Below are 55,561 nucleotides of genomic sequence, written 5' to 3'. Positions count from 1 at the left end.
CTCTGACAACCTGTCTCAGAGCTGGAACGACGCGTCCGGCGGGCTGGGGCAGGGCCTGGCCAACGCCAGCGGCGACGCCAGCATCGGCTGGACGCCCGCGCCGCCGGTGTACCAGCACCCGGGCAAGCACTGGCGGCTCAAGCGCGGCGCCGTGCCGGCCTGGTACAAGCAGCGTGAAGGCGTGAGGCGGCATGTGCAATCGGGCGCCGCGCGGGTGGCGCGCTTTCGGCCGCCGAAAACTGGCGGAGCCGCCCGATGAGTGCCGACCCCAAAGACGAACTGGAAGGCACCGAGGCTCCGTTTGTTTCCCACCTGATCGAGCTGCGCGACCGCCTGGTGCGGGCGCTGATCGCCGTGGGCATCGCCTTCGCCGCGCTGTCGTACTGGCCCGGCCCCGGCGGCCTGTACGACCTGTTGGCATCGCCGCTGGTGTCCACCCTGCCGCACGGCACGACCCTGATCGCGACCAACGTGATCTCGCCGTTCCTGGTGCCGCTGAAGATCACGCTGATGGCGGCTTTCTTGCTGGCGTTACCGATCGTGCTCTACCAGGTCTGGGCTTTCGTGGCGCCGGGCCTGTACAGCCACGAGAAGCGGCTGGTGCTGCCGCTGGTGGTGTCGAGCACCCTGCTGTTCTTCGGCGGAGTGGCCTTCTGCTACTTCTTCGTCTTCGGCAAGGTCTTCGCGTTCATCCAGAGCTTTGCGCCCAAGAGCATCACCGCGGCGCCGGACATCGAGGCCTACCTGGGCTTCGTGCTGACGATGTTCATCGCGTTCGGGGCGGCCTTCGAGGTGCCGATCGTGGTGGTCGTGCTGGCGCGCCTGGGTGTGGTCAGCATCGAGAAGCTGCGCGCCTTCCGCGGCTACTTCGTCGTGGTGGCCTTCATCGTCGCGGCGGTCATCACCCCGCCGGACGTGGTGTCGCAGCTGGCCCTGGCGATCCCGATGTGCCTGCTGTACGAGCTGGGCATCCTCGCGGCAGGTCTGTTCATCAAGCACACCCAGGCACCCGAGGCCGCCGAGTAGCCGGCGATTCACGCTGGCGAATCGTGCCGGCGAATCACGTTCGCGACGGCGGCGGCGCGAGTCGCGCCGCCCCGCCAGCGGTCAATCGGGGTTGCGTTGCGCGGCCGGCGAGTTGGGTCGTTGGGCCACGGTGATCTTCAACTCCAGCGCCTTGTCGCCGCGCTGAACGCCGACCAGCGCCTCGGTCTGTGGCTTCAGCGCCGCGACCGCATTCATCAGCTGCGCGGTGTTGCGTACCGGCTTGCCGCCGATCTGTGTCACCACATCGCCGGGCTTCATGCCGGCGCTGCTGGCCGGGCCGTCTTGCAGCACGCCGGTGATCAGCACGCCCTCGTGCACCGGCAGCTTGAAGCTCTGCGCGAACTCGGGGTCGAGGTCGCGCGGCTGCACGCCGATCCAGCCGCGGGTGACGCGGCCGTCGCGCACCAGGCCTTCCATCACCTGCCGGGCCAAGTCGATCGGGATCGCGAAGCCGATGCCCATGTTGCCGCCCGAGCGCGAGTAGATCGCGGTGTTGATGCCGACCAGGTTGCCGTTGACGTCGATCAGCGCGCCACCCGAGTTGCCGGGGTTGATGGCCGCATCGGTCTGGATGAAGTTCTCGAAGGTCGACAGGCCCAGCCCGGTGCGGCCCATGGCACTGACGATGCCCGAGGTCACCGTCTGGCCGACGTTGAACGGGTTGCCTATCGCCAGCACCGCGTCGCCGACCTGCATCTGCTCGATGTTGCCCAGCGTCACGGCGGGCAGGCGGTCGAGCTCGATCTTCAGCACCGCCACGTCGCTTTCGGGGTCGGTGCCCACCAGCTTGGCCTGCGCTTCGCGACCGTCCGACAGGCGCACCTGGATGTCATCAGCGCCGTCGATCACGTGATTGTTGGTCAGCAGGTAGCCTTCGGGCGAGACGATCACGCCCGAGCCCAGGCCGATCTGCGGCTCCTGCCGCGACGGCTGCTGGCCGAAGAAGAAGCGAAACCACGGGTCTTGGGCGCGCGGGTCGTTGACGGCCGCCGGGGCCTTGCTGGCGGTCACGCTGACCACCGCCGGTGCCGCACGCCGCGCCGCGGCGGTCAGCGGCTGGATCGGCCCGCTGGTGGATGCCAGCGCCACCGGCACATTGCCTTCCGGGTTGATCACCGTGCGTGAGGCCGCGCCCACGAGCACATTGCGCTGCAGCCAGTCCGGCTTGAAGGTGCCGACGACGAACAACACGGCAACGGCCACCGTGACCGTCTGAGAAAATACGAGCCAGATTCTGCGCATGACGCTGAAGGAGTGGATGTCCGATGGCTACACGTGCCGAAGTCGAGGGCTTTCTGCAGCAACTGCTGACACCGGAACGGTTCAAGGATTATGGGCCGAACGGTTTGCAGGTGGAGGGCCGCGGCGAGATCCGCAAGGTCGTGTCCGGGGTCACCGCCAGCCTGGCCCTGATCAACGCGGCCATCGAGGCCGAGGCTGACATGGTCCTGGTCCACCACGGCTTGTTCTGGCGCGGCCAGGACGGCCGTTTGACCGGTTGGCTGAAGGCACGTGTCGAGCGCCTGATGGTCACCGGCGTCAACCTGTTTGCCTACCATCTGCCGCTGGACGCGCACCCACTGTTCGGCAACAACGCCCGGCTGGGCGCAGAGCTGGGGCTCGAAGCCGACGCACGCTTCGGCGAGCAGGACCTGGGGTTCATCGGGCCGGCAGGCGGCCTGGCGTCGCTGAGCGCTTTGCAGGCCTCGGTGCAGCACCGCCTGCAGCGCGCGCCGGTGCTGGCGCCGGGCGACGGCCGGCCGCTGCGCCGCATTGCGTGGTGCACGGGCGGCGCCCAGGGCTACTTCGAAGCCGCGATCGCGGCCGGTGCCGATGCCTTTCTGACCGGCGAGATCTCCGAGCCGCAGGCCCACCTGGCGCGCGAAACCGGCGTCGCGTTCCTCGCCTGCGGCCACCATGCGACCGAGCGCTACGGCGCGCCGGCGGTGGCCGCGCACCTGGCCGCGTCACTCGGGTTGGCGCACCAGTTCATCGAGATCGACAACCCCGCATGAACGACTCTCGCGCACTGCCGCTGTTGGTGACGATGGGCGACCCTTGCGGCATCGGGCCCGAGATCATCGTGATGGCCTGGGCGCGCGGCGCGCTGGGCCGGGCGGTGGTGTGCGGCGATGCGCAGGTGATGCGGCGTGCGCTGGCCGCTGCCGGGCTGCAACGGCCGGTCGCCTGCATCGACTCGCCGGTCGATGTGGCGATGGTGCCAGACAACGCGCTGCCGGTCTGGCAGCCGCCGGGGCTGCCGGTGGGCTCGCACCTGCTGCCTTGGGGCCAGGTCGCCGCCTCAGCAGGCGCCGCGGCAGCGTGCTGCATCGAAGCCGCGGTGGGCGAGGTGATGGCAGGGCGCGCCAGCGCGATCGTCACGGCGCCGATCCACAAAGAGGCGCTGGCCGCGGCCGGCGTGTCTTTCCCGGGCCACACCGAGATGCTGCAGGCGTTGGCCGCCCGGCACGCGGGCCAGGCCGAGCCGCCCCCCGTGCGCATGATGCTGGCCAACGACGAGTTGCGCGTGGTGCTGGTCACCATCCACGTGTCGTTGCGGCGGGCGATCGAGCTGCTCGACCTGCCCGGCATCGTGCAGACGCTGCGCATCACCCACGCGGCGGTGCAGCGCTTCGGCATCGCGCGGCCGCGCATCGCTGTCGCCGGCCTGAACCCGCACGCCGGCGAGGGCGGGCTGTTCGGTGACGAAGAGCAGCGCATCATCGGCCCGGCCATCGCCGCGGCGCGGGCCGAAGGCATCGATGCGACCGGCCCCTATGCGCCTGACACCGTCTTCATGCGGGCCCGCGATGCGCAAGGCCACCCGGGTGAGTTTGATGTCGTGGTCGCGATGACCCACGACCACGGGCTGATCCCGGTGAAATACCTGGGAGTCGAGCAAGGCGTCAATGTGACGCTGGGGCTGCCCTTTGTGCGCACCAGCCCCGACCACGGCACGGCCTTCGACCTGGCCGGCCGCGGCCGCGCCGACCCGGCCAGCCTGGTGACGGCGGTGCGGATGGCGCGCCGCTTGTCGGGCGGTTGACGCGTTACCGGCTGCGCAGCGCGTCGCGGATCTCGCGCAGCAGCACCACGTCTTCCGGCGTGGGGGCCGGTGCGGCCGGGGCGGGCGCCGCTTCGTGGCGCTTGAGGCGGTTGATCTGCTTGATCATGATGAAGATGATCAGGGCCAGCAGCATGAAGTTGAGCGCCACGGTGAAGAAGCTGCCGTAGGCGAACACTGCGCCGGCCTTCTTCGCGTCGGCCAGGTTGGTGGCCGTCTGCCCGGCCAGCGGGATGAAGTAGTTCGAGAAGTCCAGCCCGCCGAAGACCACGCCGACCAGCGGCATGATCAGGTCACCGACGATCGAATCGACGATCTTGCCGAACGCCCCGCCGATGATGACGCCGACCGCCAGGTCGACGACATTGCCCTTCATCGCGAATTCCTTGAATTCCGTCGCGAACCCCATGTGAGACTCCTTGTGGTTGATGGATACACCCTCTGGCAGCCGCCGCAAGGGGCCGCCCCGGCGCAGTATTGCCGCTGGGCCGGCGCTGTCAATCCGGGCCGGGTGTCGGGGCTGGCGGCGGCCATGCCGAGCCGCGGCGGTGCATGTTGCGCGTCGTGCTGCTGACGGCTTGGCCTGAGAGCCTTGTCTTGTCCGCTAAAATGCCGGGTTGCCCGAGACCAGATCCCCTGTTGGCGGGGCGATTGCAGCGTCTCCCAAGTCTTCAGAGCTCCAAGAAGGACCCCCATGAGTGATAACGCGGTGGACCAAGGCAAGCGCACGTGGTTGATCACCACCAGCTGCGCGGGTGCCGTGGGTGGTGTGGCGGCGGCCGTGCCCTTTGTCAGCACCTTCGCCCCGTCCGAGCGCGCGAAGGCGGCGGGCGCGCCGGTCGAGGTCGACATCAGCGCACTGAAGCCCGGTGAAAAGATGACGGTCGAGTGGCGCGGCAAGCCGGTCTGGGTCGTGCGCCGCACGCCCGAGCAGCTGGCGGCGCTGAAGAGCAACGACAGCCAGCTGGCCGACCCGCAGTCGGAACGCAAGGCCTACCCGATCCCCGAGTACGCGAAGAACGAGGCGCGCTCGATCAAGCCCGAATACCTGGTGGTGGTGGGCATCTGCTCGCACCTGGGTTGCTCGCCGTCCGAAAAGTTCGCCACCGGCGCGCAGCCTTCGCTGCCGGACGACTGGAAGGGCGGCTTCCTGTGCCCTTGCCATGGCTCGACCTTCGACATGGCCGGCCGCGTGTTCAAGAACAAGCCTGCGCCCGACAACCTTGAAGTGCCGGAGCACATGTACCTGTCCGACACCAAGTTGCTCATCGGCGTGAGCAAGACAGCCTGACCCGGCGCGACAAGACCCCAAGAAAGGCAACCATGGCTGAATTCAAAGTCGCGCCGGCCGACGCGCCGATCGCCCAGAAGGTCTCTCTCTGGTTCGAGAACCGGTTCCCGACCGCGTTCGACGAGTACAAGAAGCACATGTCGGAGTACTACGCTCCGAAGAACTTCAACTTCTGGTATTTCTTCGGTTCGCTGGCGCTGCTGGTGCTGGTGATCCAGATCGTCACCGGCATCTTCCTGGTGATGCACTACAAGCCCGACGCGGCGCTGAACGCGGCCGGCGTGCCGGTGGCGTTCGCGAGCGTCGAGTACATCATGCGCGACGTGCCGTGGGGCTGGCTGATCCGCTACATGCACTCCACCGGTGCCTCGGCATTCTTCGTGGTGGTCTACCTGCACATGTTCCGTGGCCTGCTGTACGGCTCGTACCGCAAGCCGCGTGAGCTGGTCTGGATCTTCGGTTGCGCGATCTTCCTGTGCCTGATGGCCGAAGCCTTCATGGGCTACCTGCTGCCGTGGGGCCAGATGAGCTACTGGGGCGCGCAGGTGATCGTGAACCTGTTCGCCGCCGTGCCCTTCGTCGGCCCGGACCTGGCGCTGCTGATCCGCGGCGACTACGTGGTCGGTGACGCGACGCTGAACCGCTTCTTCAGCTTCCACGTGATCGCCGTGCCGCTGGTGCTGCTGGGTCTGGTCGTGGCGCACCTGCTGGCGCTGCACGACGTGGGTTCGAACAACCCCGACGGCGTCGAGATCAAGGCCAAGAAAGACCCGAAGACCGGCATCCCGCTCGACGGCATCCCGTTCCACCCGTACTACTCGGTGCATGACCTGATGGGTGTGGGCGTGTTCCTGATCATCTTCTGCGCGATCCTGTTCTTCGCGCCGGAGCTGGGCGGCTACTTCCTCGAATACAACAACTTCATCCCGGCCGACCCGCTGAAGACGCCGCCGCACATTGCGCCGGTCTGGTACTTCACGCCGTTCTATTCGATGCTGCGGGCCACCACCGACGACATGATCAAGGTGCTCAGCGCCGTGGTCGCGCTCGGCGCGATCGGCACGGTGCTGAAGGGCCGCATCGGCGGCACCGCGAAGATTGCCGTGCTCGTCGCCGCGGCCGTCGGCATCGCGCTGCTGAACGTCTTCGACGCCAAGTTCTGGGGCGTGGTAGTGATGGGTGGTGCGGTCATCATCCTGTTCTTCCTGCCCTGGCTGGACCACAGCCCGGTCAAGTCGATCCGCTACCGTCCGAGCTGGCACAGCACGCTGTACGGCGTGTTCGTGGTGTTCTTCCTGATCCTGGCCTACCTGGGCGTTCAGCCGCCGTCGGCCACCGGCACGATCGTGTCGCAGGTCGGGACTCTGTTCTACTTCGGCTTCTTCCTGCTGATGCCGTGGTGGAGCCAGCTCGGCACCTTCAAGCCGGTGCCCGAGCGCGTGACCTTCCACCCGCACTGACGAAACCGGCAGGAGCTTTCAAATGATCAAAAAACTCATTGCCGGCTGGATGGCCGCCCTGTGCCTGGCCGGCGGCGCATTCGCCAACGTAGGCGGCATGCAGTGGGACAAGTTCCCGACCGAGCGCATGACCGACCTGTCGTCGCTGCAAAACGGTGCCAAGCTGTTCGTCAACTACTGCCTGAACTGCCACGGTGCCTCGTTCGCGCGCTACAACCGCATGCGCGACCTGGGCCTGACCGATGACCAGATCAAGGGCAACCTGATGTTCGCCGCCGACAAGGTGGGCGAGACGATGAAGGTGGTGCTCGATCCGAAGCAGGGCAAGGCCTGGTTCGGCGCGGCGCCGCCCGACCTGTCGGTGATCGCCCGCTCGCGCGCCGGCCAGGGCACGGGTGCCGACTACCTGTACACCTACCTGCGCAGCTACTACCGCGACGACACCACGGCCACCGGCTGGAACAACCTGGCTTTCCCGAGCGTGGCGATGCCGCACGCGCTGTGGGAACTGCAGGGCCAGCAGCGCGCCGTCTTCGAAGAAGTGGCCGACGCGCACGACCCCGAGAAGAAGGTTCACCGCTTCAAGGGCTTTGAACAGATCACCCCGGGCAAGCTGACCCAGGCAGAGTACAACCAGTCCGTCGCTGACCTGGTGGCGTTCCTGCAGTGGATGGGCGAGCCGGCGCAAGGCCAGCGCGTGCGGCTGGGCGTGTGGGTGCTGATCTTCCTGGCCGTGTTCACCTTGTTTGCCTGGCGCCTGAATGCGGCGTACTGGAAAGACGTGAAATGACCTTTGCCCGGCCGCATCGAAAGCGGTCGGGGCTTCTCGCGCAGTGAGCGCCGTTTCAGGCGCCACTGCGTTTTGCCTTTCCTGCCGTTCTCGGCCGCTGTTCGACCCGCTTCTTTAAAGGGAGCCCACGCTCATGATGGTGCTTTACTCCGGAACCACCTGCCCTTACTCGCACCGTTGCCGTTTCGTCTTGTTCGAAAAGGGCATGGACTTCGAGATCCGCGACGTCGACCTGTTCGCCAAGCCCGAAGACATCGCGTTGATGAACCCGTACAACGAGGTGCCGATCCTCGTCGAGCGCGACCTCATCCTGTATGAGTCGCACATCATCAACGAGTACATCGACGAGCGCTTCCCGCACCCGCAGCTGATGCCCGGCGACCCGGTGGCCCGGGCCCGCGTGCGCCTGTTCCTGTTCAACTTCGAGAAAGAGCTGTTCGCCAACGTGAACATCCTCGAAGGCCGCGGCATCAAGGGCACCGACAAGCAGCTCGAGAAGGCCCGTTCGCAGATCCGCGACCGGCTGACCCAGCTGGCGCCGATCTTCCTGAAGAACAAGTTCATGCTGGGCGACGACTTCTCGATGCTCGACGTGGCCATCGCGCCGCTGCTGTGGCGCCTGGACTACTACGGCATTGACCTGTCGAAGAACGCGGCGCCGCTGCTGAAGTACGCTGAGCGCATCTTCTCGCGCCCGGCCTACATCGAAGCGCTGACCCCGTCCGAAAAGGTGATGCGCAAGTAAGGGCCGAGCCCCTGCCATCTTCGTTCACGATGACCGCCACGCCGCCGACTCCACCTTCCGCGCCGGACAATCAGGGCACCTCGACCCGGCCTTACCTCGTGCGCGCGCTGCACGACTGGTGCACCGACAACGGCTTCACGCCGTACCTGGCGGTGTTCGTTGATGCGAGCGTGCAGGTCCCCACCGAGTACGTGAAGAACAACGAGATCGTTCTGAACGTGGGCTTCGAGGCCACCAGCGGGCTGAAGCTGGGCAACGACTTCATCGAGTTCAAGGCGCGCTTCGGCGGGGTGGCTCGCGAGATCGTCGTGCCGGTGGACCACGTGGTGGCGATCTATGCGCGCGAAAACGGGCAGGGCATGGCGTTTCCAATGCCGTCCAACGCGCCGGAAGACGCGACGCCCGGCACCGCGTTGGCGCCCGACGGCAGCAGCGAAGGGGACGATCGCCCGGCCCGTGGGCTGCGCCTGGCGCGCACCGACACGACCCCGGGCCCGACCGCGGCGCCGCCTGCAACGCCCGCACCGTCTGCAGAAGCTACCGATGGTGACGAGCCGCCACCGCCGCCGCGGCCGGCGCTCAAGCGCGTGAAGTAACCGTGGCGGGTCGTGCGGGCCGCTCCAGCCGCCGCACGGTGACCCAAGACGAAGGCGCGGAAAGCGCCTAAAATCAATAGCTTAGGCCGTGCCGGCTTAGCTCAGCTGGTAGAGCACCCGCCTTGTAAGCGGAAGGTCATCCGTTCGATTCGGATAGCCGGCACCAACGAATTCCCTAGGCTCGGTCCGATTGAACCTTCACCCGGACTGAAGTAGGCTTCCAGCCCCGCACTACCAGTGCCTGCTCAATGGCTGGCAGGCACTGTCGCAGCTTGGCAGCCACCGCGCCGTTAGGCACCAGCAGGTTCCACCCCGCCTCGTCGAGCACGCCTGTGCGCACATGGGCCCTGAGGCTTGGCGGCAGCACCTCCCGCACGGTGTCCATGCGCGCCTCGGCTTCCTTCAGCCGCTGAAGCAACTGGGCCAGGGTCGAATTGGCGGCCAGCGCTTCGTTGATCGGCCGCGTGTGCGGGCCGCCAGCCTTGGAGGGGGGCGGGGGTGACATAAGGCCAAGGAGTTTAACGATGCAGATTCTGATCACCCATGGGGGCTTGGCGCGCACGCGCGTGCTGAGCTTCAGCCGGTTGCAGATCGTCCTGGGCCTGTGCGGCCTGGTGGTGACGCTGCTCCTGCTTTCCGGTGCGATCTACCACTTCATCTTCCTGACGGCGGCCCGCGACGGCTGGCCCGTCGTCAGCCAGTTGGTCAAGCTGGTGGTGCGCGACGAAAACGCCCAGCGCGACAAGGTCCTGCGCGACAACCTCGACGCGATGGCACGCAAGGTCGGCGAGATGCAGGCCCGCATGGTCAACCTCGAGGCGATGGGTGAGCGGGTGAGCGGGCTGGCCGGCATGAAGCCCGACGAGCTGAAGGCGCTGCAGCGGCCGGCGTCGGCACCCGACCGCGCCGGCACGCGCGCACCGGGCGGCCAGGGCGGCCCGTATGTGCCGCTCGAGCACCCAAGCCTGGAACAGCTCGACCGGACACTCGGCGTGCTGGAGCAACTCGCCGACCAGCACAGCGACATGCTGACGCTGGCCGAATCGCGCCTGTTCGAATCGCGGCTGAAGTCGCTGATGGTGCCCAACAGCCGGCCGGTCGATGCGCCCGTCGGCTCGGGCTTCGGCTTCCGCACCGACCCGATCACCGGCCGCCCCGCGCTGCACACTGGGCTGGACTTCTCGGCCGACCCCGGCACGCCGATCCTGGCCGCCGCCGGTGGCGTGGTCATGTCGACCGACTTCCATCCGCAGTACGGCAACCTGCTCGAGATCGACCATGGCAACGGCCTGACCACGCGTTATGCGCACACCCAGCGCATCCTGGTCAAGGTCGGTGACCTGGTCAGGCGTGGCCAGCAGGTCGCGCTGGTCGGCAACACCGGCCGCTCGACCGGCCCGCACCTGCACTTCGAGGTGCTGGTCGACGGCTCGATGCAGGACCCGGCGAAGTTCCTCTCCGCCGCGCCGCTGCCCCCGGTGGCCGTGGCGCCGCAGGCCGTGCCGGCGGGGGTCTCGGCGGCCGCCGCGGCGGTGTCGCCGGCCCTGCGCCACTGAGGCGCGGCCCGCCATACCCCGGTGCTAAACTCCCGCGCTTTCGCGCCTGCGCTCGCGCGGCCATGGCATGGCTGGATGAAGCGCATGCGCGCCTAGAAGAAATCCTGTCGATCTCCCCATCCGACCTCTCATCCTAGGGGGCGAACCCGCGCTTGCAATGCCGGTGTCCGGCCCCAAGTCAGTCGGCGCCGTGCGGCGCGCTCTGGTGCGCGCAGCCTGACCCGACACCACCGCCAGACACTAATCGCAGCGCCGCATGTTGCCCAAGCTCCTGACCCAGATTTTCGGCAGTCGCAACGACCGCCTGCTCAAAGGCTATCGACGCACCGTCGACAAGATCAACGAGCTGGAACCCAGCTTCGCGAAGCTGGACGACAACGCGCTGAAGGCCAAGACCGGCGAGTTCCGCGAGCGGCTGGCCAAGGGCGAGACGCTGGACGACCTGCTGCCGGAGGCCTTCGCTGCGGTGCGCGAGGCTGGCAAGCGCGCGCTGAAGATGCGCCACTTCGACGTGCAGCTGATCGGCGGCATGGTGCTGCATGCGGGCAAGATCGCCGAAATGCGCACCGGCGAAGGCAAGACCCTGATGGCCACGCTGCCGGTCTACCTGAATGCACTGCCCGGCAAGGGCGTGCACGTGGTGACGGTCAACGACTACCTCGCCCGGCGCGACGCCGAGTGGATGGGCCGCCTGTACAACTTCCTGGGCATGACCGTTGGCGTCAACGTGCCCGGCATGGACCGCGCCGAGAAGCAAGCCGCCTACGGCGCCGATATCACCTACGGCACGAACAACGAATACGGCTTCGACTACCTGCGCGACAACATGGTCCACGAGATGGCCGACCGCGTGCAGCGCGGGCTGGCCTACGCCATCGTCGACGAGGTGGACTCGATCCTGATCGACGAGGCGCGCACGCCGCTGATCATCTCCGGCCAGGCCGAAGACCACACCGAGCTGTACGTGCGCATCAACGCCGTCGTGCCGAAGCTGACCAAGCAGATCGGCGAGCTGGACGTGCGCACCGGTGAAGGCGTCGAGGTGCCGGGCGACTTCACCGTCGACGAGAAGAGCCACCAGGTCTTCCTGACCGAGGAAGGTCACGAGAACGCCGAGCGCATCCTGTCCGAGGCCGGCCTGCTGGTCGAGGGCGCGAGCCTGTACGACCCGGCCAACATCACGCTGATGCACCACGTGTACGCGGCGCTGCGGGCCAACCACCTGTACCACCGCGACCAGCACTACGTCGTGCAGAACGGCGAGGTGGTGATCGTCGACGAATTCACCGGTCGCCTGATGACCGGCCGCCGCTGGTCCGACGGCCTGCACCAGGCGGTCGAGGCCAAGGAAGGCGTGCAGATCCAGAGCGAGAACCAGACGCTCGCCTCGATCACCTTCCAGAACTACTTCCGCATGTACGGCAAGCTCGCCGGCATGACCGGCACGGCCGACACCGAGGCCTACGAATTCCAGGAGATCTACGGCCTGGAAACCGTGGTGATCCCGCCGAACAAGCCGACCATCCGCAAGGACGAACTCGACCTGGTCTACAAGACCGCGCGCGAGAAGTACGACGCGGTGGTCGAAGACATCAAGGACTGCCGCGAGCGGGGCCAGCCGGTGCTGGTGGGCACGACCTCGATCGAGAACTCCGAGCTGATCTCGGGCCTGTTGAAGAAGGCCAAGGTGCCGCACGAGGTGCTCAACGCCAAGCAGCATGCGCGCGAGGCCGAGATCGTGGCCCAGGCCGGGCGCCCGGGCGTGATCACGATCGCCACCAACATGGCCGGCCGCGGCACCGACATCGTGCTGGGCGGCAACGTCGAGAAGCAGACCCAGTTCATCGAGGCCGACGAATCGATCCCGGCCGACGAGAAGACCCGCCGCATCCAGCAGCTCAAGGACGAGTGGCAGGGCCTGCACGACCAGGTCAAGGCCGCGGGCGGCCTGCGCATCGTGGCCACCGAGCGCCACGAGAGCCGCCGCATCGACAATCAGCTGCGGGGCCGTTCGGGCCGCCAGGGCGACCCGGGCGCCTCGCGCTTCTACCTGTCGCTCGAAGACCCGCTGATGCGCATCTTCGCCGGTGACCGCGTCAAGGCGATCATGGAGCGGCTGAAGATGCCCGAGGGCGAGGCCATCGAGGCGGGCATCGTGTCGCGCTCGATCGAGTCGGCCCAGCGCAAGGTCGAGGCGCGCAACTTCGACGTTCGCAAGCAGCTGCTCGAGTACGACGACGTCAGCAACGATCAGCGCAAGGTGATCTACCAGCAGCGCGGCGAAATCCTCGAAGCCACGTCGCTGGTTGAGCAGATCGCCAACCTGCGCAAGGCCACGATGACCGACGTGGTGCGCACCTTCGTGCCGGCCGAAAGCGTCGAAGAACAGTGGGACCTGCCCGGCCTGGAAAAGGTGCTGCGCGACGAATGGCAACTCGACGTCGCGCTGCAGCCGATGGTGGCCGCCAGCGACTCGATCACCGACGACGACATCCTCGCGAAGGTCATCGAATCGGCCAACGCAGCATTCCAGGCCAAGCTCGACATGGTCGGCGCCGACCAGTTCACGCCGTTCATGCGCATGGTGCTGCTGCAGGCGATGGACTCGCACTGGCGCGAGCACCTGGCCGCGCTGGACTACCTGCGCCAGGGCATTCACCTGCGCGGTTATGCGCAGAAGAACCCGAAGCAGGAGTACAAGCGCGAAGCCTTCGAGCTGTTCTCGCAGCTGCTCGACGTGGTGAAGATGGAAGTCACCCGCGTGCTGATGACCGTGCGCATCCAGACGCAAGAGCAGGTCAGCGCCGCGGCCGAGGCGATGGAGGACAAGGCCGAGCGCATCTCCAACGTGACCTACACCCACCCCAACGAAGACGGCAGCGTCAGCCAGGAGGCCGACCGCTCGTCCGAGGTGCCGCGCGTGGGCCGCAACGACCCCTGCCCCTGCGGCAGCGGCAAAAAATACAAGGCTTGCCACGGCCAGCTCGCCTGACCCGGCACCCGGCGGCCCCAGCCCGGCCGCCGGCGCGGCCGACACCCCCAGCGGCACCCGGATGAATCGCCACACGCTGATCCGCGCGCCGCGCCGGCTGGAGACCGCACGGCTGCTGCTCGAGGCCCCATCGCGGGCCCACGCTGCGGCGGTCTACGACAGCGTCAACACCAGTCTGCCAACGCTCGGCTTCATCGCCTGGGCACAGGCCCCCTGGACGCTGGAGCGGGCGATCCGCTTCTGCGAGGGCGGGCTGAAGATGGTCGACGACGGCGAATGCCTGATCTTCAACGCGTTCCTGCGTGACCGCCGCGCCTTCGTCGGTCGGGTCGACCTGCACAGCTTCGACTTCGAGACGCCCCGGGCCGAGATCGGCTACGTGGGCGATGCCCGCCATGGCGGCCAGGGCCTGATGCGCGAGGCCGTGCTGGCCGTCGTCGGGCTCGGCTTCGAGATGGGCCTGGCCCGCATCGAGGCGATCTCCGAGGTCGACAACCACCGGGCGCTGCACTTTGCCGAGCATGGCCTGGGGTTTCGCTGCGAAGGCCGCCTGCACCACCGCGAGCGCAATGCCCGCGGCGATCTGTGCGACCAGATGATGTTCGCCGCCTTCCCGCCGGCTTGATCCAGGCGTTCACGGCCGGCATGGCACGTGGCAAACTCGTCGCGACCTGATCACCTGTTGCGCGACGCCGGCCTACAGCACCCACCCGTCCATGAGCGACCTCTTTCGAGTCGAGGCAGTGGATCACCAGCGGCAACGCTTCCACGGCACGGTGGTGCTGGCGCGGCCCTGGTCGTTCGCGGCGTTGACCACGTTGCTCGCGGTGCTGGTGCTGGCGCTGCTGCTGTTCGCGTGGAATTTCGGCTTCACCCGCAAAGAGGTGGTCAGCGGCATGGTGGTGCCCGATCGCGGCCTGATCCGGGTCGTCGCGCCGCTGGCCGGGCGTTTGAGCGAGGTGCGCGTGGCGGCTGGCGATGCGGTCAAGGCGGGTGACGTGATGTTCGTGATCCGCCGCGACCGCGCCACCGCGACGGGTGTCGACCAGGCCAGCATCAGTAGCGCGTTGGCCAGCCGTTTGCGCCGGCTCGAGGCCGAGGTGGCCCAGCAGGGCCGATTGGCCGAGATGCGGGCGCAAGAGGCCGGCGCGCGGGCGCGCGGGCTGGAAGCCAGCATCGAGCAACTCACGCGCGAGCGCAGCCTGCAGTCGCAACGTGTGCAGGTGCTGCGTGACATTGCGCAGCGCCATGCCGAGTTGGCGCGCGAGGGCATGATGACCCAGCTGGCCGCCCAGACCAAGGCCGCCGAAGTGCTGGAAGAAGAAGCCAAACTGGCCAGCATCGACCGCAGCCGCGTCGACGCCCAGCGCGAGCTCGCCACCGTGCGCGCGCAGCAGGCGCAGATCCCGCTGCAGACTCAACGCGAGCAGTCTGAATCGCGGCGCGACATGGACGAGGTGCAGCAGCTGCTCGACGAGAGCGAGTTGCAGCGCGAGATCAGCGTGCGGGCGACGCAGGACGCGGTGGTGGCCGCCGTGCTGGTCGACCTTGGTCAACCGATGAAAGACGAAGATGCCCTGGCCAACCTGATGCCGCTGGGTGCCACGCTCGAGGCCGAGCTGTACCTGCCGTCGCGCGCGGTCGGCAACCTGCACGAAGGCCAGGCTGTGCAGCTGCGCTTCGAGGCCTACCCGTTCGAGAAGTACGGCTTGTTCCCGGGCCGGCTGCGCAGTGTGTCGCTCAGCCCGGTGCCGAGCAGCGAGCAGGCCTCGGGCTTGGCCCCGCCGCCCGATGCGGCCGGCGCGGCACGCGCGCTGTACCGTGCGCGCGTCTCGGTGGACATGGCCACGCTGCGCAGCCGCACCGGCAGTGCGCTGCCGTTGAAGCCCGGCATGCTGCTCAGCGCCAGCGTGGCGCTCGAACACCGCAGCCTGGTCGAGTGGGCGCTGGCGCCGCTGCTGGGCGTGAGCAAGACTCTGTAGCGCCGCATGTTCGAAACCTTCTTCGCAGGCTGGCGCCACCGGCTGCCGGTGTTCATCCAGACCGAGGCGACCGAGTGCGGCTTGTGCAGCCTGGCGATGGTGGCCAACTACCACGGCTACCGCACCGACCTGGCCAACCTGCGGCTGCGCTTTTCGATCTCGCGCAAAGGTGCCACGCTCGAAGCCCTGATGCGCATTGCCGAGGCGATGCGCTTGCAGACCCGCGCGCTGCGGCTGGAGATGCAACACCTGCCGCAGCTGCAACTGCCCTGCGTGCTGCACTGGGACATGAACCACTTCGTGGTGCTGAAGTCGGTCGACGCGCGCCACGCGGTGATCCACGACCCGGCAGTGGGTGAGCGGCGCCTGAGCCTGGCCGAGTTCGGCAAGCATTTCACCGGTGTGGCGCTGGAGGTGTCGCCCAGCCCCGAGTTCGTCGGCCAGGCGCCGACGCCCAAGTTGTCGCTGCGCGGCCTGATGGGCCGGGTGACCGGCCTGCGGCGCGGGCTGGCGCAGATCGCCCTGCTGGCGGTGCTGCTCGAGCTGATCGCAATGGCGCTGCCGTTCTACCTGCAGTGGGTGGTCGACCACGTGCTGGTCACGGCCGATGCCGACATGCTGATGGTGCTGGCGGCCGGCTTCGGCCTGCTGGTGATCGTGCACGCCGTGATCTCGGCCACACGCGGCTGGTTCGTCGTCGTGCTCAGCACGAGCCTGAATTTCCAGTGGCTGGGCAATGTGTTCGCCCACCTGGTGCGGCTGCCGTTGGACTTCTTCGAGAAGCGCCACATCGGCCACATCCTGGCCAGCTTTGGCTCGGTCGTGATGATCCAGCGCACGCTGACGACGCAGTTCGCGCAGACGGTGGTCGACGGCCTGATGACCCTCGGCACGCTGGCGATGATGCTGTTCTACAGCCCGAGCCTGACGCTGGTGTCGGTGCTGGCGATGCTGGCCTACGCGCTGCTGCGCTGGGGCGTGTTCCGCGCGCTGCGCGAGGCCAGCGCCGAGCAGATCATCCACGCCGCGCGCCAGCAGACCCACATGATCGAAACGGCCAGCGGCATCCAGAGCGTGCGGCTGTTCGGCAAGGGCGACGTGCGCCGCGCCGGCTGGCTCAACATGTTGGCCGACCAGTTCAACGCCGAGCTGCGCATCCAGCGCCTGACGCTGAGCCAGGACACGGCGCGCGGCCTGCTCAGCGGGCTCGAGCGCGTGATCGTCGTCTGGCTGGCGGCGCGGCTGGTGCTGTCGCACGAATTCACCGCCGGCATGCTGTTCGCCTTCATGGCCTACCAGCTGCAGTTCTCGACGCGCGTCTCGGCGCTGGTCGACAAGTTGGCCGAGCTGTCGATGCTGCGGCTGCACGGCGAGCGCGTGGCCGACATCGTGCTGCAAGAGACCGAGCGTGATGCGCAGAACCTGCCAGCCGAGGTGGACCTGACCAAGCTGCCGATGTCGGTCGAGCTGCGCAACGTGAGCTTTCGCTACTCACCCACCGAGCCCTTCGTGCTGCACGGCGTGGACCTGCGCATCGAACCGGGCGAATGCGTGGCCATCACCGGCCCTTCAGGTTGCGGCAAGACCACGCTGGTCAAGGTCATGCTGGGCCTGCTGCAACCGACCGAAGGCGAGATCATCATCGGTGGCATGCGGCTGGGGCAACTGGGCCTGGCCAACTACCGCCGGTTGATCGGCACGGTGATGCAGGAAGACCGGCTGTTCTCGGGCTCGATCGCCGACAACATCTGCTTCTTCGACCCCGACCCACAGTGGGAGCGCATCGTCGAGAGTGCGCGCCAGGCCGGTGTCGAACGCGAGATCGGCGAGATGCCGATGGGCTTTCACACGCTGACCGGCGAATCGGGCATCGGCCTTTCAGGGGGCCAGAAGCAGCGCATCCTGCTGGCGCGGGCGCTGTACCACCAGCCGCGCATGCTGGTGCTCGACGAAGCCACCAGCCACCTCGACCTGGGCAACGAACGCTCGGTCAATGCCACCGTGCAGTCGCTGGCGCTGACCCGCGTGATCGTGGCCCACCGCCCAGAGACCATCGCGATGGCCGAGCGGGTGGTGGTGCTGGAGGGCGGGCGGTTGAGGCCCGCCGATGGGGCGCCGAACCGGTAGCGGCTTCGGCGCCCACGGCGACGTTCAGCTGCCTTGTGAACCGTTGGCCTGATGCGGCGGCGGCATGGGAATGCTGAGTCCAGGGCAGCCCATGGGGCCCCCGGCAACCTGCTGCAATTCCTGCGCCGTCAGGGGGCGCATGGGGGTTGGCTGTTGTTGAGTGGGCATGTCGATTTCCCGTTGTTCGAGTTGGCTATCGCCGCACTCAGTGGCCTTGCGGCGAGGGCGGCGGCGGTGTTTGCGGCGTGCAGAGTCCGGGAAATCCTGCGGGGCCGCCCGCGATTTGCAGAACTTCCGCGGGCGTGAGTTCGCGAGGCGATGGAGCAGGTGAGGGGGGCGTGGTCTTGGTCATGCGCTTCGTTGACGTAGGTTGATGAACCGCGCGGCGAGTGCGACGCTGTTGCTTCACGCTTCAGGTCATGCCGCCGCCGACCGACACCAAAGCGTCGGTCATGCATCGTCGGTGTTAGGGCGGCTGGCGAACCATCCCCATTCGGGGGGATGCGAGGCGAGGGGGCTCGAAGCAGCGCCGAGCGCCGTCAGTGCGACGCGTCAGGCAGCAGATAGCGAGTGCTCGGGCCCTTGCCCGTTTGCACCAGCAAGCCGCGCTCGGCCAACAGGCCCAAGTGTTTGGATGCGGTGGCCAGACTGACGCCGCAGACTTCGGCGTAGGCGCTCTTGTTGATGGCGCCTGCGCTGATCAGGCGGTTCAGCGCGGCGCTGCGCTGTTCGGGCTGCAACAGCTCGCTCGCCTGCTGCTGCCAGCGCGCCGCCCACTGCTGTTCACGGGTCAGGTCTCGTTCGAAGGTCTGCCGCAACGCCGTCAGCTCCGAGTCGAAGTCTTCCGTCAGCCCGTGGCGCGAGGCGATGGCCAGTGCCGCCTCGCGCTCTTTCGTGGCGATGGCCAGATACGCGCGCGCGATGGCCAGGTGCGTGCGCACCTGCTGCGAAGGCGGTTGGGGTGCCGCCAGGCTGAGCCGAAGCCGTTCAACTTCGGCCATCTCGGTGAAGTGGGCCGCATGCTCCGAGGGAAGCAGGCGATCGGGGCCTTCGCCGGTCCCCAGCACCTCCCTCTTCAGCGCTCTGGCGGCATCGGCTTGAGCGTGGGCGTTGTCTTCTGCACTCAGCCGAGCAGCCGACGCGGCAAAGGAATCGCCCAGGGATTCGTCGCGCATGTCGCCGTGCTGTTTGAACCGCTCGTAGTAGGCCTCTGCAAGGTTGTATTGCGCGATCGCGAGTTGGGCCTTCAAGCCGGCCTGCTGGGCCAATTGCCGAGAACGCTCGTAGTGGTCTATTGCTTCGGTCAGTTGGCCCAAACCGAAATAGGTGACGCCCAGATTGCAGAGCACGCCGGCCAGCACTTCTGGCTCGATCGTCTGGGTGACGGCGGCCTCCACAACCCGCTTGCCATACTCCAGCGACAGTGCGTATTCCTTGGCGTCGCCATAGATCAGACTGAGGTTGTTGTACGTGCTCAGCACCGAGCGCTGATCGCCCATTCGCTGGAAAATGATCAGGGCCTTGTGCTTATGCTCGAGCGCTTTTCGCGGGTTGCCCACGCAGCGCCAGTATTCACCCCAGGTTTGCTCGGCTGCCCCGACCGTTTCATCCAGGAGTGGAGTTTGCCGAGCAATGAGTGGGATCTGCTCCAGCAAAGTTTTGGCTTTCGGGTTGTTCCGGCGCAGATTCAACCAGGCGAGGTGCACCAAGCAACGCGCGTATTCATTGCCAGCCCTGGCTGAGGCACTGCCGAGTGGGGTTTCCAGCGCCCTTCTGAGCGACGCTGCGCCCTCCTCATAGCACGCCATGGCGCGGTCTCGGTCGCGGCCTTCGAGAAAGCGGGCGATGGCGGCGTGGGCGATTCCGACATGGAGAGGGTCTCCAATCAGCTCGGCTCTTCGAAGCGCTTGGTCCAGCGCTTCCCCCTCGCGGTCGACGGCATGCCTGAGGTGCCAGAGTTGGGCCCAACACAACGAGAGCTCGACTTGCTGAATGGGTGTCAGTTGGTCCGCCGCCGTCAGCGTGGCCAGCATGGCATCCGTTTCCTGAGTGCCCGCGGCTTCGGTGCTGAAGCGCCTCAACGCGGTGAGGAGAGCCTCCATTTCCCCGACTTGCCAGAGATGCCACAGGCCGTCACTCACTGCTCCCGACAACAAGGCCGATTCAGCTTGGTGGGCATGCCAAGCGCACCAGTCACGATCCGTCGTCGTCTCTTGGCGCACCCACGCCTCTGTGGCCTGCCTGAGGCTCAGCAGTTGTTCCCCCGTGGGAGGTGCAGCGAATAGGTCACAAACTTGACGTTTGGCCTTGTCGAGGTACCTGTAGACGGTGCTCGGACCAACAGCCCAAAGTCCGCACAGGTTTTCGATGGCCGCTTCCTGGGCGCTTCTGCGGTAGCGAGCTGGAAACGATGGGATCGGCAGCAACCCGTGGTGAGTGGCCAACGCAAGCATCGGTCGCCAGCTTGTGCTGTGCAACCAGGCGTTGTCGTCGATAGCGTCCAGCCCGAGTCTTCTGTCGGGCCGCAGGCCGGTGATTCCCCAGGTTAAGAGCACTCCGCCAGCGCTCGCGATTCTTCTCGCCGCGGGTACGGCATCACCCATCGATCCGACGACGGCTGCGAACCAGGGTGACAACAGGACTTGGCGAAGTCGCGGGTGTCTCGGGCTGAGCTCCGCCATGGCCCCGCGGCGCAACGCATTGAGACCGGCGGTCAACAGCGCGTCGACAGTTCGGCGGGAAACCAGGGTGCGGGGCGTGGGCATGGAAGACGTCAACCTAGGGGTGTCGCTTTGCAGCGGTCTGCGATCGTCTGAGCATCGTCTAGCGTAGCAGCCGCGCGCCCGGTCAATCTTGCGTAGGGATGGAAGAGACGGGCGCGTAAGGTATCGCTACTTCGGCGCATGCCAGCGCTGCCCCCTGTCTGCTCAATCAACTCAACCGGAGGACGTCCGTGCAACTCCCCATTCTTTCAAGAACTCTAGAAAAAACCGAGAGCGTCGTGCTCGCCGTCTACGCGCCCTTTGGCAGCGATGAGGTATTGAGTTCATTCCCGGACGGTACGACCGCTGCGGTGCAGGCGCATCCCCTGGTATCTGCGCTCAAGGGCGTGGCGGCAGCTGGTACACATGTGCTGGCGCTGATTGATCGAGTCGAAGACAACACTTGGCTTCTTGAAATTCCGGCGGGCCAGCCTGAGGCGGCGAAGATTGACTCGCGCTGGAAACAGGACATGAGCTCTGAGCGAACGCTTGCTGGACTGATGGCCCTGGCTCAGCAGCGCTTCCCCAGATCGAGCCTCGTGCTGTCCATCGAAGGGCATGGCGCAGGTTATCTGCCGGATCTGGATCGCAGGCAACTCACCTGGCAACACGTGACAGAGGGTGGCAAGTTCGAGTGGCATTTCTCGGCCAGCGATTGCGCACCTGTGCATTCGGACGGTAGCCCGGTGCTGCCGATGGGCTCGCCCACACTACCCATGGGGAGCCCCACGCTGCCCGTCAACCGTGGCTACATGTCCACCCGCCAGCTCGGTGAGGCACTGCGGATGGCGCGCGACCTGGGTGCGGCGCGGCCGGCGGTGATCCATTTCAACAACTGCTTCAACATGTCGGTCGAGGTGTTGCACACCGTGGCGCCCTACGCCGACTACGCCACTGGCTACTGCAATTACAACTTCTTCACCTCGGGCCAGTCCTACCCGGCCGTCTTCCAGCGCCTGCAAGCCGCGGGCAGCGCCACGGCCGAGCAACTGGCCACCTGGTTCGCCGAAGAAAACCACAAGGCGTTGCTGGCCAAGCCGCGGCACCCCACGGTGGGTGGGGTGGTCGCCCTGTCGCGCATGGCCGGCATTGCCGATGGGGTGGACCGCCTGTCCGACGCGCTGCTGAAGGCCTTGCGAGGTGCCACCGCGGCAGACCGGCCTCAGGTGGTGGCGATGATCCGCCAGGCCATCCTCGACGCGCAGCAGTACGACTCGCAGCCCGGCTGGGACCTGGAAGCGCCTGATCAGCTGACCGACTTGTGCAGTCTGGCGGCGATGCTGCAGAAACAGGCGGTGGGTTTCCCGTCGGTCCAGAACGAAGCCGCCACGCTGGTCAAGCTGCTGAGCGGGATCAAGGCCTACGGCGACAACGACGTGCCCTGGCTGGACGAGACCGACAAGATCCGCTGGGATTTCCGGGCCGACACCTTGGCGATGAACATCTTCCTGCCCGATCCGCTGCGCGACGGGGTGTGGGATTGGCGCTCCAGCTACTACGTCGAGGTCAACCCCGACACGCCGGTCCAGCGCGGCGTGATCGACTTTCTGACCAGCACCAACTGGGTCGACTTTTTGAAGGAATACCACCTCGACGTGCCGTTCCGGTCATTCCACGTCGGCGCAATCCCGCCGCTGCCCGGCTTCAACCGCGAGGCCAAGCCGGTCGATGACCGCGGCGGCGACACCTGCGGCACGCCCCGCCGCCCCTGGCCCTTCGGCCCCATCGCCCGCCGCCTGCTGGCGCTGATCGCCCGCCACGGGGATCGAACCTAGGGGGATGCGTGGCCGGTGTGTCCGGATGAATCGTCTGCGATTCGTCTGACACACCAGGCCAATGGGCGCGAGGCGTGCGTCGAAACGGGAAGCGTGACGCGGTGCAATGCAATCCATGCCGGGAACGACAAAGACCGGCAACCCAAGCCCGGTGCCGGCCTCGGCACCCCGAACAGCACAGGACAGGAAGGATTCCTTATGAATACGCTTGAAGACATGCTGCTTGCCGAACAAGCCCGTTGCCGCCAGCTGGCGCGGGAGTACGCCGAGCTCGGCACCGCCTCTGCCTTTGCCCGCGCTCTGCTTGAAGACTGCCTGCGTGGCGCCGACGAGGCGGTGCAGAACCGCCAGTTGGTCGCGATGCAGCGTGCGCTGGAGCGGTTGTTGCGCTTTCAGACGCTGAACCACCTGGCGATCCAGATCTCGCACGGGGTGGCGCCGGGGCCGGCCCGCCGCGCGCCGGCCCCGGTGCAGCACCGGCCGATGCTGCCCATGCAAGAGCAGTTCTTTACCTGGACGAGGGCGGCATGAGCCGCCGGGCCGCTCCCAAGGCGAATTCCGCAGCGCGCAGCGCGGAGGTTGCCAAATGAGCGCCGCGCTCGCTGCCGAAATGGCGGTCTGGGTGCCGGACGACCTGTCCGGCCCCGGCGCAGCCCCGCCCGAGCAAGCCCTGGCCACGCTGGACCGGCAGGGCCTGCGCATGAGCGGCACGGTGCTTGCCGTGGCGTTGCTGTCGTCGCTGGCCGCGACCGTGCTGTCCGTTTTTGGAACCATTTGATCGACGCTGTCAGTGGAGGATTGACCGGGGCGGCCAGGCGATTGCCTGGTCGCCCCGAGTTCATTGGGGGCTCCCTACAATCCGCAGCCTCTCCTCTTGGATCGAGCCACTGCCATGCCCGTCAACCTGACCGCCCCCGACCCCGCGCAACTGGCCTCGGTGGCCGGTGTGAGCCTTGGCATCGCTGAAGCGGGCATCCGCAAGGCCAACCGCAAGGACCTGGTGGTCGTCATCCTGGCCGAAGGCTCGGCCGTTGCCGGGGTCTTCACGCAGAACCGTTTCTGCGCGGCGCCGGTGCAGGTCTGCCAGGAGCACCTGGCCGCAGGTGCGGGCATCCGCGCGATCCTCGTCAACACCGGCAATGCCAACGCCGGCACCGGGGCCGACGGCTTGGCGCGGGCGCGCCGCAGCTGCACCGCGCTGGCCGCGCAGCTGGGCGTCAAGCCCGAGCAGGTGCTGCCGTTTTCCACCGGCGTGATCATGGAGACACTGCCAATCGAGCGCATCGAGGCCGGCCTGCCGGCCGCGCTGGCCGACCGGTCGCCAGCCAACTGGGCCCGCGCCGCCCAGGGCATCATGACCACCGACACGTTGCCGAAGGCCGCCTCGCGCACGCTGACCATCGGTGGCCGCGAGGTGCACGTGACCGGCATCTCCAAAGGCGCCGGCATGATCAAGCCGAACATGGCGACGATGCTGGGCTTCGTCGCCACCGATGCGGCGATCGACCCGGCGCTGCTGCAGCCGCTGGTCAAGGCCGCGGCCGACGCCTCGTTCAACCGCATCACGATCGACGGCGACACCTCGACCAACGATTCTTTCGTGCTGATCGCCACCGGCCAGGCCGGCCATGCGCGCATCGACTCGCTGAACAGCGACGAGGGCCAGGCGCTGCAAGCCGCGGTGCTCGACGTGTCGCGCCAGCTGGCCCAGGCCATCGTGCGCGACGGCGAAGGCGCGACCAAGTTCATCAGCGTGCAGATCGATGGGGGCCGCGATGAGGCCGAGTGCAAGCAGGTGGCGTATGCGATCGCCCACTCGCCGCTGGTCAAGACGGCCTTCTTCGCCAGCGACCCGAACCTGGGGCGCATCCTGGCCGCGGTCGGTTACGCCGGCATCGGCGACCTGGACCAGAGCCTGATCGATCTGTACCTCGACGACGTGCACGTGGCCCGCCAGGGCGGCCGCCACCCGGACTACCGCGAAGAAGACGGCCAGCGGGTGATGAAGCAAGCCGAAATCACCGTGCGGGTCGACCTGCACCGCGGCGAGGCCAGCTCGACGGTGTGGACCTGCGACCTCTCGCACGACTACGTCAGCATCAACGCCGACTACCGCTCTTGATCGCTTGCGCGGCACCGCGCAACCACGCATCAGCATATTCGGCGCACTGCCGCTACAGTCGGCTCTCTTCACGCTAGGAGAGAGCCCATGACCCGTCGTTTTCGTCTGCTCGCGCTCGGCCTGCTGGCTGCATTCGCCCCCCTCGTTCACGCCGACCAGGTGGCCGACATCAAGGCCAAAGGTGAGTTGGTCTGCGGGGTGCTCGGCACCGATGACCCGTTCAGTTTCGTCGACCCGAAAAGCCGCGAGATCGTCGGCTACGACGTCGACCTGTGCAACGCGGTGGCCAAGAAGCTGGGCGTCAAGACCAGCCTGAAGCAACTCGCCGTGGCGGCCCGCGTGCCCGAGCTGCAGCAAGGCCGCGTCGACATCCTCGCCGCTTCGCTGACGCACAACAAGGAGCGCGAGGCGCTGATCGACTTCTCGCTGTCGACCTTCATCACCGGCCAGAAGGTCATGACGAAGAAGGCCAGCGGCATCCAGCAGCCGGCGCAGCTGACCGGACAGAAGGTGCTGACGGTCAAGGGCTCGACGATGGAGCAGAACATCAAGAAGCTGGTGCCTGGCGCCGAGATCGTCTCGTTCGACAACAGCCCGCAGGCCTTCCTCGCGCTGCAGCAGGGCAAGGGCGTGGCCTATGTCAATGACGAAACCTCGTTGATCGATGATTTCAGCAAGCTCGGCCCGGCGCAGAAGGACTACGTGATCCTGCCGACCAGCATCAGCACCGAGCACCTGGCCTTGGGCCTGAAGAAGGGCGAGGCAGGGATGAAGGCGCTGGTCGACGGCGTGCTGCGCGACATGGAAAAGTCCGGCGACGCCGAGAAGCTGTTCATGAAGTGGCTCGGCCCGGAAACGAAGATGAAGTTCCCGGCGCGGCCGTTCAAGTTCGAGACCGACAAGATCGACGGCTGAGTGTTCCTTCAGTCCGCATCTCGGTTTGCGCCGAGGTGCGGATGATCGGATGTCGGACTTTGATCTGCACCTGCTGACCGCAGGCCCCTACCACGAGCAACTCGTCGCCGGTTTCTGGTTTTCGATCAAGCTCGCCGCCGGCACGCTGGTGCTGGCGATGCCGCTCGCATTGCTGGTGGCGCTGCTGCGTATGACGCCGTCGCGCCTGCTCAACAGTATTGGCTTCACGTTCGTCGAAGCGATTCGCAACGTGCCGCTGCTGGCGCACATCCTGTTCTGGTATTTCGGCGCGCCGGAGCTGTTGCCCGAGGGGCTCAAGCTGTGGCTGTACCGCGGCAACATCGAGGTGGCTGCCGCGGTGATCGCGCTGACGCTGTACACCGCGGCCTACATGTCAGAGGACATTCGCAGCGGAGTGCGCAGCGTGCCGAAAGAGCAGTTGGAGGCGGCGAGGGCGCTGGGCTTCAATTTCCTCACCAGCATGCGCCTGGTCGTGTTGCCGCAGGCGCTGCGCATCACCGTGCCGCCACTGATCTCGCAAGGCCTGAGCCTGTGGAAGAACACCAGCATGGCGATGGTGGTCGGCGTGGCCGAAATGCTTTACCAGGCTCAGCAGGTCGAGAGCGCCACCTTCCGAAGCTTTGAGGCGTTTGCCTTCGCGACCGCCGGCTACCTTGGCGTGTCGTTGGTGATCACCGGGATTGCGGTGCTGTACGAGCATCGGGTGCGCGGTGCGGCGGGGCATTGAGATGAGCGCTCGGCATGTCGGGGCGGTTTGCGGTCGCATGGCGTGCGGCGGTCGCGGCGGCAGGGTGGGGGCGGTGCTCCCGGCCGCCGTCCGCTCGCGGACGACCGTTGGCGGACGGCCTGCCGCATCTCCATCAACAATGTGGTGCACGGCTGAGGTTGGGGCGACCGCGAATGAGGTCCGGCGCCCGGGGGCACCACCCCCACCCTGCGGGTACCGCCGGTGGCAGGGCACGCCGTGGCATGCCATCGTGGGTGGTGGGGGCGGTGGCTTGGGGTGCGTTCGCAGGCCTTCATTCGCGGTCGCCCCCACCGTCGCACGGCAACACGGCGTCGACCGAGAGACCTCGGCGCGCGCACCCCGGCTCCCCGCGAGCCAGGCCGGAGAACGTGCCCCAAGCCGCCGGCCTCGCGCGACCTCGGCCCGCTCAGTTCTCAGGCGTTTCACACATCGCGGATCACGCAGAAAGTCGTGGGGCCGCTGATGCTCGAGCTGATCCAGGACTATTGGGTCTACTTCCTGATCGGGCAGTATCCGAACGGCCCATTGGGTGGCCTGGCGTTGACGCTGCTGCTGGCCTCGCTCGGGTTGGTGCTGGCGTTTCCGATCGGCCTGCTGATGGCGTTGGCCCGCGTCAGCCCGTGGCGTGCGCTACGCTGGCCGGCGATGGCGGTGATCTACATCGTGCGCGGCACGCCGCTGCTGATGGTCGTGTTCTGGGCCTACTTCCTGATCCCCAGCCTCACGGGGGTGAAGACCAGCCAGTTTGCGACCATGCTCGCGGCGCTGGTCGTGTTCGATGGTGCGTACCTCGCCGAGATCATGCGCGCCGGCATCCAAGGCTTGCCGAAAGGGCAGATGGAGAGTGCGCGCTCCTGTGGCTTGAGCTGGCTGCAGGCGATGCGCTTCGTGGTCTTGCCGCAGGCGCTGCGCCACATGCTGCCGTCGCTGATCAACCAGTTCGTCTCGACGATCAAGGAGACCTCGCTCGGCTATGTGGTCAGCCTGTCCGAGGTGTCGTTCATCGCGTCGCAGATCAGCGCGCAGGTGCTCACCCGGCCGGCCGAGATCTACGGCCTGCTGGCCCTGACTTATTTCATTCTGTGCTTCGGGCTGTCGCGCTGGGCCTTCTGGCTCGAGCGCCGACTCGCCCGGCGCGACCCGACCGTTCCCGCCGTGACACCACCATGATCAAGCTCGAAGCCGTCAACAAATGGTTCGGCGACTACCACGCGCTGGTCGACATCAACGAATCGGTCGCCAAGGGCGAGGTGGTCGTGGTCTGCGGGCCGTCGGGCTCCGGCAAGTCGACGCTGATCCGCACGCTGAACCGGCTGGAGGCTATCCAGTCGGGCCGCATCGCGATCGATGGGCAGGACATCCATGCCCCTGGGCTGGACATCAACGAGTTCCGTTCGCACATCGGCTTCGTCTTCCAGCAGTTCAACCTGTTTCCGCACCTCAGCGCTTTGGGCAACTGCACGTTGGCGCCGGTCCAGATCCGCAAGCTGAAGCCGGCTGAGGCCCGCGAGCGTGCAATGGCGCTGCTGGACCGCGTGGGCCTGGCGCACAAGGCGAACGCGATGCCGTCTGAGCTGTCGGGTGGTCAGCAGCAGCGCGTGGCGATTGCGCGTGCGCTGGCGATGCAGCCGCCGCTGATGCTGTTCGACGAGCCGACCAGCGCGCTCGACCCCGAGATGGTCGGCGAAGTGTTGCTGGTGATGCGCGACCTGGCGCGCGACGGCATGACGATGGTCTGCGTGACCCACGAGATGGGTTTCGCGCGCGAGGTGGCCGACCACGTGCTGTTCATGGACGCCGGCAAGGTGCTCGAACGGGCGACGCCCGACGACTTCTTCAACCGGCCGCAGCACCCGCGGGCACAGCAGTTTCTCGCCGACATCCGCTCGCCGTTCGACGCGCAGCGCTGACCGGCGAGGCCCGCGGCGTCAGTTCGGCCCGTCGTCGGTGAGGCCAAAGGCGCCGGACCCGGCGCTTTCGGTCTTCGATCGGCCAGCGCCGGCGATCGCGCGGGGCGCCTCGGCCAGGTCCATCTCGCCGCGGAATTCGATCTTGCCGCGCAGGCGGGCACGCGGGTGGATGTCCAGCAGCGCGTCGTACACCGCGTCGCCCAGCAGCGTGGCCGAGCCGGTGATCTCGAGCGTCTTGCGGGCGATGACCGTGCCGCGAACCTTGCCTTCGATCAGCACATGGTCGGCTTCGATCGTGCTGCCTTCGACGACACCGGTGGCACCGATGTGCACCGTGCCGCCGGATTCGAGCCGGATGTCGCCTTTGAGCCAGCCGTCGACCTTCAGGCCGAGGTCGACCTTGGCGCTGAAAGTGCCTTCGAAGCGGGCACCTTCGGCGATCAGGCTGGAGATGCCGTTCAGCTGCTCGGCGGGCACCAGGCGGGCCGGTGCGCGATGGGTGTCTTGGCCGTTCACTTCAGAGGTCTCCCGAGGTGGTGCTGGCGCCGGGCGCAGCGGAGGACGGCGATTGTGCCTGAGGGCTTGCGGCGGGCGCGAGCCTGTTCGCAATCGCTTGCAGATACGGTGGCAGCATCGCTTGCCATGGCGGTGGCAAAGGGTGGTCCCGCAGCCACAGCACCCAGGCCAGCTCGGCCAGCAGCACCAGCGGCAGCGTGATCAACAGCAGCTTGTAGAAGACCCAGGTTACCCAGCGGCGGCGCACGCGTTGCCGCGCCACCTGCGCGTTGCGCGCTGCCGAGCGCTGCAGCGCGGCACGCCGCAACTCGTCGCTCGTGGCCACCGGCGTGTCGGCGCTGGTGGCACCGCGCGGCTCAGGAATGACCGGACTTGGCGACATCACCCTCGGGGCGCACGCGCTCCAGCTGGGCGTTGAGGTCGGCGCCGTTGACTTGAAGATGGGTGTAGCGGATGCGGCCCGACACGCTGGCGGTGTCGTGCAGCGAGACGCGGCCGCCGCCGGCGTCGAGCGTGCCGACCGTCTGGCCCAGCACCGAGATGTTGCGGGCGCGGATGTCGCCCACCACGGTGCCGGTCTGGGTGATCGTCACGTGGCCGCTGCCGCTGCCTTGCAGCTCGATGTCGCCTTGCACCTCGCCCGACACGGTGAGCGAGCCGTCGATGCGGGCCGAGCCGATGAACGACAGGCCCTGGCCCAGTGTCGACACGTTGGCGCTGCCCCGGCCCTCGGCGGCAATCGCCTGCACGGTCGGCAACAGGGTCGGCAAGTGCCGCGTTTCTGGCATGGCCTGGCCCATCGCGACCTGCGGCACGCTGGGCACGGAGGGGGTGGCAGGGGGCGGTGCGGCCGGGCTGCTGCCTTCGCCGTCGACCGGTGCGAGAGAGTCGTCGTTGTCCATGGGCAGGCGTCGCGTTGAGGGTGGTGCGAAAGGGGCCAAGGGGCCCGCGGCCGCAGGCTCAGCCGCCGTGCAGTACCGGCAGCGACTGCGCGTTGCGCAAGGTCCTGAACGGCCCCTGGAGGACCGCCCCATCATACATGCGCAGTTTTGCCGCGATCAGCGTGCCGGTGCTGACGCCGCTGCTGGCCACATAGGCGGTGCCTTGCACTTCGATCTCGGTCTGGTCGTCGACCTCGTCGTCGGTTTCGGTGGCCTCGCCCAGCTGGCCCAGCAGGTAAAGATCGCCCAGCACGCGAAAGCGGCCGATCAGCCGCGCGTCGTGCCACACCACCAGCTTGCCGGCGATCTCGCCCACGCCTTGCAAGGTGCCCTGCAGCAGCAGGCCGCCCTTGAACAGGAAATCGCCGGCCAGCACCGTGTCCGCGGCAATGCGGTTCACGATGTTCATCTTCACCGGGTCGATGACCAGCGTGTCCTGTGTCTTGTCCAGCAATCGGTGGCCCTCGGGTGGGGTGACGAACATAGTCAGTGGGCGAAGAAGCGCTGGAAGACCCACCACAGCAGGGCCGACCACAGCGTCAGGATGGCCACGAGCGAGCCCACCAGCAGGCGCCGCCGGGCGCGCGCCAGCGCCAGTGTCGACACCGGCTTGCCCAGGCCCGCGTCGCCCTGCAGCGGCGAGACCAGCCCTCGCGCCGCGTGGCCCAGCAGCTCGACCTGGCCTTCCAGCAGGTGCAGCTTCAGCCCGCGCGTGGGCTCCAGGCGCACACCCATGCTCGAGCCCATCTCGATGACGAACGGCTCGCCCACCACCTGCTCGGTGAAATAGCGGTCGAGCGTCTCGCGGTCCTGCATGTTGATGAAATTATCCGTGATCGAACCCCCGCGAACGAGGGACAACGACAGCCCGGCGCTTGCGTGCCCCTCACCGGCGCTGCTAGGATGCGGCCACGCTTTTCGCGCACCCATGTAAGCCTTTCCGATGAAGCCCACCCTCGCCACCGTACAACGTTGCACCGGTCACCGACCGGCAGCACGCGTTGCCATGGCGGGAGGCATCCCGCGCTAGCGGTCTCTCGGCTTCCGCGCCCCTGGTGATGGGCGCTCCGCCGGGTCTCCTCGGCGGAAGAATCGGAAACACGGCCCTTCCTCTTTCGTCGCTTTCCTCGTCACGGCCTGGCCTTTATCCAGGCAGGCGTGATTCGTGGCCGAGAAAGAAGAAACGACCCATGAGGTCATTGATCCAAAAACTGCTGGGCCGATTCAGGCTCGCGCCGAACGACCTGCTGCGCGACGTGGTCTACCGCCGCCTGTGGTCGTCGATCCTGATCAGCTCGCTCGGCGGCCAGGTCACGATGCTCGCGCTGCCGCTGACCGCGGCGGTGCTGCTGCAGGCCACCCCCACGCAGATGGGCTTGCTGACGGCGATGGAGATCGCGCCGTTCATCCTGTTCTCGCTGCCCGGTGGCGTGTGGCTGGACCGTGTGCGCAAGCTGCCGGTCTACATCGCCGGTGAAACGCTGCTGGCCTTTGCGGTGGCCAGCGTGCCGCTGGCCTGGTGGTTCGGTTGGCTGGCCATGCCCTGGCTGTACGCGGTGGCCTTCTTCATCGGCACGGTGTTCACGGTCGCCGGCTCGGCGGCGCAGGTGGTGCTGACCCAGGTCGTGCCGCGCGAGCGGCTGGTCGAGGCGCACGCGAAGAACTCGCTGGCCAGCTCGGGCGCCGAGGTGGCGGGCCCGGGCGTGGCCGGCGCGTTGATCCGCTTGCTCGGCGCGCCGGTGGCCTTGCTGGTCGATGCCTTCGGCCTGCTGACCTCGGCGCTGATCCTGCGGGGCATCCAAGTCGACGAGAAACGCGAGGGCGGGCAGGGCGGCGCGGCGTTCTGGGCCGACCTGGTGGCGGGCCTGCGCTTCGTGGTGCACCAGCGGCTGCTGGTGGCGCTGGCCACCTGCGTCGGCACGCTGCAGCTGTGCCACCACGCGGCGCTGGTCGTGCAGATCCTGTTCGCCACCCGCACGCTGGGCATGAGCGAGCAGGCCGTGGGCCTGAGCTATGTGGGCCTGGGCGTCGGCACCGTGGCGGCCAGCCTGCTGGTCGACCGGATCAGCCGCCGCGTGGGGCCGGGCCCCTGCCTGGTGATGGGCTTTGCGATCACCGGCAGCGGCTGGGCCCTGTTGTCGATGGCGCCGGTCGGCCCCTGGGGCGTGGCGGCGTTCGTCGTCATGCTGGCCTTGTTCGGCCTGGGCGCGGTGATGGTGTTCATCAACTTCCTGGCGCTGCGCCAGGCGGTGACGCCCGAGCCGCTGCTGGGCCGCATGACCAGCACGATGCGCTGGCTGACGCTGCTGCCGGCCGGCCCGGGCGCCTTGCTGGGCGGCTGGCTGGGTGAGCACATCGGGCTGCGGGCGGCACTGGCCTTCTCGGGCGTGACCGCGATGCTGCTGGCCGTGGCGGCGTGGCAGTGGGCCACCATCCGCGGCGTGCGCAGCCTGCCTGACACCACGCGGGTGCACGGCACCGAGGCGCTGGCCGAAGGCACGACCTGAAACGAAACGGCCGGCAGGTGACTGCCGGCCGTTGTCCATGGCCCCCGGGCGATCAGCCTGCCGGCGGGCTCAGGCGGTCAGGCCGGCGCGAACTGGTCGACGGCGTCGGTGATGATCCCGTCGATGCCCATCGCCAGCAGTTGCTGCACCGGCGCCGGGTCGTTCACCGTATAGACCAGCGCCCGCAGCCCGCAGCTGTGCAGGTGCTGCAACAGCGTCGCGTCCATCAAGTGGTAGTTGGTGATCGCGGCGACACAGCCCAGCTGCTGCGCCATCGAGACCCAGTTGGGCCAATGGGTGTCGACCAGCAGGGCCCGCGCCAGTTCGGGCGCCGCCTGCCGCGCCCCCAGCAAGGCCTCGGGGCGAAACGACGACAGCAGCGGCGGCAGCGGGTCGCCGGCCCACAGGCGCTGCACCTCGGCCGCCACGAGCCGGCCGGTGCGCTCTTCGTCGCCCTTGGTTGGCTTGATCTCCAGGTCCAGCCAATGGTGGTTGCGGCGCAGGAAATTCGCCAGCGCCTGCAGGCTGGTCAGCGGCTCGCCGGCGTACTGGCGGCTGTGCCAGCCACCGGCATCGAGCCGCGACAGCTCGCTCCACGGCCGATTGGCGGCGCGGCCGCGGGCGTTGGTCGTGCGGTCCAGCGTGCCGTCGTGCAGCAGAAAGGGCACGTCGTCGGCCGACAGTTTCACGTCGCACTCGAACGCGCGGTAGCCGTGCGACGCGCCGAGCCGGAACGCGGCCAGCGTGTTCTCGGGCGCCAGCTTGCCGGCGCCGCGGTGGGCAATCCAGCGCGGGAAGGGCCAGTCGGGCAGGGCGGTCACTGGATTCATTCACCGCCCCTCGCAACGAAGCGGCCCCAACCAAGGGACTTGCGCGGATCCGGCTTTGCCGGTCCGCTGCAAGAGCCCCCTTGGGGGGCAGCGACCGGAAGGGAGCGTGGGGGCTTCATGTCACATACGTCGGCCGGTGCCGCTGTCGAACCAGTGCAGATGCTCGGGCGTGGCCGCGAGCATCAGGCGCTCGCCCACGCGCGGCGCCGGCTCGGTGCTGGCGATGCGCAGCGTGAAGGCCGCACCGCCGAGCTTGCCGTGCACCAGGCGTTCGGCGCCCAGCATCTCGACCAGTTCGACCTGCAGCGGCCAGCCACCTTGCGCATGCGGCTCGGCGTGTTCCGGCCGCAGCCCCATCGTCACCAGGCCGTTGCGCGGTGCGCCGGGCGGCAGCGGCAGCAGCGTGTCGCCGAGCTTGAAGCCAGCGGCCGTGGCCTCGCCGGGCAGCAGGTTCATCGGCGGCGAGCCGATGAAGCTGGCGACGAAGGTGGTGGCCGGGCGTGCGTAGACCTCTTCGGGCGAACCGATCTGCTCCATCACGCCGGCGTTCATCACGATCATGCGCTGCGCCAGCGTCATCGCCTCGACCTGGTCGTGGGTGACGAACAGCGACGTGACCTTCAGCTCGGCATGCAGCTTCTGGATCTCGAGCCGCGTCTGCGCCCGCAGCTTGGCGTCGAGGTTGGACAGCGGCTCGTCGAACAAGAAGACCTGCGGCTGCCGCACGATCGCGCGGCCCATCGCCACGCGCTGGCGCTGGCCACCCGACAGTTGCCGCGGCTTGCGCTCCAGCAGGTGCGAGAGTTCGAGAATGCGCGCCGCCTTCTTGACCCGCTCGTCGATCTCGGCCTTGGGTCGCTTGGCGATCTTCAGCCCATAGGCCATGTTGTCGTACACGCTCATGTGCGGGTAGAGCGCGTAGTTCTGGAACACCATCGCGATGTCGCGCTCTGCCGGCTCGAGCTGGTTCACCACGCGCGGGCCGATCGCGATCTCGCCGCCGGTGATTTCCTCCAGCCCCGCCACCATGCGCAGCAGCGTGCTCTTGCCGCAGCCCGAGGGGCCGACGATGACGATGAATTCGCCGTCGGCGATCTCGGCGTTGACCCCGTGGATGACCTTGTTGGCACCCGGGCCGCGGCCATAGGTCTTCTCGACGTTTCTGAGGGAAATGCTTGCCATGTGTTGTTGCTTTTCGGCGCCTATTTCTCGGCGTCCACCAGGCCCTTGACGAACCACTTCTGCATCAGCAGCACCACCAGCGCCGGCGGCAGCATGGCCAGCATCGCGGTGGCCATCACCAGCGGCCACTCGGTCAGCGCGTCGCCGCCGACGATCATCCGCTTGATGCCGATGACGGCGGTGTACATCGACTCGTCGGTGGTGATCAGCAAGGGCCAGAGGTATTGGTTCCAGCCGTAGATGAACTGGATCACGAACAGCGCCGCGACCGAGGTGGCCGACAGCGGCAGCAGCACGTCGAAGAAAAAGCGCATCGGGCCGGCGCCGTCGATGCGCGCGGCCTCGGTCAGCTCGTCGGGCACGGTCATGAAGAATTGGCGGAACAAGAAGGTGGCGGTGGCCGAGGCGATCAGCGGCAGCGTCAAGCCGACGTAGGAGTTCAGCAGCCCCAGGTCCGACACGACCTTGAAGGTCGGGATGATGCGCACCTCGACCGGCAGCATCAGCGTGACGAAGATCATCCAGAAGAAGGTGCGGCGCAGCGGAAATCGGAAGTACACGATCGCGAACGACGCGATGATCGAGATGGCGATCTTGCCGAACGCGATCATCAGCGCCATCGCCAGGCTGTTGAGCATCATCGGGCCCACCGGGGCGGCGGCGCCGCGGGTGGACCCGGCGCCCAGCACCTGGGCGTAGTTCTCGATCAGGTGCGAGCCGGGCACCAGCGGCATCGGCACCGCCAGCACCTCGTCCAGCGTGTGGGTCGAGGCGACGAAGGTCACGTACAGCGGGAAGGCGACGATCGCGACCGCGGCGATCAGCAACACGTGGGTCAGCCAGTCCAGGCCCTTGCGGTTCTCGATCATCCGTACTGAACCCTGCGCTCGACGAAGCGGAACTGCACCACGGTGAGCGCGATGACGATGGCCATCAGCACCACCGACTGGGCCGACGAGCCGCCCAGGTCGGCCGATTTCACGCCGTCGGTGTAGACCTTGTAGACCAGGATGTTGGTCGCCTGGGCCGGGCCGCCGCCGGTGGTGGCGTCGATCACGCCGAAGGTGTCGAAGAAGGCGTAGACGATGTTGACCACCAGCAGGAAGAAGGTGGTGGGCGACAGCAGCGGGAAGACGATGGTCCAGAACCGCCGGAGCGGGCTGGCGCCATCGATGGCCGCGGCCTCGATCAGCGAGGTGGGGATCGACTGCAGCCCGGCCAGGAAGAACAGGAAGTTGTAGCTGATCTGCTTCCAGGTGGCGGCCATCACCACCAGCAGCATCGCCTGGTCGCCGCGCAGCACCCAGTTCCAGTCGATGCCCAGGCCGCGCAGCACATAGCTGACGATGCCGATGCTGGGCGCGAACATGAAGGCCCACAGCACGCCGGCCACCGCAGGGGCCACCGCATACGGCCAGATCAGCAGCGTGCGGTAGACCAGCGCGCCGCGGGTGACGCGGTGCGCCAGCGTGGCCAGGAACAGCGACACCGCGATGCCGAAGAAGGCCACCAGCACGCTGAACAGCGCCGTGGTCTGGAACGAGGCCAGATAGCCTGTGTCATGGAACAGGTCGACGAAGTTCTTCAGGCCGGCGAACTCGGTGCTCTCGCCGAACGGGTCCTGCAGCTGGAACGAGAACCACAGCGCCTGCAGCGCCGGCCAGAAGAAAAAGACCAGCGTCACCGCGATTTGCGGCAACACCAGTGCGTAGGGCAGCCAGCGGCTGCCGAATGCCACGCGTTGACCCATGGGATCGCCCGCCGCGCTCTGGCCTTACTCTTTGGCGGTGGCTTCGAAGCGGCGCAGCAGCTCGTTGCCGCGGCGCACGGCGTCGTCCATGCCGGCCTGAGCTGTCTTCTTGCCGGCGAACACGGCTTCCATTTCTTCTTCGATGATGTCGCGGCCCTGCACGTAGTTGCCGAAGCGCAGGCCCTTGGAGTTGGCGGTCGGCGGCTTGTTGTTGAGCTGGCGCACCGCGATGTCGGCACCCGGCACCTTGTCGTAGTAGCCGGCCTTCCTGGCGCCTTCGTAGGCGGCCACGGTGATGGGCACGTAGCCGGTCTGCTCGTGCCACTTCATCTGCAGCTCGGTGTTCGACAGGTAGCTGAAGAACTGGGCCACGCCCTTGTATTCGGCGGCCGATTTCTTGCCCATCACCCACAGGCTGGCGCCGCCGATGATCGAGTTCTGCGGCGCGCCGGCGATCGCGTCGTTGTAGGGCAGCATGTTGACCGAGAAGGCGAACTTGGCGTTCTTGCGGATGTTGGCCTGCGCGCCCGAGCTGGACGTGAGCATCGCGCACTCGCCGCTGAAGAACTTGGCCTCGGCCTCGTTCTTGCGGCCGGCATAGGTGAACCAGCCGTTCTTGGCAAAGTCGGCCAGCATCTGCACATGCGCCACATGCGCCGGCGAGTTGATCTTGAACTCGGTCTTCAGGCCGCCGATGCCGTTTTCGAGCGTCGCGATCGGCAGGTTGTGCCAGGTGCTGAAGTTCTCGACATGCACCCAGGCCGGCCAGCCGGTGGTGTAGACGCAGGCCTGGCCGCTGGCCTTGAGCTTGCCCGCGGTGACGGCGAATTCCTTCCAGGTGGTGGGCGCCTTGACGGGCAGGCCGGCTTTCTTGAACGCGTCTTCGTTGACGTAGAACACCGGCGTCGACGAGTTGAACGGCATCGACAGCATGTTGCCCTTGCGGTCGGTGTAATAGCCCGCCACGGCCGGCAGGTAGGCCTTGGGGTCGAAGGGCTGGCCAGCGTCCTTCATCAGCTGGTAGACGGGCTTGATCGCGCCCTGCGCCGACATCATGGTCGCCGTGCCGACCTCGAACACCTGCACCACCGCCGGCGGGTTGCCGGCGCGGTAGGCGGCGATCGCCGCGGTCATCGATTCGGGGTAGCTGCCCTTGTAGACCGGCACGATCTTGTAGGCGGTCTGCGAGGCGTTGAAGCCGTTGGCAATCTCGGTCACGCGCTCGCCCAGGGCGCCGGTCATCGAGTGCCACCACTGCACCTCGACCTGGGCCTGGGCGGCGCCGGCGGTGGCGAACAAGGTCGTGGCAACGAGGCTGGCAAGCAATGGACGCATGGGGTCTCCACGGTGGTTGTTCTGGACAGGCCGGCAGTGTGGCCGGCTCATATGACAGTCCGGTTTCTGTCACAAGCCCATGCGCCGTGGCAAGAGGGCAAGCCCTCGCGTGGCGGGCGCGCTGCAGAGGCCGGGCGCCGAACGCCGCTTCGCCGCTGCCCATGCAAACCCTGGGGCCATCGTGGCCCTGCGGTAACATCTGACGCTGCGTCATACCCTGGCGCTCCCGCGTGTGATCACCATTCTCGGCGGGACGGGCCTGCCCACCAGGCCTGACCGCCGGCTCGCCCCAGGCCGATGAACGCTCCTATCCCCGTGAACCTGCAGGCGACCGCGCTGCAGACGACCGACGCCACCGCGCCCCGGCTGCGCGAGATCCCGTACAACTACACCTCGCTGTCAGACCGCGAGATCGTGTTGCGCCTGCTGGGCGAACGCGCCTGGTCGATCCTCGACCGGCTGCGCGAAGAGCGCCGCACCGGCCGCTCGGCCCGCATGCTGTACGAGGTGCTGGGCGACATCTGGGTGGTGCAGCGCAACCCGTACCTCGAAGACGATCTGCTCGACAACCCGAAGCGGCGCCAGCTGCTGATCGACGCGCTGCACCACCGGTTGGCCGAAGTCGAGAAGCGCCGCACGCCGGCCGACGACCGCGAGCGTGACGCCCACGTGGGCGAGTTGCTGGCGGCCGCCAGCGCAGCGGTCGAGCGCTTCGCCAAGCGCTTCTCGGACACCTGGGACCTGCGCCAGCTCACCCGCAAGGTGCTGGGCAAGCACACCGCGAAAGACAACATCAAGTTCGACGGCCTGTCGCGCGTGTCGCATGTGACCGATGCCACCGACTGGCGGGTCGAGTACCCCTTCGTCGTGCTCACGCCCGACACCGAGGCCGAGATGGCCGGGCTGGTCAAGGCCTGTATCGAGCTCGACCTGACGATCATCCCGCGTGGCGGTGGCACCGGCTACACCGGCGGCGCCGTGCCGCTGACCTGGAAGAGCGCGGTCATCAACACCGAGAAGCTCGAGGCGATGACCGAGGTCGAGATGGTCGCGCTGCCGGGCGTCGAGAAACCGGTGGCAACGATTTGGACCGAGGCCGGCGTGGTCACCCAGCGCGTGGCCGATGCCGCTGAACGTGGCGGCCATGTGTTCGCGGTCGACCCGACCTCGGCCGAAGCCAGCTGCGTGGGCGGCAATGTGGCGATGAACGCCGGCGGCAAGAAGGCCGTGCTGTGGGGCACCGCGCTGGACAACCTGGCCAGCTGGCGCATGGTGACGCCCGAGGCGACCTGGCTCGAGGTCGTCCGCCTGAATCACAACCTCGGCAAGATCCACGACGTGGAGGTGGCCAGCTTCGAGCTGCGCCACTTCGACGCCTCGGGCAAGAAGCTCGAGCGCACCGAGCGGCTGGACATCCCCGGCCGGGTGTTTCGCAAAGAAGGCCTGGGCAAGGATGTCACCGACAAGTTCCTGGCCGGCCTGCCGGGCATCCAGAAAGAGGGCTGCGACGGCCTGATCACCTCGGCGCGCTGGGTGGTGCACCGCATGCCCGCGCACACCCGCACCGTGTGCCTCGAATTCTTCGGCAACCCGAAGGACTGCGTGCCGTCGATCGTCGAGATCAAGGACTTCATGTTCGCCGAGATGAAGCGTCCGGGCGGCGCCATCCTGGCGGGCCTGGAACATCTGGACGACCGGTATCTCAAGGCGGTGGGCTACGCGACCAAGAGCAAGCGCGCCGGCCTGCCCAAGATGGTGCTGGTGGGCGACATCGTCGGCGACGATGCCGACGCGGTGGCGCGTGCCACCAGCGAGGTGATCCGCCTGGCCAACGGCCGCTCGGGCGAGGGCTTCGTGGCCGTCTCGGCCGACGCGCGCAAGAAGTTCTGGCTCGACCGCAAGCGCACCGCGGCGATCAGCAAACACACCAACGCCTTCAAGGTCAATGAAGACGTGGTGATCCCGCTCGAGCGCATGGGCGAGTACACGCTGGGCATCGAGCGGATCAACATCGAACTTTCCTTGCGCAACAAGCTGGCGCTGGTCGACAGGCTCGAGGCGTTCTTCGCGCAGGGCACCTTGCCGCTGGGCAAGACCGACGACGCCGGCGAGATCCCGAGCGCCGAGCTGCTGGAAGACCGGGTGCAGCAGTCACTGGCGCTGCTGCGCGAGGTGCGTGCACTGTGGCGGGGCTGGTTGCAGGGCCTGGACGTGGTGCAGGCGGATGTCCAGCGCAGCTTCTTCGACCAGATTCAAGACGGCTCATTGCGCGCCTCGTGGAAGCGGCAGATCCTGAAGCCGCTGCAGGCCTTGTTCGCCGGCGCGGCCTTCACGCCGATCGTCGAAGAGTGCAAGCGCATCCACCAGGAAGTGCTGAAGGGCCGGGTCTGGGTGGCGCTGCACATGCACGCCGGTGATGGCAATGTGCACACCAACATCCCCGTCAACTCCGACAACTACGAGATGCTGCAGACCGCCCACGAGGCGGTGGCCCGCATCATGGTGCTGGCCCGCTCGCTCGACGGCGTGATCTCGGGCGAACACGGCATCGGCATCACCAAGCTCGAATTCCTGACCGACGACGAGCTGGCCAATTTCACCGCCTACAAGCAGCGCGTGGACCCGCAGGGCCGCTTCAACAAAGGCAAGCTGCTGCGCGGCGACGCCTTGCAGCGCCTGGGCGGCGATGTGCATGCCGCCGACCTGAGCCGCGCCTACACGCCCAGCTTCGGGCTGATGGGGCACGAGTCGCTGATCATGCAGCAGAGCGACATCGGCGACATCGCCAACTCGGTCAAGGACTGCCTGCGCTGCGGCAAGTGCAAGCCGGTCTGCGCCACCCACGTGCCGCGCGCCAACCTGCTGTACAGCCCGCGCAACAAGATCTTGGCGACCTCGCTGCTGGTCGAGGCCTTCTTGTACGAAGAGCAGACGCGCCGCGGTGTGTCGATCAAGCACTGGGAAGAATTCGAAGACGTGGCCGACCACTGCACGGTCTGCCACAAGTGCCTGTCGCCGTGCCCGGTGAAGATCGACTTCGGCGATGTGTCGATGAACATGCGCAACCTGCTGCGCAAGATGGGGCAGAAGACCTTCCGCCCCGGCAACGCCGCGGCGATGTTCATGCTCAATGCGACGAACCCGCAGACGATCAAGCTCGCCCGCACGGCGATGGTCGGCGTGGGCATGAAGGCCCAGCGCATCGCGCACGATGTGCTGAAGCTCGCGGCGCGCAAGCAGACCAGCGCGCCGCCGGCGACCGTCGGCAGCGCGCCGATCAAAGAGCAGGTCATCCACTTCATCAACAAGAAGATGCCGGGTGGCTTGCCGAAGAAGACCGCGCGGGCCCTGCTGGACATCGAGGACAAGCACTACGTGCCGATCATCCGCGACCCGGCGTCGACCACGGCCGAGACCGAGGCGGTGTTCTACTTCCCCGGCTGCGGCTCGGAGCGCCTGTTCAGCCAGGTGGGCCTGGCGACGCAGGCGATGCTGTGGCAGGCCGGGGTGCAGACGGTGTTGCCGCCAGGCTACCTGTGCTGCGGCTACCCGCAGCGTGGCTCGGGCCAGTTCGACAAGGCCGAGAAGATCATCACCGACAACCGGGTGTTGTTCCACCGCGTGGCCAACACGCTGAACTACCTCGACATCAAGACGGTGGTCGTGTCCTGCGGCACCTGCTACGACCAGCTGCAGGGCTACAAGTTCGAAGACATCTTCCCCGGCTGCCGCATCATCGACATCCACGAGTTCCTGCTGGAAAAAGGCATCACCTTGCCCGGCGCCGGCGCCACCTACCTCTATCACGACCCCTGCCACAGCCCGATGAAGCTGCAGGAGCCGATGAAGACGGTCAAGGCGCTGGTCGGTGACGGCGTGGTCAAGAGCGAACGCTGCTGCGGCGAGTCCGGCACGCTGGGCGTCAGCCGGCCCGACATTGCGACCCAGGTGCGTTTTCGCAAGGAAGAAGAGCTGCGAAAGACCGAGGCGCAGCTGCGTGCCACGGGTGCGGTGGGGCCGAAGGATGACCTGAAGATCCTCACCTCCTGCCCGAGCTGCCTGCAAGGCCTGTCGCGCTACGGCGACGACCTGCAGAACGGCCTGCTCGAGGCCGACTACATCGTCGTCGAGATGGCGCGCAAGATCCTGGGCGAAGACTGGATGGAGCGCTACGTCGAGCGCGCCAATGCCGGCGGCATCGAGCGGGTGCTGGTCTGATGGCGGCGGTTGCAGGGTGCGAGCTGTGCGCAGCCGGCGGCTCGGCCGGCTGGGTCGAAGTGGCCGCCGACGCCCGGCTGCGCGTGGTGCGGGTGCTCGACGCGCCCGAGTTCCCGGCCTTCTACCGAGTGATCTGGCGCGACCATGTGGCCGAGCTGAGCGACCTGTCGGACGTCGACTGCGCCCATTGCCTGGGCGTGGTGGTGGCGGTCGAGCGGGTGCTGCGCCACGAGCTGGCGCCGACCAAGATCAACCTGGCCGCGCTCGGCAACATGGTGCCCCACCTGCACTGGCACGTGATCGCCCGTTTCGACTGGGACAGCCACTTTCCGCAGCCGATCTGGGGCATGCGCCAACGTGAACCAATGCCGCCGGCCGTCGCCCGGTTGCGCCAGCCGCTGAACAAGCTTGATGAGTTGATCCGCCGCTCGGTGGGGCCCTGACGCGCGGCTTGGGTAGCATCGGGGGTTCGCGCGGCCCGCGCACTGGCCCTTTCCTCTTGCCCCCACCGCCATGATCCGCGTTGCCTCTGCCTTGCTTGTTGCCCTGACCCTGTCTGCCTGCGGGGGCTCTGACGGCACCACCGACCTGGGCGACAACGCCGACATCGCGGTCAATACAAGCGGCCCCGTCGAGATCTACGCCGGCGAAAATGCGAGCTATGTTGTCTCGGTCGCCAACGAAGGGCCAGCGACGGCTTCGGACGTGGCACTGTCGTATCACCTTGACGGTGCCGCCACGCTGGGCGCCGTTACCTGCGCGGCCACCGGCAGCGCCGAATGTCCGGCCACGCTCGGTCCGGCCATGACGCTCAGCCGCCTGCCGGCAGGCGGCGGCCTCGTGTTTCGTGTCGAAGTTGCGAGCCTGGCTGACCAGATCGGGCCGGTGACCCTTTCCATGACGGCCACCTCGGCAGATGACGAAAACCACGTCAACAACCGAGACGAGTCGACGACGATCGCCATGGACCTGCGCAACGGCGCCTACGCGGTGTATGCCAGCAACGGCCGTCAGTACACGCTGACGCTGGACTTCAATCGGATGGCCTATGCGATGGTCGGGGCGCAGGTCAACCATACCGGCGCGTTCACGCCGGACGCTGACGGGGTCGGTTTTGTCTTTGACGGTACCGCGCGCTTTCGCGTAGCGCCGGACCTTGTCGTCGGTGGTTTCGATTTCAACCTGCCGCCCACCGACCTGCATCCGTACGACCACGGTGTGCGCCCCTTCATCGCCGCACGCCGCTTCGCCACCGACATCTCGGCGCTGAAGGACACCAGCTTCAACCTCTTGGGGCTGGACCTGCAACGCAACGACAAGCTCGTCTCAGCCGCCGCTCCCTCGACCTTCGGCGACGGGGTGTTGCACAGTTGCCTGGCGCCGGTCCCGGTACGGGTCGGCTCATGTCCCTCGGAGTTCCTGGGTACCTACGGGCTGACCGTCCAGGGCAACGAAGTCGTCGGGGTTGACGAGGCTCGCCACGACCTCATCCACTTCCGCCTGGCCCAGTCCGGCAGTTCGCTGATCCTGTTGCGTGCCGAGGACGCGGCCGACTCGACCGGGCGCCAATTCCGCGTCGGCCTGGCCGACACCACCGGACTGGTCGGCGGCACCTTCGCCACCAGCAGCACCACCAGCGCCTGGGGCAAGACCGTGCTCACCGACGCGCATTACGCATTTGCCGGCACACTGACCGGCGGCAGCGCCGTCAGCGAAACTGCCAATCTGGCGCCACTGACCAACGTCGGCCCGACCGGCCTGCGTCGCGGCAACCGTTCCAGCGACGGGGCCATGCTCTACCTGGGCCAGAACGACGCGCTGATGCTGACGCTGGGGGCCGCCGAGGGCCTGGCCGAAGGGATGATGGACATCGGGCTGCGCTGAGGCGTGACCCGTCGAGACACGATGATCAATTCTTCGCGACATCCTCAGCCTACCGCCCTGACCGTCCACCAGACCTCTCGAGTTCTCGAAATCACTTTTGACGACGGCCGCACGTTTCGCATCCCGTTCGAGCTGATGCGCGTGTATTCGCCGTCGGCCGAGGTGCAGGGGCACGGGCCGGGGCAGGAAGTGCTGCAAACCGGTAAGCGCAATGTAGGGATCGACGCGATCGAGCCGGTTGGTCACTATGCGGTCCAGCCGCGCTTTTCGGACGGCCACGACAGCGGCATCTTCACCTGGGAGCTGCTGTACCGCCTCGGGGCGGAGCAGGCCGAACACTGGGCGCGCTACGAGCAGAGATTGAAGGAAGCCGGGGTGGAACGCGACTTGCCAATGCCCGCCAAGGGTGGCGGATCCTGCGGGCACCACTGAGCGTATAAAAATTGCCAGCATCCGTGCTGGAGGGAACAGATGTCTCAAACCCATTTCGGTTATCAGAGCGTTGACGAGGGCGAGAAGGCCCAGCGCGTCAAGGGTGTGTTCGATTCGGTCGCGTCGAAATACGACGTGATGAACGACCTCATGTCGATGGGCATGCACCGCGCCTGGAAGGCCTACACCGTGGCCGTGGCCAACCTGCGCGAAGGCGACAAGGTGCTCGACATCGCCGGCGGTACCGGCGACCTGGCCAAGGCCTTTGCCCGCCGGGTCGGCCCCAGCGGCCAGGTGGTCCACACCGACATCAACGAAGCCATGTTGCGCACCGGCCGCGACCGCATGCTCGACGACGGGCTGGCGCTGCCCACCACGATCTGCGACGCCGAGCAACTGCCGTTTCGCAGCGGCAGCTTCGACCTCGTCAGCGTGGCCTTCGGCCTACGCAACATGACCCACAAGGAGCAGGCGCTGGCCGAGATGGCGCGCGTGCTGCGCGAAGGCGGCCGCCTGCTGGTGCTCGAATTCTCGAAGGTCGCCGCACCGCTGCAAAAGCCTTACGACTGGTATTCGTTCAAGGTGCTGCCTCGCCTGGGCCAGTGGGTGGCGGGCGACGCCGACAGCTACCGCTACCTGGCCGAGTCGATCCGCATGCACCCGGACCAGGCGACGCTGAAGGCGATGATGAAGACGGCCGGCTTCGGCCATGTGGACGTGCACAACCTGACGGGCGGGGTGGTCGCCCTGCACGTCGGCATCAAATGTTGACGCCGCCGCGCCGCAGCCGGCCCCATTCCAACTTCGGTGGTTGGCAGGCCTTGGGCCTGATGTCCGCGTTTGCGCCCAGCGAGCTGGGCAGCGTGCCGAGCTTCGTCGAGCCGGTGCTGGCGGTGTGGATCGCGATCTGGCAGGGCGCCCGCCAGGCCTACCCGGCGATGGGCCCGATGTCGCTGCTGCGCCGCGTGCGCTTCAGCTGGCAGGCCTGGGTTCACCGCCGCGAGTGGCGTGCGTTGCGCCAGGTGCCGCCGCAGTCGCAGCTGGGCCAGGTGATGCAGGCCCGCAAGAACATGGTCCACATTCTTGCGTGGCCCTATCTGCACCGCGCGTGGTCGATCCGCCACCGCGTCGAGACGGTGGTGGCGCACTACCGCCATGTCGAGCGCCAGCCCTGGCTGCAGGTGCCGATCGGCGCGCGCGAGCTGCTGGCCACCATCGGCCCGGCCGAGCATGGCCTGACGCTGCAGCTCGACCAGCCCGGCTGGATGGCCCAGGAAGGCGAGCTGGCGCTGAACCTGTTCGAGGGCAACATGCGGCTGTACTCGGTCGCGTTCTCGATCGGCCGCCGCAAGGGCCAGCCGACGATGTATATCGGCGCGATTCAGGGCCGCTCGACCGAGGGCATCAGTGAGCGCTACGCCGAGCTGACCAAGCGCCTGCACGGCTGCCGCCCGCGCGACCTGGTGCTGCTGGCCACGCTGATCCTGGCCGAGACGATGGGCATCGAGCGGGTCTACGCGATCAGCGATTTCTACCGCCACCACCGCCACGCGCGGCTGTTCGCCCGTTTCGACAAGAACGTGCCGACGGCAGACTACGACGAGATCTGGCGTGACCGCGGCGGTGTCGAAACCGTCGACGGGTTTTTCGCGATCGAGACCGGCTTCACCCCGCGCCCGCTGGACAGCATCCCTGCCAAGAAGCGCGCGATGTACCGCCGCCGCTACGAGATGCTGACCGACCTGCGCGAGCGCCTGCTCACGGTGGCGGCGGCCAACCAGCCTCCTGCACAATTGCAGCGCGAACCGGCACTTTGATCTGCGGCCGGGCGCTGCCCGCCCCATGACCACTGTTCTGCTCACCGGCGCCACCGGCTACATCGGCTCGCACACCTGGCTCGCTCTGCAAGAGGCGGGTTTCTCGGTGGTCGGCCTCGACAATTTCTCCAACAGCTCGCCCGAGGTGCTCAAGCGCCTGCACGAGCTGAGCGGCGTCGCGCCGGTGTTCGAGCGCGCGAGCATCACCGATGCCGCCGCGATGGAGGCGGTCTTCAGCCGCCACCGCATCGACGCGGTGGTGCACTTCGCCGCGTCCAAGGCGGTCGGCGAGTCCGGCGCGCAGCCGCTGGCCTACTACGCCAACAACATCGGTGGCCTGGTGACCACCTGCGAGGCGATGCGCCGCCACGGCGTGAAGACGATGGTCTTCAGCTCCAGCGCCACCGTCTATGGTGATCCCAAGTACCTGCCCTACGACGAGGCGCACCCGTTGTCGGCGATGAATGTCTACGGCCGCACCAAGCTGTATGGCGAGCAGATCCTGCGCGACCTCGAAGCGTCCGACCCGGCGTGGAAGATCGCCTGGCTGCGTTACTTCAACCCGGTCGGCGCGCACGAAAGCGGCCGCATCGGCGAAGACCCGCGCGGCGTGCCGAACAACCTGATGCCCTATGTGACCCAGGTCGCGGTGGGCCGGCGCGAGTTCCTGCAGGTCTTCGGCGGTGACTACGACACCGTCGACGGCACGGGGGTGCGCGACTACCTGCACGTGGTCGACCTGGCCGAGGGCCATGTGGCGGCGCTGCGCCACCTGCTCGACCAGCGCCGCTCGCTGACGGTGAACCTGGGCGCCGGCCACGGCCACAGCGTGCTGCAACTCGTGCGCGCCTTCGAGCGGGCCAGTGGCCGCCCGGTGCCCTACCGCATCGTCGACCGCCGCCCCGGCGACCTGCCTGCGTTCTGGGCCGATGCCACGCTGGCGCGCCAGCAGCTCGGCTGGCAGACCCGGCGCGACCTCGAGACCATGTGCGCCGACAGCTGGCGCTGGCAGCAGGCCAACCCCAACGGATTCGACTGCTGACAGTCCTGACGTTTTGTGTCTGGTTGGCCGTCGGCCGCCAGGCCCAGAATCGCGGCCACCCGCCGCCGGCGGCCGCTGCCCCGGCAGCTCAGCTAACCACGGAGTTGCGCATGGCCCAGAGACTTCACGCCGCCGCCCTGGCTTTGACCGCCATCCTGGCCGCCCCGGCCTTTGCCCAGGAGCCGGCCGCCGAGCCCGCCCAGGTGCAGGACATGGCGTCGCCGCAGACGGCGTCCGCCATCAAGGTCTTGTTCGTGATCGCGTTCGAGAACCACGATGCGAAGCAGATCTACGGCAACACGCGCGATGCGCCTTACATCAACAACCTGTTGATGGCCAACTATGCCTATGCCACGAACTTCGGCGACGTGCTGCCCTCGCTGCCGAGCGAGCCGCACTACGTGTGGATGGAGGCCGGCACCAACAAGTTCTCCGACCACACCTTCACCGGCGACGGCGACCCCAGCTCGAGCAACAGCACCGGCAACACCGCGCACCTGGTGACGCAGATCAAGAACGCCGGCAACGGCACCAGCTGGATGTCGTACCAGGAGGGCCTGAACAGCACCACCGGCAAGTGCCCGATCCGCTCCGACGGCCACTACGCCGCCAAGCACAACCCGTTCGTGTTCTTCCGCGACGTCTCTGGCAGCCCGCCGTCGAAGAGCAACAGCTACTGCGCGTCGCACCACAAGAACTACAAGGCCCTGGCCGACGACCTGGCCAATGCCCGCGTGGCGACCTACAACTTCATCACGCCCAACGAGTGCAATGACATGCACGGCGACTCGGGTTGCCCCAACAGCAACGAGATCCAGTCGGGCGACAACTGGCTGAAGAAGAACCTGCCCCCGATCATCGACTACGTCAACGCCCACCAGGGCGCGATCTTCCTGGTCTGGGACGAAGGCAGCAGCACCAACCTGGTCCCCTTCATCGCCGTCGGCCCGGGCGTCAAGAAGGGCCACGTCAGCACCGTGAAGCTCGACCACAGCGCGCAGCTGAAGTCGATCGAGCAGATCCTGCAACTGCCCATCCTGCCCACCGTGAGCGGCGCCAACACCTTCGCCGACATGTTCGAAGCCGGTCAATTCCCCTGACTGCCGGGGCGCGCGGAGCGCCGCCCCAACAAGTCGTGCGCGCGGGTCCGGCCTTGCCGGCCCGCTCAGCGCACCAACCTCCGCGCCGCCCGACCGAGCGCGCGCAGCGCCGCTCATTCAAGTGGCGTGCGCGGGTCCGGCTTTGCCGGTCCGCTGCGCGAGCCCCCTTGGGGGGCAGGCCCCGGCAGGGGCCGTGGGGGCTCCATAATCCGGCGCATGGCAAACCCTGTGACGGAGCTGCTGCTGCCCGCGGCGACCGACCGCTTCATCTTGCTGGCCAACCACGTGCTGCAAAGCGCGTCGGCGGCCACCGAGCGATTGAAGCCGCACGCCGGCCGCGTGCTGCGCATCGAGGTCGACAACTGGCGCGTGCCGTTGCCGCCGCCCCCGCCGCTGGCCTTGCGCATCACGCCGGCCGGCCTGTTCGAGGCGGCTGCGGCGGCAGGTGCGGCCGAGCCCGAAGCCGACCTGCGCTTGCGCGTCGATGCCGGCCACCCGCTGGAGGCCGCGCGCCGTGTCGCCACCGGTGAGTTGCCGCCGCTGCAGATCGAAGGCGACGTGGCGCTGGCCTCGGACATGAACTGGGTCGTCGCCAACGTGCGTTGGGACATCGCCGCCGACATCGAGCGCGTCTTCGGCCCGCTGGTGGCCGGTGGGCTGTCCCAGGTGGGCGACAAGCTGGCGGCCACCGCGCGCACCTTGGCGCAGGGCGCGGCCAGCGTCTGGCGCAAGCCCTGATGCGCCGCGCTGACCCGTCGACGGGGCCAGCCGCCGGGCACACGCCCTGCGCCGGCTGAGGGCGCGCGGCCATGCGCTTCGTGCTGCGGCTGGTCCGCATCGTTTTCACGCTGCTGCGCTTCGGCATCGACGAGCTGGCGCTGTCGGGCTTTCGCCAGCGCCGCATCCGCGCCTTGGCGGGTGTGCTGACGCTGGGCCGACGCTTCAGCCTGCCGCGCGGCGTGCGACTGCGCATGGCGCTGGAGCACCTGGGCCCGATCTTCATCAAGTTCGGCCAGGTGCTGTCCACCCGGCGCGACCTGCTGCCGCTGGACGTGGCCGACGAGCTGGCCAAGCTGCAGGACCGGGTGCCGCCGTTCCCCGCCGACCAGGCCCGCGCAATCATCGAGGCCGAGCTGCGCCGCCCGCTCGACACGGTGTTCGCGCAGTTCGACGACGTGCCCGTCGCCAGCGCCTCGGTCGCCCAGGTCCATTTCGCCACCTTGCTCGATGGCCGCGAGGTCGCGGTCAAGGTCTTGCGGCCCGGCATGCTGGCGGTGATCGACGACGATCTGGCGATCCTGCACATGCTGGCGCGCTGGGTCGAGCGCATCTCGGCCGACGGGCGCCGGCTGCGCCCGCGCGAGGTGGTGTCCGAGTTCGACATCTACCTGCACGACGAGCTCGACCTGGTGCGCGAAGCGGCCAATGCGGCCCAGCTGCGGCGCAACATGGCCGACCTGCCGCTGATCCTGGTGCCCGAAATGCACTGGGACCTGTGCACCCGCAACGTCTGCGTGATGGAGCGGATGAAAGGCATGCCGGTCAGCCAGGTCGGACGCCTGCGCGAGGCCGGCGTCGACATCAAGAAGCTCGCCCGCGACGGCGTCACGATCTTCTTCACCCAGGTGTTCCGCGATGGTTTCTTCCACGCCGACATGCACCCGGGCAACATCCAGGTCAGCGTCGACCCGGCCACCTTCGGCCGCTACATCGCGCTCGACTTCGGCATCATCGGCACGCTGACCGACGCCGACAAAGAGTACCTGGCGCAGAATTTCATCGCCTTCTTCCGGCGCGACTACAAGCGCGTGGCCGAGCTGCACGTCGAGTCGGGCTGGGTGCCGCCCAGCACCCGCATCGACGCGCTCGAAGGGGCGATCCGCGCCGTCTGCGAGCCGCAGTTCGACCGGCCGCTGAAAGAGATCTCGCTCGGCCAGGTGCTGATGCGGCTGTTCCAGACCTCGCGCCGCTTCAACGTCGAGATTCAGCCGCAGCTGGTGCTGCTGCAGAAGACGCTGCTCAACGTCGAGGGCCTGGGCCGCCAGCTCGACCCCGACCTCGACCTGTGGACGACCGCCAAGCCGTTTCTCGAGCGCTGGATGGACGAGCAGGTGGGCCCACGGGCGCTGTGGCGACGCCTGAAGGATGAGGCGCCGCACTACGCCAAGCTGCTGCCCGAACTGCCTCGGCTGCTGCACGACGCGCTGGCGCGCCGGGCCAGCCCGGCACCGAGCGACGACGCCACCTTGCTGGCCGAGCTGCTGCGCGAGCAGCGCCGCACCAACCGCCTGCTCGGCGGGCTGACCTGGGGCCTGCTGGGCTTCCTGGTCGGTGCGGTGGTGGCCCGCCTCGTGCTTCTGACCCACTTCGGCTGACGCCGGGCCGCTGCGCCCGGCCCGATAATGCCGGCCGCTGTCCGGCTCGTTTTCCTCCGCGCCCATGAACACCATCCTCATCACCTTCGTCGTGCTGTACCTGGTTGGCACGCTTGCGCTCGGCGTCTGGGCCGGCACGCGGATCAAGAACACCAGCGACTTCGCCGTCGCCGGCCGCAGCCTGCCGCTGATCATGGTCGTCACCACCACCTTCGCGACCTGGTTCGGCGCCGAGACGGTGATGGGCATCCCGGCCAAGTTCGTGCAGGGCGGCCTGAACTCGATCATCGAAGACCCGTTCGGTGCGGGCCTGTGCCTGGTGCTGGTGGGTGCGTTCTTCGCCACCAAGCTGTACCGGCAGAACCTGCTGACCATCGGCGACTTCTACCGCCAGCGCTTCGGCAAGGGCGTCGAGGTGTTCTGCTCGTCGGCCATCATCCTCAGCTACCTGGGCTGGGTGGCGGCGCAGATCACCGCGCTGGGGCTGGTGTTCTCGGTGCTGACCAACGGCGCGATGTCCGAGACCGCCGGCATGATCGTCGGCACGCTGGCGGTGCTGGTCTATGTGGTGATCGGCGGCTTCCTGGCGGTGGCCTGGACCGACTTTATCCAGATGATCGTGCTGGTGATCGGCCTGTCGATCATCGCCGTCTTCGCCAGCGACCTGGCCGGCGGCACCGACCAGGTGCTGGCGATGGCCCACAAATCCGACCTGTTCCGCTTCCTGCCGCCGCCCACCTTCACCGAGGTGGCGATGTTCGTCGGCGCAGGCCTGACGATGATGCTGGGCAGCATCCCGCAGCAGGACGTGTTCCAGCGCGTGATGTCGGCCAAGGACGCGCGCACCGCCCGCAACGGCGCGATGATCGGCGGCTTCAGCTACATCCTGTTCGCCTTCGTGCCGATGTTCATTGTCGCCAGCGCCGTGGTGGTGATGGGCGACAGCGCGCTCGACCTGGCGCAAAACGACTACCAGCGCCTGCTGCCGACCTTCGTGCTGACGAAGATGCCGCTGATCATGCAGATCCTGTTCTTCGGCGCGCTGCTGTCGGCGATCAAGAGCACCTCGTCGGCCACGCTGCTGGCGCCGTCGACCAGCTTCGTCGAGAACATCCTGAAGAACCTGCGCCCCGGCATGCGCGACCGCGAGCAACTGCTGGCGATGCGCGTCACGATCGTCGTCTTCGCGGCCCTGGTGCTGCTGTATGCGATCGCGATGAAGGGCACCACGATCTACGAGCTGGTCTCGGCCGCCTACCAGGTGACGCTGGTCGGCGCCTTCGTGCCGCTGGTGTTCGGCCTGTACTGGAAGCGCTCGACGACGCAGGGCGCGATCGTGTCGCTGGCGCTGGGCATCGGCACCTGGCTGGTGTACTTTCCGCAGATCTCGACCCTGGGCGAGTCTTTCCCCGGCCAGTTGGCCGGCCTGCTGGCGGCGATTGTCGGCATGGTCGTCGGGTCGCTCGCGCCGCAGGTGCTCAAAAGCCGCCACGAGACCGCCCAGACCCATATCGCTTGAAAAATCCGCGGCCCGGCCCCATTTGCTGCGGCGTGCGGGGCGGGCGCCAACAGGTGCCCGCTTATAATTTCCTGTTTTGAATCAAGGGTTTGGTCATGCCTATTTACGCTTATCGCTGCGCGGCCTGCGGCCATTCGCGTGATGTGCTGCAAAAGTTGTCCGACTCGCCGCTGACGCTATGCCCCGCCTGCGGGGCGGAGCAGTTCTCCAAGCAGATCACGGCAGCCGGCTTCCAGCTCAAGGGCTCGGGCTGGTACGCCACCGATTTCCGCAACGGCGGCAGCAGCCCCGCGGCGGCCCCGGCCACCAAGACCGACAGCCCGGCAGCGCCCACCGGCGGTGACAGCGCGCCGGCGTCGTCCGGCACGGCTGCGGCCGGCGGCAGCGGCGGTGGCACGGCCTGCGGCGGCTCCTGCGCTTGCCACTGAGCCGCCCGGCCCCGCCGCCACCGCCCCCGCCCCCGGAACACCGCTTGAAAAAGTACCTCATCGCCGGTCTGCTGACCTGGTTGCCCCTGGCGATCACCGTCTGGGTGCTGCTGTGGGTCCAGGGGCTGCTGGACGGCATGTTCAAGGGCGTGCTGCGCTTTGCGCAGGCGGTGCTGCCGGCGGCGGCGGCCGAAACCCTGCAGGCGCTGGGCCAATGGCCCGGCCTGGGCGTGGTCGTGATGGTCGCGCTGATGTTCGTCACCGGCGTCTTCGTCACCAACCTGTTCGGCCAGTGGTGGCTGAAGCAGTGGGATGCGCTGATGAACCGCATCCCCATCGTCCGGTCGATCTACAGCTCGGTCAAGCAGGTCTCCGACACGCTGTTCTCGAGCAACGGCAATGCCTTTCGCGAAGCGGTGCTGGTGCAGTACCCGCACGCCGGCTCGTGGACGATCGCCTTCGTCACCGGCAAGCCCGGCGGCGAGGTGGCCGACAAGCTGGCGGGCGAGCACGTGAGCCTGTACGTGCCGACCACGCCGAACCCGACCTCGGGCTTTTTCCTGATGATGCCGCGCACGGCCATCCATGCGCTGGACATGAGCGTCGACGAGGCCCTGAAATACATCATCTCGATGGGCGTGGTGGTGCCACCGCACACGCCCCCGGCCGGCTTCGTGCCCGCGCCGGAGGGGGCCGACCCCAATCGGGCGGGCTGAGCAGCCGCTGCGTCCGGCGCTCAGTCCTGAGGGTTGACCACCCCGCCCCGACAGCCTTTCAATTCCATCTTTGCGCACCGCTTCCGCGGCCATGGCCGCCGGCGCGCCATCGACACAATCAAGAAGCACTGGAGTGCACACATGAGAACCACGTACTGCGGCCTCGTCGACGAGGCCCTGATGGACAAGACCGTGACGCTGATGGGCTGGGCCCACCGGCGCCGTGACCACGGCAAGTTGATCTTCATTGATCTGCGCGACCGCGAAGGCCTGGTGCAGATCGTCTGCGACGAGGATCTTGGCGAGAGCTTCAAGGTCGCCGAAAGCGTTCGCAACGAGTTCTGCCTCAAGGTCACCGGTGTCGTGCGCGCCCGCTCGGCCGAGACGGTCAACGCCAACCTGCGCAGCGGCAAGATCGAAGTCTTCTGCCACGAGCTCGAAGTGCTGAACCCGTCGGTCACCCCGCCGTTCCAGCTCGACGACGAGAACCTGTCGGAAACCACGCGCCTGACGCACCGCGTGCTGGACCTGCGCCGCCCGCAGATGCAGCAGAACCTGATGCTGCGCTACCGCGTGGCGATGGAAGTGCGCAAGTTCCTCGACGCGAATGGTTTCGTCGACATCGAAACCCCGATGTTGACCAAGTCGACGCCCGAGGGCGCGCGCGACTACCTGGTGCCCAGCCGCGTGCACGACGGCCACTTCTTCGCGCTGCCGCAGTCGCCGCAGCTGTTCAAGCAGTTGCTGATGGTCGCGGGCTTCGACCGCTACTACCAGATCACCAAGTGCTTCCGCGACGAAGACCTGCGCGCTGACCGCCAGCCCGAGTTCACGCAGATCGATATCGAAACCTCGTTCCTGAACGAGGAAGAGATCCGCGGCATGTTCGAAGGCATGATCCGCACGGTGTTCCGCAACACCATCGGTGTCGACCTGCCGGGCTACCCGGTGATGACCTACGCCGACGCGATGCACCAGTACGGCTCGGACAAGCCCGACCTGCGCGTCAAGCTCAAGTTCACCGAGCTGACCGACGTGATGAAGGACGTCGACTTCAAGGTCTTCTCGACCCCGGCCACCACCAAGGGCGGCCGCGTCGTGGCGCTCAAGGTGCCGGGCGGCGGCGAGATGAGCCGCGGCGAGATCGACGGCTACACCGAGTTCGTCAAGATCTACGGCGCCAAGGGCCTGGCCTGGATCAAGGTCAACGACGTGGCCAAGGGCCGCGAGGGCCTGCAGTCGCCGGTGGTCAAGAACCTGCACGACGCCGCGATCGCCGAGATCCTGGCGCGCACCGGTGCCTGCAACGGCGACCTGATCTTCTTCGGCGCCGACAAGGCCAAGGTCGTCAACGACGCGATCGGCGCACTGCGCGTGAAGATCGGCCACAGCGAGTTCGGCCGCACCCACGGTCTGTTCGAAGACAAGTGGGCCCCGCTGTGGGTGGTCGACTTCCCGATGTTCGAGCACGACGAAGAGGAAGACCGCTGGAACGCGGTGCACCACCCCTTCACCGCGCCGAAGGACGGCCACGAGGACCTGATGGACACCGACCCCGGTGCCTGCATCGCCAAGGCCTACGACATGGTGCTCAACGGCTGGGAAATCGGCGGCGGCTCGGTGCGTATCCACCGCGCCGAGGTGCAGAGCAAGGTCTTCAGCGCGCTGAAGATTTCGCCCGAAGACGCACAGGTCAAGTTCGGCTTCCTGCTCGACGCGCTGCAATACGGCGCGCCGCCGCACGGTGGCCTGGCCTTCGGCCTGGACCGCATCGTCACGATGATGACCGGCGCCGAGTCGATCCGTGACGTGATCGCCTTCCCGAAGACCCAGCGCGCCCAGTGCCTGCTCACCGGCGCGCCCAGCGCGGTCGACGAGAAGCAGCTGCGCGAGCTGCACATCCGGTTGCGCAACGCGGTGGCGGCGGGCTGAGCTTGCGCGCATTGCCCTGCGATCCAGAAGGCCCTTCGGGGCCTTTTTTTCATGGCCGCTTCAAGCCGTGCCGTGCTTGGTCTCGAAGCGGATGCCGATGTCTTTCAGCAAGGGTGTGGGCAGCACGCCGCCGGCGCAGACGATCACCGCGTCGTTGGGCAGTTCCTGCGTCTGCCCGTCGTCGGTGCGCAGTGTGGCGTGGTGCGCGGTGATCGCCTGCACCTGGGTGCGCAGGCGCACGTCGAGTCGGCCGGCGTCGCGCAGGCGGGCCAGCTTGTCGCGGTTCTTGGCCTTGACGCGTGAGAAGGCGTCGCCGCGGTAGGCCAGCGTGACCCGCGTGGTGGGGGTGTCGGCCAGGGCGATGGCCGCTTCGAGTGCGCTGTCGCCGCCGCCTACCACCAGCACCGCCTGGCCGGCGTACTGCGCCGGGTCGACCAGGCGGTAGGCGACCTTGGGCAGGTCTTCGCCCGGCACGTCGAGCGTGCGCGGCGTGCCGCGGCGGCCGATCGCCAGCAGCACGGCGCGGGTGCGCAGCGTGCCGCGCGAGGTGGTGACGACGAAGCCTTCGGCGCCGGCGGCGGGCTCGATGCGCTCCATGCGCTCGCCGAACTGGATCGCGAGCTGGAACTTCAGCACCACGCCGTGCCAGAACTCCAGCAGCCGCTCCTTGCTGACCTCGTTCATGCGCACCGGGCCGACCAGCGCCAGCTGCACCGGCGCGGTCATCGCCACCTTCTGCCGCGGGTAGTGAAAGATCGAGCCACCGAGCGACTCTTCTTGTTCGACGATGCGGTAGCGCAAGCCCTTGTCGATCGCGGTCAGGCCAGCCGACAGGCCCGCCGGGCCGGCGCCGATGATCAGCACGTCCAGCAGCTGCGCGTCCTTGGTCTTGCCGCGCAGCGCGATCGCCTCCATCGCCTGGCGGCCCTGCTCGGCGGCCTTGCGGATCAGGCCCATGCCGCCCAGCTCGCCGGCGATGAACAGCCCCGGCACGTTGGTCTCGAAGTTCGGCCGCAGCAGCGGGATGTCGACACCGCGCTTTTCGGTGCCGAAGACCAGCGAGATCGCGTCGAACGGGCAGGCCGCGTGGCAGGCGCCGTGGCCGATGCAGGCGGCGGCGTTGACCAGCGCGGC

The 55,561-nt window shown here is 67.5% G+C and carries 52 protein-coding genes and 1 tRNA gene (2 of these 53 only partly in view); 38 read left to right on the top strand and 15 right to left on the bottom strand.

All coding sequences use genetic code 11. The features are described from left to right. Positions 1-259 carry the 3' portion of a Sec-independent protein translocase protein TatB gene (tatB, locus tag ACE3SG_RS16980; RefSeq protein WP_374566941.1) on the top strand. 251 nt of this gene lie to the left of the window's left edge, so only the last 259 of its 510 coding nucleotides appear in the window; its start codon lies beyond the left edge, outside the window; its stop codon occupies positions 257-259. Beyond that, on the top strand, positions 256-1,026 hold the full coding sequence (gene tatC / locus ACE3SG_RS16975; RefSeq protein ID WP_374566939.1) for a twin-arginine translocase subunit TatC: 771 nt from the start codon (positions 256-258) through the stop codon (positions 1,024-1,026). Before tatB ends, tatC begins: the two co-directional genes overlap by 4 nt. Before the next feature lie 81 nt (positions 1,027-1,107). Here tatC and ACE3SG_RS16970 read toward each other — a convergent pair whose 3' ends face one another. Then, positions 1,108-2,289, bottom strand: a complete 1,182-nt coding sequence (locus ACE3SG_RS16970; RefSeq protein ID WP_374566937.1) for a Do family serine endopeptidase — start codon at positions 2,287-2,289, stop codon at positions 1,108-1,110. Positions 2,290-2,312: 23 nt separating this feature from the next. Here ACE3SG_RS16970 and ACE3SG_RS16965 point away from each other — a divergent pair, with 23 nt between their 5' ends. Then, positions 2,313-3,062 (top strand): Nif3-like dinuclear metal center hexameric protein, encoded by a 750-nt coding sequence (locus tag ACE3SG_RS16965; RefSeq protein ID WP_374566935.1) that lies wholly within the window; start codon positions 2,313-2,315, stop codon positions 3,060-3,062. After that, the gene (pdxA, locus tag ACE3SG_RS16960) at positions 3,059-4,093 is read left to right on the top strand and encodes a 4-hydroxythreonine-4-phosphate dehydrogenase PdxA (RefSeq protein WP_374566933.1); all 1,035 of its coding nucleotides are present in this window, start codon (positions 3,059-3,061) and stop codon (positions 4,091-4,093) included. Before ACE3SG_RS16965 ends, pdxA begins: the two co-directional genes overlap by 4 nt. 4 nt (positions 4,094-4,097) lie before the next feature. On the opposite strand, the gene mscL is transcribed toward pdxA, so the two are convergent. Further along, on the bottom strand, positions 4,098-4,520 hold the full coding sequence (gene mscL, locus ACE3SG_RS16955) for a large conductance mechanosensitive channel protein MscL (RefSeq protein ID WP_374566931.1): 423 nt from the start codon (positions 4,518-4,520) through the stop codon (positions 4,098-4,100). 285 nt (positions 4,521-4,805) lie between these two features. Between mscL and petA the strand changes: the two genes are divergently transcribed. The 6 genes from petA (at position 4,806) to ACE3SG_RS16925 (ending at position 9,159) form a co-directional block, all read left to right on the top strand. Beyond that, the gene (gene petA, locus ACE3SG_RS16950; RefSeq protein WP_374566930.1) at positions 4,806-5,402 is read left to right on the top strand and encodes a ubiquinol-cytochrome c reductase iron-sulfur subunit; all 597 of its coding nucleotides are present in this window, start codon (positions 4,806-4,808) and stop codon (positions 5,400-5,402) included. 32 nt (positions 5,403-5,434) lie between these two features. Beyond that, positions 5,435-6,862, top strand: a complete 1,428-nt coding sequence (locus ACE3SG_RS16945) for a cytochrome bc complex cytochrome b subunit (protein ID WP_374566928.1) — start codon at positions 5,435-5,437, stop codon at positions 6,860-6,862. A 25-nt stretch (positions 6,863-6,887) separates the two neighbouring features. Then, positions 6,888-7,652, top strand: a complete 765-nt coding sequence (locus ACE3SG_RS16940) for a cytochrome c1 (protein WP_374567035.1) — start codon at positions 6,888-6,890, stop codon at positions 7,650-7,652. A 133-nt stretch (positions 7,653-7,785) separates the two neighbouring features. Further along, positions 7,786-8,397 carry a glutathione S-transferase N-terminal domain-containing protein gene (locus ACE3SG_RS16935; RefSeq protein ID WP_374566926.1) on the top strand — a complete coding sequence of 204 codons (612 nt, stop codon included), beginning with the start codon at positions 7,786-7,788 and terminating at the stop codon, positions 8,395-8,397. Positions 8,398-8,426: 29 nt separating this feature from the next. Beyond that, on the top strand, positions 8,427-8,993 hold the full coding sequence (locus ACE3SG_RS16930) for a ClpXP protease specificity-enhancing factor (protein WP_374566925.1): 567 nt from the start codon (positions 8,427-8,429) through the stop codon (positions 8,991-8,993). Positions 8,994-9,083: 90 nt separating this feature from the next. Further along, positions 9,084-9,159 (top strand) — tRNA-Thr (locus ACE3SG_RS16925). Between the two features lie 9 nt (positions 9,160-9,168). Here ACE3SG_RS16925 and ACE3SG_RS16920 read toward each other — a convergent pair. Further along, complete coding sequence (locus ACE3SG_RS16920; RefSeq protein WP_374566923.1) at positions 9,169-9,498, bottom strand: hypothetical protein; 330 nt, start codon at positions 9,496-9,498, stop codon at positions 9,169-9,171. A gap of 19 nt (positions 9,499-9,517) precedes the next feature. Between ACE3SG_RS16920 and ACE3SG_RS16915 the strand changes: the two genes are divergently transcribed. The 5 genes from ACE3SG_RS16915 (at position 9,518) to ACE3SG_RS16895 (ending at position 17,650) form a co-directional block, all read left to right on the top strand. Next, positions 9,518-10,549 carry a M23 family metallopeptidase gene (locus ACE3SG_RS16915; RefSeq protein WP_374566921.1) on the top strand — a complete coding sequence of 344 codons (1,032 nt, stop codon included), beginning with the start codon at positions 9,518-9,520 and terminating at the stop codon, positions 10,547-10,549. A 256-nt stretch (positions 10,550-10,805) separates the two neighbouring features. Continuing rightward, positions 10,806-13,541, top strand: a complete 2,736-nt coding sequence (gene secA / locus ACE3SG_RS16910; RefSeq protein ID WP_374566918.1) for a preprotein translocase subunit SecA — start codon at positions 10,806-10,808, stop codon at positions 13,539-13,541. Between the two features lie 61 nt (positions 13,542-13,602). Beyond that, complete coding sequence (locus ACE3SG_RS16905) at positions 13,603-14,166, top strand: GNAT family N-acetyltransferase (protein ID WP_374566916.1); 564 nt, start codon at positions 13,603-13,605, stop codon at positions 14,164-14,166. A 91-nt stretch (positions 14,167-14,257) separates the two neighbouring features. Then, the gene (locus tag ACE3SG_RS16900) at positions 14,258-15,523 is read left to right on the top strand and encodes an HlyD family efflux transporter periplasmic adaptor subunit (RefSeq protein ID WP_374566913.1); all 1,266 of its coding nucleotides are present in this window, start codon (positions 14,258-14,260) and stop codon (positions 15,521-15,523) included. A gap of 6 nt (positions 15,524-15,529) precedes the next feature. Further along, entirely contained in the window at positions 15,530-17,650 is a 2,121-nt protein-coding gene (locus ACE3SG_RS16895; protein WP_374566911.1) for a peptidase domain-containing ABC transporter, read from the top strand. Between the two features lie 539 nt (positions 17,651-18,189). Here the strand turns inward: ACE3SG_RS16895 and ACE3SG_RS16890 are convergent. Then, positions 18,190-20,415, bottom strand: a complete 2,226-nt coding sequence (locus ACE3SG_RS16890) for a tetratricopeptide repeat protein (protein ID WP_374566909.1) — start codon at positions 20,413-20,415, stop codon at positions 18,190-18,192. Between the two features lie 188 nt (positions 20,416-20,603). Between ACE3SG_RS16890 and ACE3SG_RS16885 the strand changes: the two genes are divergently transcribed. The 8 genes from ACE3SG_RS16885 to ACE3SG_RS16850 all read left to right on the top strand — a co-directional run bounded on the left by ACE3SG_RS16885 (position 20,604) and on the right by ACE3SG_RS16850 (position 27,903). Next, positions 20,604-22,187, top strand: a complete 1,584-nt coding sequence (locus ACE3SG_RS16885) for a clostripain-related cysteine peptidase (protein WP_374566907.1) — start codon at positions 20,604-20,606, stop codon at positions 22,185-22,187. Positions 22,188-22,385: 198 nt separating this feature from the next. Then, complete coding sequence (locus tag ACE3SG_RS16880; protein WP_374566905.1) at positions 22,386-22,718, top strand: hypothetical protein; 333 nt, start codon at positions 22,386-22,388, stop codon at positions 22,716-22,718. Positions 22,719-22,773: 55 nt separating this feature from the next. Then, on the top strand, positions 22,774-22,965 hold the full coding sequence (locus ACE3SG_RS16875) for a hypothetical protein (protein ID WP_374566904.1): 192 nt from the start codon (positions 22,774-22,776) through the stop codon (positions 22,963-22,965). A 114-nt stretch (positions 22,966-23,079) separates the two neighbouring features. Continuing rightward, entirely contained in the window at positions 23,080-24,309 is a 1,230-nt protein-coding gene (argJ, locus tag ACE3SG_RS16870) for a bifunctional glutamate N-acetyltransferase/amino-acid acetyltransferase ArgJ (protein ID WP_374566903.1), read from the top strand. An 87-nt stretch (positions 24,310-24,396) separates the two neighbouring features. After that, a complete protein-coding gene (locus ACE3SG_RS16865; RefSeq protein WP_374566901.1) occupies positions 24,397-25,224 on the top strand; it encodes an ABC transporter substrate-binding protein in 828 nt (275 codons plus the stop codon). A gap of 49 nt (positions 25,225-25,273) precedes the next feature. Continuing rightward, entirely contained in the window at positions 25,274-25,972 is a 699-nt protein-coding gene (locus ACE3SG_RS16860) for an amino acid ABC transporter permease (RefSeq protein ID WP_374566899.1), read from the top strand. 483 nt (positions 25,973-26,455) lie between these two features. Further along, positions 26,456-27,163, top strand: a complete 708-nt coding sequence (locus tag ACE3SG_RS16855) for an amino acid ABC transporter permease (protein WP_374566897.1) — start codon at positions 26,456-26,458, stop codon at positions 27,161-27,163. Beyond that, positions 27,160-27,903 (top strand): amino acid ABC transporter ATP-binding protein, encoded by a 744-nt coding sequence (locus ACE3SG_RS16850; protein ID WP_374566895.1) that lies wholly within the window; start codon positions 27,160-27,162, stop codon positions 27,901-27,903. The genes ACE3SG_RS16855 and ACE3SG_RS16850 overlap by 4 nt, the downstream gene beginning before the upstream one ends. Before the next feature lie 18 nt (positions 27,904-27,921). Here ACE3SG_RS16850 and ACE3SG_RS16845 read toward each other — a convergent pair whose 3' ends face one another. The 5 genes from ACE3SG_RS16845 to ACE3SG_RS16825 are packed head-to-tail and all read right to left on the bottom strand — an operon-like array spanning position 27,922 to position 30,176. After that, a complete protein-coding gene (locus tag ACE3SG_RS16845; RefSeq protein WP_374566893.1) occupies positions 27,922-28,419 on the bottom strand; it encodes a polymer-forming cytoskeletal protein in 498 nt (165 codons plus the stop codon). Between the two features lies 1 nt (position 28,420). After that, positions 28,421-28,801 (bottom strand): hypothetical protein, encoded by a 381-nt coding sequence (locus tag ACE3SG_RS16840; protein WP_374566890.1) that lies wholly within the window; start codon positions 28,799-28,801, stop codon positions 28,421-28,423. Then, positions 28,776-29,321, bottom strand: a complete 546-nt coding sequence (locus tag ACE3SG_RS16835; protein WP_374566888.1) for a polymer-forming cytoskeletal protein — start codon at positions 29,319-29,321, stop codon at positions 28,776-28,778. The genes ACE3SG_RS16840 and ACE3SG_RS16835 overlap by 26 nt, the downstream gene beginning before the upstream one ends. A gap of 58 nt (positions 29,322-29,379) precedes the next feature. Continuing rightward, a complete protein-coding gene (locus ACE3SG_RS16830) occupies positions 29,380-29,844 on the bottom strand; it encodes a polymer-forming cytoskeletal protein (protein ID WP_374566886.1) in 465 nt (154 codons plus the stop codon). 2 nt (positions 29,845-29,846) lie between these two features. Beyond that, entirely contained in the window at positions 29,847-30,176 is a 330-nt protein-coding gene (locus ACE3SG_RS16825; RefSeq protein WP_374566884.1) for a hypothetical protein, read from the bottom strand. A 374-nt stretch (positions 30,177-30,550) separates the two neighbouring features. On the opposite strand from ACE3SG_RS16825, the gene ACE3SG_RS16820 reads away from it, so the two are divergent. After that, positions 30,551-31,867: an MFS transporter gene (locus ACE3SG_RS16820; RefSeq protein WP_374566882.1), complete on the top strand. Its 1,317-nt coding sequence runs from the start codon at positions 30,551-30,553 to the stop codon at positions 31,865-31,867. Positions 31,868-31,944: 77 nt separating this feature from the next. Here the strand turns inward: ACE3SG_RS16820 and ugpQ are convergent, their stop codons facing one another. The 5 genes from ugpQ to ugpB form a co-directional block, all read right to left on the bottom strand. Then, positions 31,945-32,697 (bottom strand): glycerophosphodiester phosphodiesterase, encoded by a 753-nt coding sequence (gene ugpQ / locus ACE3SG_RS16815; protein ID WP_374566880.1) that lies wholly within the window; start codon positions 32,695-32,697, stop codon positions 31,945-31,947. Positions 32,698-32,817: 120 nt separating this feature from the next. Next, complete coding sequence (locus tag ACE3SG_RS16810; RefSeq protein WP_374566878.1) at positions 32,818-33,879, bottom strand: sn-glycerol-3-phosphate import ATP-binding protein UgpC; 1,062 nt, start codon at positions 33,877-33,879, stop codon at positions 32,818-32,820. Between the two features lie 20 nt (positions 33,880-33,899). After that, entirely contained in the window at positions 33,900-34,748 is an 849-nt protein-coding gene (gene ugpE, locus ACE3SG_RS16805) for a sn-glycerol-3-phosphate ABC transporter permease UgpE (RefSeq protein ID WP_374566876.1), read from the bottom strand. Continuing rightward, complete coding sequence (ugpA, locus tag ACE3SG_RS16800; protein ID WP_374566874.1) at positions 34,745-35,629, bottom strand: sn-glycerol-3-phosphate ABC transporter permease UgpA; 885 nt, start codon at positions 35,627-35,629, stop codon at positions 34,745-34,747. Before ugpA ends, ugpE begins: the two co-directional genes overlap by 4 nt. A gap of 24 nt (positions 35,630-35,653) precedes the next feature. Further along, positions 35,654-36,964 carry a sn-glycerol-3-phosphate ABC transporter substrate-binding protein UgpB gene (gene ugpB, locus ACE3SG_RS16795; RefSeq protein ID WP_374566872.1) on the bottom strand — a complete coding sequence of 437 codons (1,311 nt, stop codon included), beginning with the start codon at positions 36,962-36,964 and terminating at the stop codon, positions 35,654-35,656. A gap of 297 nt (positions 36,965-37,261) precedes the next feature. On the opposite strand from ugpB, the gene ACE3SG_RS16790 reads away from it, so the two are divergent. From ACE3SG_RS16790 to aspS, 14 genes are all read left to right on the top strand, one after another. Continuing rightward, a complete protein-coding gene (locus tag ACE3SG_RS16790; RefSeq protein WP_374566870.1) occupies positions 37,262-41,182 on the top strand; it encodes a DUF3683 domain-containing protein in 3,921 nt (1,306 codons plus the stop codon). Further along, positions 41,182-41,625: an HIT family protein gene (locus tag ACE3SG_RS16785; protein WP_374566868.1), complete on the top strand. Its 444-nt coding sequence runs from the start codon at positions 41,182-41,184 to the stop codon at positions 41,623-41,625. The genes ACE3SG_RS16790 and ACE3SG_RS16785 overlap by 1 nt, the downstream gene beginning before the upstream one ends. Before the next feature lie 70 nt (positions 41,626-41,695). After that, complete coding sequence (locus ACE3SG_RS16780) at positions 41,696-43,066, top strand: hypothetical protein (RefSeq protein WP_374566866.1); 1,371 nt, start codon at positions 41,696-41,698, stop codon at positions 43,064-43,066. A 21-nt stretch (positions 43,067-43,087) separates the two neighbouring features. Next, on the top strand, positions 43,088-43,498 hold the full coding sequence (locus ACE3SG_RS16775; protein WP_374566865.1) for a gamma-butyrobetaine hydroxylase-like domain-containing protein: 411 nt from the start codon (positions 43,088-43,090) through the stop codon (positions 43,496-43,498). A 39-nt stretch (positions 43,499-43,537) separates the two neighbouring features. Further along, positions 43,538-44,269 carry a bifunctional demethylmenaquinone methyltransferase/2-methoxy-6-polyprenyl-1,4-benzoquinol methylase UbiE gene (ubiE, locus tag ACE3SG_RS16770; RefSeq protein WP_374566863.1) on the top strand — a complete coding sequence of 244 codons (732 nt, stop codon included), beginning with the start codon at positions 43,538-43,540 and terminating at the stop codon, positions 44,267-44,269. Then, a complete protein-coding gene (locus tag ACE3SG_RS16765; RefSeq protein ID WP_374566861.1) occupies positions 44,263-45,315 on the top strand; it encodes a VirK/YbjX family protein in 1,053 nt (350 codons plus the stop codon). The genes ubiE and ACE3SG_RS16765 overlap by 7 nt, the downstream gene beginning before the upstream one ends. A gap of 25 nt (positions 45,316-45,340) precedes the next feature. Continuing rightward, on the top strand, positions 45,341-46,357 hold the full coding sequence (gene galE, locus ACE3SG_RS16760) for a UDP-glucose 4-epimerase GalE (RefSeq protein ID WP_374566859.1): 1,017 nt from the start codon (positions 45,341-45,343) through the stop codon (positions 46,355-46,357). Positions 46,358-46,467: 110 nt separating this feature from the next. Next, positions 46,468-47,457: an alkaline phosphatase family protein gene (locus tag ACE3SG_RS16755; RefSeq protein ID WP_374566857.1), complete on the top strand. Its 990-nt coding sequence runs from the start codon at positions 46,468-46,470 to the stop codon at positions 47,455-47,457. Positions 47,458-47,673: 216 nt separating this feature from the next. Next, positions 47,674-48,195 (top strand): hypothetical protein, encoded by a 522-nt coding sequence (locus tag ACE3SG_RS16750; RefSeq protein WP_374566855.1) that lies wholly within the window; start codon positions 47,674-47,676, stop codon positions 48,193-48,195. A 71-nt stretch (positions 48,196-48,266) separates the two neighbouring features. After that, entirely contained in the window at positions 48,267-49,832 is a 1,566-nt protein-coding gene (gene ubiB, locus ACE3SG_RS16745; protein WP_374566853.1) for a ubiquinone biosynthesis regulatory protein kinase UbiB, read from the top strand. A gap of 64 nt (positions 49,833-49,896) precedes the next feature. Continuing rightward, positions 49,897-51,351: a sodium:solute symporter family protein gene (locus ACE3SG_RS16740; RefSeq protein ID WP_374566851.1), complete on the top strand. Its 1,455-nt coding sequence runs from the start codon at positions 49,897-49,899 to the stop codon at positions 51,349-51,351. Positions 51,352-51,446: 95 nt separating this feature from the next. Then, entirely contained in the window at positions 51,447-51,779 is a 333-nt protein-coding gene (locus tag ACE3SG_RS16735; RefSeq protein WP_374566849.1) for an FmdB family zinc ribbon protein, read from the top strand. A 44-nt stretch (positions 51,780-51,823) separates the two neighbouring features. Continuing rightward, positions 51,824-52,495 (top strand): DUF502 domain-containing protein, encoded by a 672-nt coding sequence (locus tag ACE3SG_RS16730; protein WP_374566847.1) that lies wholly within the window; start codon positions 51,824-51,826, stop codon positions 52,493-52,495. Positions 52,496-52,636: 141 nt separating this feature from the next. Continuing rightward, positions 52,637-54,427, top strand: a complete 1,791-nt coding sequence (gene aspS / locus ACE3SG_RS16725) for an aspartate--tRNA ligase (protein WP_374566846.1) — start codon at positions 52,637-52,639, stop codon at positions 54,425-54,427. A 60-nt stretch (positions 54,428-54,487) separates the two neighbouring features. On the opposite strand, the gene ACE3SG_RS16720 is transcribed toward aspS, so the two are convergent. Next, positions 54,488-55,561, bottom strand: partial view of an NAD(P)-binding domain-containing protein gene (locus ACE3SG_RS16720; protein WP_374566844.1) — the 3' portion only. Its footprint extends 237 nt past the window's final position; only the last 1,074 of its 1,311 coding nucleotides appear in the window; its start codon lies beyond the right edge, outside the window; the stop codon is at positions 54,488-54,490.

Origin of the sequence: Ideonella sp. (assembly GCF_041914305.1) — a bacterium.
Lineage (GTDB): Bacteria > Pseudomonadota > Gammaproteobacteria > Burkholderiales > Burkholderiaceae_C > Ideonella.
The sequence above is the reverse complement of the archived record's forward strand: the minus strand, read 5'-3'. Positions and strand labels throughout refer to the sequence as shown.

Excerpts from the sequence above, each read along its gene's own strand:
- ACE3SG_RS16780 (WP_374566866.1), top strand. The coding sequence starts at position 41,696 with ATGATCCGCGTTGCCTCTGCCTTGCTTGTTGCCCTGACCCTGTCTGCC.
- ACE3SG_RS16810 (WP_374566878.1), bottom strand. The coding sequence starts at position 33,879 with ATGGCAAGCATTTCCCTCAGAAACGTCGAGAAGACCTATGGCCGCGGC.
- ACE3SG_RS16935 (WP_374566926.1), top strand. The coding sequence starts at position 7,786 with ATGATGGTGCTTTACTCCGGAACCACCTGCCCTTACTCGCACCGTTGC.
- ACE3SG_RS16930 (WP_374566925.1), top strand. The coding sequence starts at position 8,427 with ATGACCGCCACGCCGCCGACTCCACCTTCCGCGCCGGACAATCAGGGC.
- ACE3SG_RS16900 (WP_374566913.1), top strand. The coding sequence starts at position 14,258 with ATGAGCGACCTCTTTCGAGTCGAGGCAGTGGATCACCAGCGGCAACGC.
- ACE3SG_RS16835 (WP_374566888.1), bottom strand. The coding sequence starts at position 29,321 with ATGGACAACGACGACTCTCTCGCACCGGTCGACGGCGAAGGCAGCAGC.
- galE (WP_374566859.1), top strand. The coding sequence starts at position 45,341 with ATGACCACTGTTCTGCTCACCGGCGCCACCGGCTACATCGGCTCGCAC.
- ACE3SG_RS16830 (WP_374566886.1), bottom strand. The coding sequence starts at position 29,844 with ATGTTCGTCACCCCACCCGAGGGCCACCGATTGCTGGACAAGACACAG.
- ACE3SG_RS16735 (WP_374566849.1), top strand. The coding sequence starts at position 51,447 with ATGCCTATTTACGCTTATCGCTGCGCGGCCTGCGGCCATTCGCGTGAT.
- ACE3SG_RS16850 (WP_374566895.1), top strand. The coding sequence starts at position 27,160 with ATGATCAAGCTCGAAGCCGTCAACAAATGGTTCGGCGACTACCACGCG.
- secA (WP_374566918.1), top strand. The coding sequence starts at position 10,806 with ATGTTGCCCAAGCTCCTGACCCAGATTTTCGGCAGTCGCAACGACCGC.
- ACE3SG_RS16740 (WP_374566851.1), top strand. The coding sequence starts at position 49,897 with ATGAACACCATCCTCATCACCTTCGTCGTGCTGTACCTGGTTGGCACG.
- mscL (WP_374566931.1), bottom strand. The coding sequence starts at position 4,520 with ATGGGGTTCGCGACGGAATTCAAGGAATTCGCGATGAAGGGCAATGTC.
- ugpE (WP_374566876.1), bottom strand. The coding sequence starts at position 34,748 with ATGATCGAGAACCGCAAGGGCCTGGACTGGCTGACCCACGTGTTGCTG.
- ACE3SG_RS16945 (WP_374566928.1), top strand. The coding sequence starts at position 5,435 with ATGGCTGAATTCAAAGTCGCGCCGGCCGACGCGCCGATCGCCCAGAAG.
- ACE3SG_RS16855 (WP_374566897.1), top strand. The coding sequence starts at position 26,456 with ATGCTCGAGCTGATCCAGGACTATTGGGTCTACTTCCTGATCGGGCAG.
- ACE3SG_RS16895 (WP_374566911.1), top strand. The coding sequence starts at position 15,530 with ATGTTCGAAACCTTCTTCGCAGGCTGGCGCCACCGGCTGCCGGTGTTC.
- ACE3SG_RS16840 (WP_374566890.1), bottom strand. The coding sequence starts at position 28,801 with ATGTCGCCAAGTCCGGTCATTCCTGAGCCGCGCGGTGCCACCAGCGCC.
- tatC (WP_374566939.1), top strand. The coding sequence starts at position 256 with ATGAGTGCCGACCCCAAAGACGAACTGGAAGGCACCGAGGCTCCGTTT.
- ACE3SG_RS16860 (WP_374566899.1), top strand. The coding sequence starts at position 25,274 with ATGTCGGACTTTGATCTGCACCTGCTGACCGCAGGCCCCTACCACGAG.
- ACE3SG_RS16765 (WP_374566861.1), top strand. The coding sequence starts at position 44,263 with ATGTTGACGCCGCCGCGCCGCAGCCGGCCCCATTCCAACTTCGGTGGT.
- ACE3SG_RS16875 (WP_374566904.1), top strand. The coding sequence starts at position 22,774 with ATGAGCGCCGCGCTCGCTGCCGAAATGGCGGTCTGGGTGCCGGACGAC.
- ACE3SG_RS16890 (WP_374566909.1), bottom strand. The coding sequence starts at position 20,415 with ATGCCCACGCCCCGCACCCTGGTTTCCCGCCGAACTGTCGACGCGCTG.
- petA (WP_374566930.1), top strand. The coding sequence starts at position 4,806 with ATGAGTGATAACGCGGTGGACCAAGGCAAGCGCACGTGGTTGATCACC.
- ACE3SG_RS16790 (WP_374566870.1), top strand. The coding sequence starts at position 37,262 with ATGAACGCTCCTATCCCCGTGAACCTGCAGGCGACCGCGCTGCAGACG.
- ACE3SG_RS16920 (WP_374566923.1), bottom strand. The coding sequence starts at position 9,498 with ATGTCACCCCCGCCCCCCTCCAAGGCTGGCGGCCCGCACACGCGGCCG.
- ACE3SG_RS16970 (WP_374566937.1), bottom strand. The coding sequence starts at position 2,289 with ATGCGCAGAATCTGGCTCGTATTTTCTCAGACGGTCACGGTGGCCGTT.
- argJ (WP_374566903.1), top strand. The coding sequence starts at position 23,080 with ATGCCCGTCAACCTGACCGCCCCCGACCCCGCGCAACTGGCCTCGGTG.
- ubiE (WP_374566863.1), top strand. The coding sequence starts at position 43,538 with ATGTCTCAAACCCATTTCGGTTATCAGAGCGTTGACGAGGGCGAGAAG.
- ACE3SG_RS16865 (WP_374566901.1), top strand. The coding sequence starts at position 24,397 with ATGACCCGTCGTTTTCGTCTGCTCGCGCTCGGCCTGCTGGCTGCATTC.
- ugpA (WP_374566874.1), bottom strand. The coding sequence starts at position 35,629 with ATGGGTCAACGCGTGGCATTCGGCAGCCGCTGGCTGCCCTACGCACTG.
- ACE3SG_RS16825 (WP_374566884.1), bottom strand. The coding sequence starts at position 30,176 with ATGCAGGACCGCGAGACGCTCGACCGCTATTTCACCGAGCAGGTGGTG.
- ACE3SG_RS16785 (WP_374566868.1), top strand. The coding sequence starts at position 41,182 with ATGGCGGCGGTTGCAGGGTGCGAGCTGTGCGCAGCCGGCGGCTCGGCC.
- pdxA (WP_374566933.1), top strand. The coding sequence starts at position 3,059 with ATGAACGACTCTCGCGCACTGCCGCTGTTGGTGACGATGGGCGACCCT.
- ubiB (WP_374566853.1), top strand. The coding sequence starts at position 48,267 with ATGCGCTTCGTGCTGCGGCTGGTCCGCATCGTTTTCACGCTGCTGCGC.
- ACE3SG_RS16905 (WP_374566916.1), top strand. The coding sequence starts at position 13,603 with ATGAATCGCCACACGCTGATCCGCGCGCCGCGCCGGCTGGAGACCGCA.
- ACE3SG_RS16820 (WP_374566882.1), top strand. The coding sequence starts at position 30,551 with ATGAGGTCATTGATCCAAAAACTGCTGGGCCGATTCAGGCTCGCGCCG.
- aspS (WP_374566846.1), top strand. The coding sequence starts at position 52,637 with ATGAGAACCACGTACTGCGGCCTCGTCGACGAGGCCCTGATGGACAAG.
- ACE3SG_RS16965 (WP_374566935.1), top strand. The coding sequence starts at position 2,313 with ATGGCTACACGTGCCGAAGTCGAGGGCTTTCTGCAGCAACTGCTGACA.
- ACE3SG_RS16755 (WP_374566857.1), top strand. The coding sequence starts at position 46,468 with ATGGCCCAGAGACTTCACGCCGCCGCCCTGGCTTTGACCGCCATCCTG.
- ACE3SG_RS16775 (WP_374566865.1), top strand. The coding sequence starts at position 43,088 with ATGATCAATTCTTCGCGACATCCTCAGCCTACCGCCCTGACCGTCCAC.
- ugpB (WP_374566872.1), bottom strand. The coding sequence starts at position 36,964 with ATGCGTCCATTGCTTGCCAGCCTCGTTGCCACGACCTTGTTCGCCACC.
- ugpQ (WP_374566880.1), bottom strand. The coding sequence starts at position 32,697 with ATGAATCCAGTGACCGCCCTGCCCGACTGGCCCTTCCCGCGCTGGATT.
- ACE3SG_RS16880 (WP_374566905.1), top strand. The coding sequence starts at position 22,386 with ATGAATACGCTTGAAGACATGCTGCTTGCCGAACAAGCCCGTTGCCGC.
- ACE3SG_RS16915 (WP_374566921.1), top strand. The coding sequence starts at position 9,518 with ATGCAGATTCTGATCACCCATGGGGGCTTGGCGCGCACGCGCGTGCTG.
- ACE3SG_RS16750 (WP_374566855.1), top strand. The coding sequence starts at position 47,674 with ATGGCAAACCCTGTGACGGAGCTGCTGCTGCCCGCGGCGACCGACCGC.